Source organism: Mesorhizobium sp. M5C.F.Cr.IN.023.01.1.1 (assembly GCF_003997585.1).
GTDB lineage: Bacteria > Pseudomonadota > Alphaproteobacteria > Rhizobiales > Rhizobiaceae > Mesorhizobium > Mesorhizobium wenxiniae.
Window position 1 is genome coordinate 1 of the sequence record NZ_RZSU01000029.1, and the last position, 57,399, is coordinate 57,399.

General features: G+C 62.6%; 53 protein-coding genes (1 of these 53 only partly in view). 11 read left to right on the forward strand and 42 right to left on the reverse strand.

Translation table 11 applies throughout. The features are described from left to right. The first annotated feature begins 687 nt into the window (after window positions 1-687). The 5 genes from dnaA to EOA78_RS14180 all read left to right on the forward strand — a co-directional run bounded on the left by dnaA (window position 688) and on the right by EOA78_RS14180 (window position 6,032). On the forward strand, window positions 688-2,160 hold the full coding sequence (dnaA, locus tag EOA78_RS14160) for a chromosomal replication initiator protein DnaA (RefSeq protein ID WP_245477499.1): 1,473 nt from the start codon (window positions 688-690) through the stop codon (window positions 2,158-2,160). Between the two features lie 200 nt (window positions 2,161-2,360). After that, window positions 2,361-3,479, forward strand: a complete 1,119-nt coding sequence (dnaN, locus tag EOA78_RS14165) for a DNA polymerase III subunit beta (RefSeq protein WP_127315669.1) — start codon at window positions 2,361-2,363, stop codon at window positions 3,477-3,479. A gap of 24 nt (window positions 3,480-3,503) precedes the next feature. Further along, on the forward strand, window positions 3,504-4,670 hold the full coding sequence (gene recF / locus EOA78_RS14170; protein WP_127315670.1) for a DNA replication/repair protein RecF: 1,167 nt from the start codon (window positions 3,504-3,506) through the stop codon (window positions 4,668-4,670). Between the two features lie 120 nt (window positions 4,671-4,790). After that, on the forward strand, window positions 4,791-5,546 hold the full coding sequence (locus tag EOA78_RS14175) for a molybdopterin-synthase adenylyltransferase MoeB (protein ID WP_127315726.1): 756 nt from the start codon (window positions 4,791-4,793) through the stop codon (window positions 5,544-5,546). 3 nt (window positions 5,547-5,549) lie between these two features. Next, complete coding sequence (locus EOA78_RS14180; protein ID WP_127315671.1) at window positions 5,550-6,032, forward strand: GNAT family N-acetyltransferase; 483 nt, start codon at window positions 5,550-5,552, stop codon at window positions 6,030-6,032. Between the two features lie 29 nt (window positions 6,033-6,061). Here EOA78_RS14180 and EOA78_RS14185 read toward each other — a convergent pair whose 3' ends face one another. Further along, window positions 6,062-7,063 carry a D-glycerate dehydrogenase gene (locus EOA78_RS14185; RefSeq protein WP_029356930.1) on the reverse strand — a complete coding sequence of 334 codons (1,002 nt, stop codon included), beginning with the start codon at window positions 7,061-7,063 and terminating at the stop codon, window positions 6,062-6,064. A 158-nt stretch (window positions 7,064-7,221) separates the two neighbouring features. On the opposite strand from EOA78_RS14185, the gene EOA78_RS14190 reads away from it, so the two are divergent. Then, window positions 7,222-7,779: an SH3 domain-containing protein gene (locus EOA78_RS14190; protein WP_029356932.1), complete on the forward strand. Its 558-nt coding sequence runs from the start codon at window positions 7,222-7,224 to the stop codon at window positions 7,777-7,779. Window positions 7,780-7,859: 80 nt separating this feature from the next. On the opposite strand, the gene irrA is transcribed toward EOA78_RS14190, so the two are convergent. After that, entirely contained in the window at window positions 7,860-8,291 is a 432-nt protein-coding gene (gene irrA, locus EOA78_RS14195) for an iron response transcriptional regulator IrrA (RefSeq protein WP_127315672.1), read from the reverse strand. A 242-nt stretch (window positions 8,292-8,533) separates the two neighbouring features. Between irrA and fabA the strand changes: the two genes are divergently transcribed. The 3 genes from fabA (at window position 8,534) to fabI (ending at window position 11,216) form a co-directional block, all read left to right on the forward strand. Then, window positions 8,534-9,052, forward strand: coding sequence for a 3-hydroxyacyl-[acyl-carrier-protein] dehydratase FabA (gene fabA, locus EOA78_RS14200; protein WP_127315673.1), 519 nt, complete (start codon window positions 8,534-8,536; stop codon window positions 9,050-9,052). Window positions 9,053-9,170: 118 nt separating this feature from the next. After that, complete coding sequence (fabB, locus tag EOA78_RS14205; RefSeq protein WP_127315674.1) at window positions 9,171-10,391, forward strand: beta-ketoacyl-ACP synthase I; 1,221 nt, start codon at window positions 9,171-9,173, stop codon at window positions 10,389-10,391. 12 nt (window positions 10,392-10,403) lie between these two features. Next, window positions 10,404-11,216: an enoyl-ACP reductase FabI gene (fabI, locus tag EOA78_RS14210; RefSeq protein WP_127315675.1), complete on the forward strand. Its 813-nt coding sequence runs from the start codon at window positions 10,404-10,406 to the stop codon at window positions 11,214-11,216. Between the two features lie 106 nt (window positions 11,217-11,322). On the opposite strand, the gene EOA78_RS14215 is transcribed toward fabI, so the two are convergent. From EOA78_RS14215 to rimP, 10 genes are all read right to left on the reverse strand, one after another. Further along, window positions 11,323-12,336 (reverse strand): class I SAM-dependent methyltransferase, encoded by a 1,014-nt coding sequence (locus EOA78_RS14215; RefSeq protein WP_127315676.1) that lies wholly within the window; start codon window positions 12,334-12,336, stop codon window positions 11,323-11,325. A gap of 91 nt (window positions 12,337-12,427) precedes the next feature. Next, entirely contained in the window at window positions 12,428-14,575 is a 2,148-nt protein-coding gene (pnp, locus tag EOA78_RS14220; protein WP_127315677.1) for a polyribonucleotide nucleotidyltransferase, read from the reverse strand. A 408-nt stretch (window positions 14,576-14,983) separates the two neighbouring features. After that, window positions 14,984-15,253 (reverse strand): 30S ribosomal protein S15, encoded by a 270-nt coding sequence (gene rpsO, locus EOA78_RS14225; protein ID WP_006337962.1) that lies wholly within the window; start codon window positions 15,251-15,253, stop codon window positions 14,984-14,986. 182 nt (window positions 15,254-15,435) lie between these two features. Then, a complete protein-coding gene (corA, locus tag EOA78_RS14230; protein ID WP_127315678.1) occupies window positions 15,436-16,530 on the reverse strand; it encodes a magnesium/cobalt transporter CorA in 1,095 nt (364 codons plus the stop codon). A 45-nt stretch (window positions 16,531-16,575) separates the two neighbouring features. Continuing rightward, window positions 16,576-17,538, reverse strand: coding sequence for a tRNA pseudouridine(55) synthase TruB (truB, locus tag EOA78_RS14235; protein WP_127315679.1), 963 nt, complete (start codon window positions 17,536-17,538; stop codon window positions 16,576-16,578). Then, the gene (rbfA, locus tag EOA78_RS14240; RefSeq protein WP_127315680.1) at window positions 17,538-17,975 is read right to left on the reverse strand and encodes a 30S ribosome-binding factor RbfA; all 438 of its coding nucleotides are present in this window, start codon (window positions 17,973-17,975) and stop codon (window positions 17,538-17,540) included. The genes truB and rbfA overlap by 1 nt, the downstream gene beginning before the upstream one ends. A gap of 124 nt (window positions 17,976-18,099) precedes the next feature. Then, complete coding sequence (gene infB / locus EOA78_RS14245) at window positions 18,100-20,667, reverse strand: translation initiation factor IF-2 (protein WP_127315681.1); 2,568 nt, start codon at window positions 20,665-20,667, stop codon at window positions 18,100-18,102. Then, window positions 20,664-21,314, reverse strand: coding sequence for an RNA-binding protein (locus EOA78_RS14250; protein WP_127315682.1), 651 nt, complete (start codon window positions 21,312-21,314; stop codon window positions 20,664-20,666). Before EOA78_RS14250 ends, infB begins: the two co-directional genes overlap by 4 nt. A gap of 38 nt (window positions 21,315-21,352) precedes the next feature. Further along, window positions 21,353-22,948, reverse strand: coding sequence for a transcription termination factor NusA (gene nusA / locus EOA78_RS14255; RefSeq protein WP_029356954.1), 1,596 nt, complete (start codon window positions 22,946-22,948; stop codon window positions 21,353-21,355). 48 nt (window positions 22,949-22,996) lie between these two features. Then, a complete protein-coding gene (rimP, locus tag EOA78_RS14260; RefSeq protein ID WP_127315683.1) occupies window positions 22,997-23,641 on the reverse strand; it encodes a ribosome maturation factor RimP in 645 nt (214 codons plus the stop codon). Between the two features lie 287 nt (window positions 23,642-23,928). Here rimP and EOA78_RS14265 point away from each other — a divergent pair, with 287 nt between their 5' ends. Beyond that, a complete protein-coding gene (locus tag EOA78_RS14265; protein WP_127315684.1) occupies window positions 23,929-24,093 on the forward strand; it encodes a hypothetical protein in 165 nt (54 codons plus the stop codon). A 75-nt stretch (window positions 24,094-24,168) separates the two neighbouring features. On the opposite strand, the gene EOA78_RS14270 is transcribed toward EOA78_RS14265, so the two are convergent. From EOA78_RS14270 to EOA78_RS14360, 19 genes are all read right to left on the reverse strand, one after another. Beyond that, entirely contained in the window at window positions 24,169-24,870 is a 702-nt protein-coding gene (locus EOA78_RS14270; protein ID WP_127315685.1) for a tRNA (guanosine(46)-N(7))-methyltransferase TrmB, read from the reverse strand. A gap of 11 nt (window positions 24,871-24,881) precedes the next feature. After that, window positions 24,882-26,171 (reverse strand): methionine adenosyltransferase, encoded by a 1,290-nt coding sequence (metK, locus tag EOA78_RS14275; protein WP_127315686.1) that lies wholly within the window; start codon window positions 26,169-26,171, stop codon window positions 24,882-24,884. A 353-nt stretch (window positions 26,172-26,524) separates the two neighbouring features. Continuing rightward, a complete protein-coding gene (locus EOA78_RS14280; RefSeq protein WP_127315687.1) occupies window positions 26,525-26,944 on the reverse strand; it encodes a helix-turn-helix transcriptional regulator in 420 nt (139 codons plus the stop codon). 136 nt (window positions 26,945-27,080) lie between these two features. Continuing rightward, on the reverse strand, window positions 27,081-28,673 hold the full coding sequence (lnt, locus tag EOA78_RS14285) for an apolipoprotein N-acyltransferase (protein WP_127315688.1): 1,593 nt from the start codon (window positions 28,671-28,673) through the stop codon (window positions 27,081-27,083). 509 nt (window positions 28,674-29,182) lie between these two features. Continuing rightward, on the reverse strand, window positions 29,183-29,662 hold the full coding sequence (locus EOA78_RS14290; RefSeq protein WP_206533441.1) for a hypothetical protein: 480 nt from the start codon (window positions 29,660-29,662) through the stop codon (window positions 29,183-29,185). A gap of 281 nt (window positions 29,663-29,943) precedes the next feature. Continuing rightward, window positions 29,944-30,774 carry an alpha/beta hydrolase gene (locus tag EOA78_RS14295; protein WP_127315690.1) on the reverse strand — a complete coding sequence of 277 codons (831 nt, stop codon included), beginning with the start codon at window positions 30,772-30,774 and terminating at the stop codon, window positions 29,944-29,946. Window positions 30,775-31,105: 331 nt separating this feature from the next. Then, window positions 31,106-32,179: a hemolysin family protein gene (locus EOA78_RS14300; RefSeq protein WP_127315691.1), complete on the reverse strand. Its 1,074-nt coding sequence runs from the start codon at window positions 32,177-32,179 to the stop codon at window positions 31,106-31,108. A gap of 27 nt (window positions 32,180-32,206) precedes the next feature. Continuing rightward, window positions 32,207-32,713: an rRNA maturation RNase YbeY gene (gene ybeY / locus EOA78_RS14305; protein ID WP_127315692.1), complete on the reverse strand. Its 507-nt coding sequence runs from the start codon at window positions 32,711-32,713 to the stop codon at window positions 32,207-32,209. Between the two features lie 12 nt (window positions 32,714-32,725). Continuing rightward, complete coding sequence (locus EOA78_RS14310; protein ID WP_127315693.1) at window positions 32,726-33,775, reverse strand: PhoH family protein; 1,050 nt, start codon at window positions 33,773-33,775, stop codon at window positions 32,726-32,728. Between the two features lie 26 nt (window positions 33,776-33,801). Further along, window positions 33,802-35,211, reverse strand: a complete 1,410-nt coding sequence (gene miaB / locus EOA78_RS14315) for a tRNA (N6-isopentenyl adenosine(37)-C2)-methylthiotransferase MiaB (protein ID WP_127315694.1) — start codon at window positions 35,209-35,211, stop codon at window positions 33,802-33,804. A gap of 111 nt (window positions 35,212-35,322) precedes the next feature. Further along, on the reverse strand, window positions 35,323-36,123 hold the full coding sequence (locus EOA78_RS14320; protein ID WP_127315695.1) for a 1-acyl-sn-glycerol-3-phosphate acyltransferase: 801 nt from the start codon (window positions 36,121-36,123) through the stop codon (window positions 35,323-35,325). Window positions 36,124-36,210: 87 nt separating this feature from the next. Next, the gene (gene rimI / locus EOA78_RS14325; RefSeq protein ID WP_127315696.1) at window positions 36,211-36,705 is read right to left on the reverse strand and encodes a ribosomal protein S18-alanine N-acetyltransferase; all 495 of its coding nucleotides are present in this window, start codon (window positions 36,703-36,705) and stop codon (window positions 36,211-36,213) included. Further along, the gene (tsaB, locus tag EOA78_RS14330) at window positions 36,705-37,409 is read right to left on the reverse strand and encodes a tRNA (adenosine(37)-N6)-threonylcarbamoyltransferase complex dimerization subunit type 1 TsaB (protein ID WP_127315697.1); all 705 of its coding nucleotides are present in this window, start codon (window positions 37,407-37,409) and stop codon (window positions 36,705-36,707) included. The genes rimI and tsaB overlap by 1 nt, the downstream gene beginning before the upstream one ends. 174 nt (window positions 37,410-37,583) lie before the next feature. Further along, on the reverse strand, window positions 37,584-38,690 hold the full coding sequence (locus EOA78_RS14335; RefSeq protein WP_127315698.1) for a DUF1513 domain-containing protein: 1,107 nt from the start codon (window positions 38,688-38,690) through the stop codon (window positions 37,584-37,586). A 384-nt stretch (window positions 38,691-39,074) separates the two neighbouring features. After that, window positions 39,075-40,154 (reverse strand): imelysin family protein, encoded by a 1,080-nt coding sequence (locus EOA78_RS14340; RefSeq protein WP_127315699.1) that lies wholly within the window; start codon window positions 40,152-40,154, stop codon window positions 39,075-39,077. Beyond that, a complete protein-coding gene (locus EOA78_RS14345; protein WP_127315700.1) occupies window positions 40,154-41,761 on the reverse strand; it encodes a di-heme oxidoredictase family protein in 1,608 nt (535 codons plus the stop codon). Before EOA78_RS14345 ends, EOA78_RS14340 begins: the two co-directional genes overlap by 1 nt. A 12-nt stretch (window positions 41,762-41,773) precedes the next feature. Further along, window positions 41,774-42,259: a bacterioferritin gene (gene bfr / locus EOA78_RS14350; RefSeq protein ID WP_127315701.1), complete on the reverse strand. Its 486-nt coding sequence runs from the start codon at window positions 42,257-42,259 to the stop codon at window positions 41,774-41,776. Further along, window positions 42,225-42,536, reverse strand: a complete 312-nt coding sequence (locus EOA78_RS14355; protein ID WP_127315702.1) for a (2Fe-2S)-binding protein — start codon at window positions 42,534-42,536, stop codon at window positions 42,225-42,227. The genes bfr and EOA78_RS14355 overlap by 35 nt, the downstream gene beginning before the upstream one ends. Window positions 42,537-42,668: 132 nt before the next feature. Beyond that, the gene (locus EOA78_RS14360) at window positions 42,669-43,958 is read right to left on the reverse strand and encodes an imelysin family protein (protein WP_206533443.1); all 1,290 of its coding nucleotides are present in this window, start codon (window positions 43,956-43,958) and stop codon (window positions 42,669-42,671) included. Window positions 43,959-44,426: 468 nt separating this feature from the next. Between EOA78_RS14360 and EOA78_RS14365 the strand changes: the two genes are divergently transcribed. Beyond that, entirely contained in the window at window positions 44,427-45,680 is a 1,254-nt protein-coding gene (locus tag EOA78_RS14365) for an FAD-dependent oxidoreductase (RefSeq protein WP_127315703.1), read from the forward strand. A gap of 221 nt (window positions 45,681-45,901) precedes the next feature. On the opposite strand, the gene EOA78_RS14370 is transcribed toward EOA78_RS14365, so the two are convergent. From EOA78_RS14370 to EOA78_RS14420, 11 genes are all read right to left on the reverse strand, one after another. After that, on the reverse strand, window positions 45,902-47,179 hold the full coding sequence (locus tag EOA78_RS14370; protein ID WP_127315704.1) for a 4-aminobutyrate--2-oxoglutarate transaminase: 1,278 nt from the start codon (window positions 47,177-47,179) through the stop codon (window positions 45,902-45,904). Between the two features lie 145 nt (window positions 47,180-47,324). Further along, window positions 47,325-48,074, reverse strand: a complete 750-nt coding sequence (locus EOA78_RS14375) for an ABC transporter ATP-binding protein (protein WP_127315705.1) — start codon at window positions 48,072-48,074, stop codon at window positions 47,325-47,327. Continuing rightward, window positions 48,071-48,904 (reverse strand): ABC transporter ATP-binding protein, encoded by an 834-nt coding sequence (locus EOA78_RS14380; protein WP_164783757.1) that lies wholly within the window; start codon window positions 48,902-48,904, stop codon window positions 48,071-48,073. Before EOA78_RS14380 ends, EOA78_RS14375 begins: the two co-directional genes overlap by 4 nt. A gap of 39 nt (window positions 48,905-48,943) precedes the next feature. After that, entirely contained in the window at window positions 48,944-49,864 is a 921-nt protein-coding gene (nikC, locus tag EOA78_RS14385; protein WP_127315707.1) for a nickel transporter permease, read from the reverse strand. Beyond that, a complete protein-coding gene (locus EOA78_RS14390) occupies window positions 49,861-50,928 on the reverse strand; it encodes an ABC transporter permease (RefSeq protein WP_127315708.1) in 1,068 nt (355 codons plus the stop codon). Before EOA78_RS14390 ends, nikC begins: the two co-directional genes overlap by 4 nt. An 18-nt stretch (window positions 50,929-50,946) precedes the next feature. Further along, window positions 50,947-52,590, reverse strand: coding sequence for an ABC transporter substrate-binding protein (locus EOA78_RS14395; protein WP_127315709.1), 1,644 nt, complete (start codon window positions 52,588-52,590; stop codon window positions 50,947-50,949). 221 nt (window positions 52,591-52,811) lie between these two features. Then, entirely contained in the window at window positions 52,812-54,119 is a 1,308-nt protein-coding gene (locus EOA78_RS14400; protein ID WP_127315710.1) for a lytic murein transglycosylase, read from the reverse strand. A gap of 41 nt (window positions 54,120-54,160) precedes the next feature. After that, window positions 54,161-54,766, reverse strand: a complete 606-nt coding sequence (gene recR, locus EOA78_RS14405) for a recombination mediator RecR (RefSeq protein WP_127315711.1) — start codon at window positions 54,764-54,766, stop codon at window positions 54,161-54,163. Window positions 54,767-54,950: 184 nt separating this feature from the next. Further along, a complete protein-coding gene (locus tag EOA78_RS14410; RefSeq protein ID WP_127315712.1) occupies window positions 54,951-55,841 on the reverse strand; it encodes a cell wall hydrolase in 891 nt (296 codons plus the stop codon). Window positions 55,842-56,099: 258 nt separating this feature from the next. Then, window positions 56,100-56,423, reverse strand: coding sequence for a YbaB/EbfC family nucleoid-associated protein (locus tag EOA78_RS14415; RefSeq protein ID WP_029356983.1), 324 nt, complete (start codon window positions 56,421-56,423; stop codon window positions 56,100-56,102). Between the two features lie 86 nt (window positions 56,424-56,509). Further along, window positions 56,510-57,399: the final stretch of a DNA polymerase III subunit gamma/tau gene (locus tag EOA78_RS14420; RefSeq protein ID WP_127315713.1), read on the reverse strand. Its footprint extends 934 nt past the window's final position; 890 of the gene's 1,824 nt are visible here — the last part of the coding sequence; the start codon falls outside the window, past its right edge; it ends in the stop codon at window positions 56,510-56,512.

The window sequence follows — 57,399 nt, forward strand, 5'->3', positions numbered from 1 at the left end:
GTCATCCACAGCTTGTTCACATCGGGCGCGGGGGATGGGGAACTTTTGCCTGTCAAGAAAATTATTTCAGAAAATTTCGCGCGATGCGGCCTTTTTCATATTCGCCGGAAAAGGGTTTGAATCACAATGGCTTTGTCAAAACATGCCAGTGCAGCGCAAGCTCCGAACCCGTCTGCGCTAACCACATTCCTTAAAAATCCGTTAGTCGTGGCCTTGCCCTATCCACAGCGAGTTCGTTATTGTCGGTCTATCGAGAGGGACGGGCCGTTGGCCCTTAGCCCAGCCTGAATCGGCCAGCAAAAAATGGCAGAATTCGTTGCGTGGATCATTTCCGCGTACGGGCTTGGTTTGTCTTTTCGACACGGTAGGGGATTTGCGTAATTGTACATGGCAGATCAATGACGCGCCGGCGTTTTCGCCGGACGGAATTGTATTGCCCTGACATGACCAAAGCGGGCTGGCTCTGATGAGGCGGCGCCGGTTCCCTGACAATGAGGCGACATCATCTGCCGGCGGCGGCGAGGGTGTCGCCGCGAGGACACGGTCGCCGGAAACATGGATGCAGGAGGCGCATTCCCGGCGGAAAAAAGGTACAAAAGGACAAGGAACTCGATCATGCAAAGCGGCATCGAAAGGGAGCTTACGGGCGACCTCCCATTCCCTGGAACCTTAACCGGAGGGGACGCTATGTCGGCTTCCATCGACGCGGAACAAAAGTTCGACCGGGTCAAGGCCCAGTTAAAGGCGCGTCTGGGAACCGAAGTCTACTCGAGCTGGTTCGGACGCATGAAGGTCGCCGAGGCGTCCCGGGGCATTGTCCGCATCTCGGTGCCCACCGCCTTCCTGCGCTCGTGGATCAACGGCCACTATCTCGACCTCATAGCCGAGCTGTGGAAGCACGAGGATCCTGAAATCCTAAAGATCGAGATCGTCGTGCGCACCGCTACCCGCCCGGGGCGCAACGGCGTCGAGCCCGAAGTGGTCCCGGCGCGCAAGATGACGAGGCAAGCGCAAACGGCGCTGGCCGCGGGAACAGCAGGCCCCGGCAGGGTGGAGCGGATACCGGCACCTCGCCCGGGAATGCCTGCAGAGTCGGAGTTCCGGCACAATGTGCTCGGTTCGCCGCTTGACCCGCGCTACACGTTCGGCTCCTTTATTGAGGGACCGTCGAACCGGGTGGCGTTTGCCGCCGCCAAAGCGGTGGCGGAATCGCAGTCGAGCGCGGTACGCTTCAATCCGCTCTTTCTTCACGCGACGGTGGGGCTGGGCAAGACGCACCTGCTGCAGGCGATCGCGGCGGAATCGCTGAAGCAAAATCCGAAGTCGCGTGTCGTCTATCTCACGGCCGAATATTTCATGTGGCGGTTTGCCACCGCGATCCGCGACAACAACGCGCTGACGCTGAAGGAACAGCTGCGCGACATCGACCTTCTCATCATCGACGACATGCAGTTCCTGCAAGGCAAGTCGATCCAGCATGAATTCTGCCATCTGATCAACATGCTGCTCGACAGCGCCAAGCAGGTGGTGGTCGCAGCCGACCGGCCGCCGTCGGAACTGGAATCACTTGAGCCCCGCGTCCGCTCGCGCCTCAACGGCGGCGTCGCGCTCGAAATGTCGGCGCCGGATTTCGCCATGCGCATCGGCATGCTCAAGCTGCGCCTTGCCACCGCCAAGGCCGATGATGCGTCGCTCGACATCTCGGACGAGATCCTCAACCATGTCGCTCGCACGGTGACCGGCAGCGGGCGCGAACTCGAAGGTGCGTTCAACCAGCTTCTGTTTCGCCAGTCGTTCGAACCGCAAATCACCATCGACCGCATCGACGAGATCCTCGGCCACATCTATCGTTCGGGCGAGCCGAAGCGGGTGCGCATCGAGGACATCCAGCGGATCGTCGCGCGCCACTACAATGTGTCGAAGACAGAACTTCTGTCCAACCGGCGCACGCGGACGATCGTCAAGCCGCGGCAGGTCGCCATGTACCTGTCGAAGGTGATGACACCGCGCTCCTTGCCGGAGATCGGACGGCGTTTCGGTGGCCGCGACCACACGACGGTGCTGCATGCGGTGCGCAAGATCGAGGATCTTTCAGGCGTCGACAACACGCTGGCGCAGGAACTCGAACTGCTGAGAAGACTGATCAACGATCAGGCCTAACCGGCCCGAAAAACGCCGGCTAGCGGACTTCGCCAGTTTTATCCCCAGAAAGCCCGCGTAACCGGTCCGAACAGGTAGCGCGGGCTTGCGTTTACGGGTTTTTTCCTGTCAGTTTGTGCAGATTCTGAGCCTGTTCAGACCTTTCGCGGGTTGCCGCTTACCGGAGACCCGCTCATTCATTCAAGCGAGCCTGTTTCGTCATGCGTGTTGTCCTGGAACGGTCAAATCTCCTGAAGTCGCTCAACCACGTTCATCGCGTGGTCGAGCGGCGCAATACCATACCGATCCTGTCGAACGTGCTGCTGAGCGCCGAAGGCACCACCCTTGAAATGAAGGCGACCGACCTCGATCTGGAGGTGACCGAAGCCACGCCCGCCAAGGTGGAGCGCGGCGGGGCGACGACGGTTCCGGCGCATCTGCTCTACGACATCGTGCGCAAGCTCGCCGACGGCGCGGAGGTCATGCTGAAGTCCGACGAGGACGGCAACGCCATGACGGTGACGTCGGGCCGCTCGAGCTTCCGTCTCCAATGTCTGCCGCAATCCGATTTCCCGGAGCTTTCGGCCGGATCGTTCTCGCATATCTTCCGGCTCGATTCGGTCGCGCTCAAGGGCCTGATCGAGAAGACTCAATTTGCCATCTCCACCGAAGAGACGCGCTACTACCTGAACGGCATCTACCTGCATACGCATGACGCCGACGGCAAGCTGAAGCTGCGCTCGGTAGCGACCGACGGCCACCGGCTGGCGCGCGCCGAGATCGACGCGCCGGCAGGATCCGAAGGCATGCCGGGCATCATCATTCCGCGCAAGACGGTCAGCGAGCTGCAAAAGCTTGTCGATGACCCGAACGTCGCCGTGACCACCGAATTGTCCGACACCAAGATCCGTTTCACCATCGGAAGTGTCGTTTTGACCTCGAAGCTGATCGACGGCACCTTCCCGGATTATCAGCGGGTCATCCCGACCGGCAACGACAAGAAGCTGATCATCGACCGCCAGAGTTTCGCCGCCGCCGTCGACCGCGTCTCGACCATTTCGTCGGAACGCGGCCGGGCAGTGAAGCTTTCGATTGGAGAAGGCCAGGTCACGCTTGCGGTCAACAATCCGGATTCGGGCAGCGCCACAGAGGAACTGGCCGCGGACTATTCGTCCGACGCGATTGAAATCGGCTTTAACGCCAAATATCTGCTCGACGTCGCCGCCCAGTTGACCGGCACTGAGGCAAAATTCATGCTGGCGGACGCCGGTTCGCCGACGCTGATCCACGACATGGCCGACGAAACCACGCTCTACGTGCTGATGCCGATGCGGGTATAGGCCGAACGAGGCCATCTTGCTGTCATGACCGGAGTTGCGAAGCAGTCTGAGCGCGACCAGCAGACTCATATAAGTAAGCTGTCACTTACGAATTTCCGCAATTACGCAACACTGTCGATCGACCTCGACCCCGGCGCCGTGGTTTTTTCCGGTGACAATGGCGCCGGCAAGACCAACCTGCTGGAAGCGATTTCCCTGCTGACGCCGGGTCGCGGCCTGCGCCGTGCACCTTATGCCGACGTGGCGCGTGAAGGCGGGGACGGCGGCTTTGCCATCCATGTCCGGCTCGATGGGCCGGACGGACCGGTCGAGATCGGCACCGGCATTGCAGGCGGCGACGCCGCCGGCGAGGGCAGCCGGCGGGTGCGGATCAATGGCGCGGCAGCGCGCTCGGCGGAGGACATGCTGGAATGGCTGCGCGTCGTCTGGCTGACACCGGCGATGGATGCTTTGTTCACCGGGCCGGCCGCAGACCGCCGGCGCTTTCTCGACCGGCAGGTGCTGGCGATCGATCCAGGCCACGGCCAGCGCGCGCTCGACTACGAAAAAGCGATGCGCGGCCGCAATCGGCTGTTCGCCGAAGGCTCGCGTGACGGCGCCTGGTTCGATGCGATCGAGACGCAGATGGCCGAAACCGGTGTAGCGATTGCCGCGGCGCGTGCCGAACTGGTGCGCCTGCTAGCCGCCATGATCGACAGGCTGCCAAGCGCCGGCCCGTTTCCGCAAGCCGACATCGGCCTGTCGGGCACGTTGGAAAGCGAAGTCGGCACCACCGCGGCTGTCGATGTCGAGGAGCGGTTCCGCCAAGCGCTTGCCGAAGGCCGCGATCGCGACCGCGCCGCCGGGCGCACGCTCGACGGCCCGCACCGTTCGGATCTCGTAGTGCGGCACCGGCCCAAGGCGATGCCAGCCGAACTGTGTTCGACCGGCGAGCAGAAGGCGCTGCTGGTCGGCATGGTCCTGTCGCATGCTCGGCTGACCGGCGAGATGTCGGGCATGACGCCGATCCTGCTGCTCGACGAGATCGCCGCCCATCTCGACGGCGGCCGGCGTGCCGCGCTGTTCTCGATCCTCGAAGAGTTGAACTGCCAGGCTTTCATGACCGGAACCGATGCGGCGCTGTTTTCCAGTCTCAAGGGACGCGCGCAGTTCCTGACCGTCGATCATGGCATGGTTAGCCCAACCATTTGACTTCTTGGATATCGTTATCCCAAGACTGCTGCGCACCCTCTGGCCAAGCCCGAGGGCAGGCTTTGCGGGTGACGTGCATTGAAGCCTGACAAGGTTTTTCTTCCGCTATATGGTCCGGCGATGATCACCACCGCGCTAACCGACGAAGAACTCGAACGCTACGCCCGCCACATCGTGCTGCCCGAAATCGGCGGCGCTGGCCAGCAGCGACTGAAGCGGGCGCGGGTCCTGGTCATCGGCGCCGGCGGGCTCGGAGCGCCGGTGCTCGAATATCTGGCCGCAGCGGGCGTCGGCACACTCGGCATCGTCGACGACGACAGCGTCTCACTGTCGAACCTGCAAAGACAGGTGATCCACGGCACCGATGCTGTCGGCATGGCGAAAACCGACAGTGCCAAAACGGCGATCGCCCGCATCAATCCCAACGTCGCGGTGGAACTGCACAATCTCAGGCTGACGGCGGACAACGCCCCTGACCTCGTCGCCCGTTATGATATCGTCGTCGACGGCTCCGATAATTTCGAAACACGTTATGCGGTGGCCGACGCCTGCGCCGCGGGAAAGCGGCCGCTGGTGCATGCCGCCGTCGGCCGCTTCGACGGCTCGGTGACCGTGCTGAAACCGTTCGAGACCGGCACGGACGGCAGGCCAAATCCAAGCTATCGCGATCTTTTTCCGGAACCGCCGCCGTCCGGCCTGGTGCCATCCTGCGCCGTGGCCGGCGTGCTCGGCGTGCTGACCGGCGTCGTCGGCACGCTACAGGCTATGGAGGCGATCAAGCTGATCGCCGGCATCGGCGAGCCGCTGGTCGGCCGCCTGCTGCTTTACGATGCGTTGACCGCGCGCTTCGACACGATCCGCTACAAGAGAAACTAGATCTTGGGCAGCGTGGTTTCCGTCGCGCAGCTTCCGGCCGATTTCGACCGTTGGGACGATGTGCTGGCGCTGATCATGCGCGCCTTCGCCGCCATGGACGGCGTGATCAACCCGCCATCTTCGGCGCATCGGCTCACGGTCGAAAATCTCCGGGACAAGGCCCGGCAAGAAACGGGCTTTGCGGCGCTGAAGGACGGCAGGATCGTCGGCTGCGTTTTTGTTCTGGAACGGGCCAGTGATTTCTATGTCGGAAAGCTCGCGGTCGAACCAGATTTTCAGGGACAAGGCATTGGCAGGCAGCTGATGCAAGCTGTCGAGGATCTCGCCCGCAACCGCGGCAAGCCTGCGATCGAGCTTCAGACGCGGGTCGAACTGACCGGAAATCACGCGGCCTTTGCCCGCCTCGGCTTTAGCGAAACGGAACGGACAGCGCACAAGGGCTGTGACCAACCGACCTCGATCACCATGCGCAAGGTGCTTTCGTAAGCCCTCGCTGACTTAAGATGGGCGGCCGGTCACGTTCGCAGCGGCAGTACGCGATCCGGCGGCCGGTGGCCATCGAAGAAGGCGCGGATGTTGATGATCACCTTCTCGCCCATGTCGATCCGGCCCTCGAGCGTCGCCGACCCCATATGCGGCAACAGCACGACCTTGCCCTTGGCGGCGAGCTTCAGCAATTTGCTGTTCAGCGCTGGCTCATGCTCGTAGACGTCGAGGCCGGCGCCGGCGATCTTGCCGTCTTGGATCAGCTTGACCAGAGAGTCCTCGTCGATGATGTCGCCGCGCGCTGTGTTGACGATGTAAGCGGACGGTTGCAGAAGCGCCAGCCGCCGCGCCGAAAGCAGATGGAAGGTCGCCGGCGTCGACGGACAATTGACCGATATGATGTCCATGCGGGCAAGCATCTGGTCGAGGCTTTCCCAGTAGGTCGCCTCCAGCTCATCCTCGACCGCCGGCAGCACGCGATGGCGGTTGTGATAGTGGATCGACAGGCCAAAGGCCTTGGCCCGCCGGGCGACGGCGGTGCCGATGCGGCCCATGCCAACAATGCCGAGGCGTTTGCCCCAGATACGTCGGCCGAGCATCCAGGTCGGCGACCAGCCGGCCCATTTCTTGTCGCCGGTCAGCACATTGGCGCCTTCCGCCAGCCGCCGCGGCACCGCCAGCATTAGCGCCATGGTCATGTCGGCCGTATCCTCGGTCAACACGTTCGGCGTGTTGGTGACGGAAATGCCCTTCTTCGCTGCTGCCGCCACATCGATCTTGTCGACGCCGTTGCCGAAATTGGCGATCAGCTTGAGGTTGTCGCCAGCCTGAGCGATCAGAGCTGCGTCGATATGATCGGTTATGGTCGGCACCAGCACGTCGGCTTCCTTGACCGCCGCGACCAGTTCCGGCTGCGTCATCGGCCTGTCTTCGACATTCAGCCGGGCGTCGAACAGCTCACGCATACGGGTCTCGACCGGGTCGGGCAGCTTGCGCGTAATGACGACGAGGGGCCTTTTTCTGCCTACCATTGTTTCCTCGAAACCCGACCTCGTTGAGACCTCTTTAACCAAGACAGGCGAAACTGCAGGCCGGTCGCGGTGCCAGTTCTCCATGTAACAAGAGGTTCCGCCGAAGACAAAGAAAAAGGGGCGCCAAGGCCGATGAGCCGGCGCCGAAAGGAATGAAAGTGTCTGGTTTCGCGTCGCTCCGCCTGGCCCTCAGCGCAGCATTTCTCGGCGCTCTCCTTTATTCACCTCATGTGGCGGCACAGAATGCAGCAGCACCCGCCCAGAGCGCAACGCTCGGGCCGAGCGGCCTGCCGCTGCCGCGTTTCGTCAGCCTGAAAGCGGGCCGCGTCAACTCCCGCGTCGGACCAGGCGTCAACTATTCCGTCGACTGGATGTATATGAAGCCCGGCCTGCCGATGGAGATCATCCAGGAATTCGACACCTGGCGTCGTGTGCGCGATGCCGACGGCTCGGAAGGCTGGATCAACCAGTCGCTGCTTTCAGGCCGCCGCACGGCGATCGTAGCACCCTGGCAGCGGGGCAAAGATGCCCGAGTCAACCTTCTCGATGACCCGGAAAAGGATGCCAGCATCGTCGCGATCATCGAGCCGGGCGCCATGGGCACGATCAAGTCCTGCGACGGCCAGTGGTGCGAGATGACCTTCAACGGCCACACCGGCTGGCTCGCCCAGTCGCTTGTCTGGGGCGCCTATCCGGGCGAACGGGTCAAGAACTAACCTCTTCTTGGCGGTTCGGGATCACGGTCGAGAGGCAGATACAGCCGAGACGGATATCTCGCGGCCTCATAAAGAGCGGATCAATCGCAGCGTTTGGGACGCAGCCTCACCACGATATCGACATTGGCGATCTCCATGCCTTCCGGCGGCTCCGGCAGGTTGGAAACCGTGACAGGACCGCTGGCGATATCGAAGATCCTGTTTTCGCCTTCGACGTAGAAATGATGGTGATCTGAGGTGTTGGTGTCGAAGTAGGTCTTCGATCCCTCAACGGCCAGGATGCGCAGAAGGCCCGCCTGGGTGAATTGATGAAGGGCATTGTAGACGGTGGCGAGCGAAACCGGCACGCCGGCGGCGATCGCCTCCTCGTGCAGCTCCTCGGCCGAAAGATGGCGGTCGCCTTTGGCGAAAAGCAGATCGGCCAGCGCAATGCGCTGACGCGTCGGCCTCAAGCCAGCTTCGCGAACCCGCTTGTCCACAGCCACATTTTCCTTCCGGCAGCCCAGATCCATCTATGTGCCCAAGCTCAAAGTTTTGCCTCAAGACATGCCCAGAATGCCAAAAACCGAACATTGACCGAACCTGGACACCCCCCGACATATATTCTGTCGGCCGAATACGATCAATAGCGCGCATTGACCCAGGCAGACGGGCAGGTTAAGCGCAAACGCCGGTTTCCGGCCGGAAATAGATTGTGTTAGGAAACCAACGACAAGGGCGCGCTACCGCCCGGACCATTACGGGGACGAGATTGATGGCGGTTTCGAAATCCAGCTACGATTACGAAGAACTGCTTGCCTGCGCCCGCGGCGAGCTGTTCGGACCTGGAAACGCCCAGCTTCCCTATCCGCCGATGCTGATGTTCGACCGCATCACCGAAATCAGCGAGACGGGCGGTGCCTTCGACAAGGGTTTCATCCGCGCGGAATTCGACATCAAGCCGGACCTGTGGTTTTTCGCCTGCCATTTCATCGGCAATCCGATCATGCCGGGGTGCCTGGGTCTCGACGCCATGTGGCAATTGACGGGATTCTACCTCGGCTGGCTCGGCGAGCCGGGCAAGGGCATGGCGCTGTCGACCGGCGAGGTTAAGTTCAAGGGCATGGTGACGCCGTCGGTCAAGAAAGTGGAATATTGCGTGGACTTCAAGCGCGTGATGCGCGGACGGCTGGTGCTTGGCATCGCTGATGGCTGGCTGAAGGCGGATGGCGAACCCATATACGCAGCGACGGATCTCAAGGTGGGTCTGTCCAAGCAATCGGCCGCCGCCTGATCGGCGCGCCTCCGCAGCGCCGCGGGTCCGCAGGACGCGCAAAGGAAGCTGTAGAATTTAATTTGCGCATGATCCTTGTCCGACAGGTTTCGGGTTCATGCGCTGGAAGGAGTTGCGAATGAGACGGGTCGTAGTGACAGGCCTCGGCATCGTGTCGTCGATCGGCAACAATGCCAACGAGGTGCAGGCCTCGCTCCACGATGCCAGATCCGGCATCAGCTTTTCCGATTCATTCGCCGAACACGGCTTCCGCTGCCAGGTCTGGGGAGCGCCGACGCTCGACCCCTCGGCGCTGATCGATCGTCGCGCCATGCGCTTCCTGTCGCAAGGTGCGGCCTGGAACCATGTCGCCATGGACCAGGCTATCGTGGACGCTGGACTAGGCGAGAACGACATCACCAATGAGCGCACGGGTATCGTCATGGGATCGGGCGGACCATCGACCCGAACCATCGTCGAAGCCGCCGAAACCACGCTCAAGAATGGCAGCCCCAAGCGCATCGGCCCGTTCGCAGTGCCGAAGGCGATGTCGTCGACCGCTTCGGCGACACTCGCCACCTGGTTCAAGATCCACGGCGTCAACTATTCGATCTCTTCGGCCTGCTCGACCTCGGCGCATTGCATTGGCAATGGCTACGAACTGATCCAGTGGGGCAAGCAGGACATGGTCTTCGCCGGCGGTCATGAGGATCTCGACTGGACGATGTCGGACCTGTTCGACGCGATGGGCGCCATGTCCTCCAAGTTCAACGACCGGGCATCGGCCGCCTCGCGCGCCTATGACGTCGATCGGGACGGCTTCGTCATTGCCGGCGGCGCCGGCGTGCTGGTCCTGGAAGAGCTCGAGCACGCCAAGGCGCGCGGCGCAAAGATCTACGCCGAGATCGTCGGCTATGGCGCGACTTCCGACGGCTACGACATGGTGGCGCCCTCAGGCGAAGGCGCGGTTCGCTGCATGCGGCAGGCGCTGGCAACCGTCTCTTCGCCGGTCGACTACATCAACACGCATGGCACCTCAACGCCGGTCGGCGACTCCAGGGAAATGGGCGCGATCCGCGAGGTGTTCGGCGAAAACATGCCTTTCATCACCTCGACGAAATCACTGACCGGCCATTCGCTGGGTGCGGCCGGCGTGCAGGAATCGATCTACTCGATCCTGATGATGCAAGGCGGCTTCATCGGCGAGAGCGCCCATATCGAGCAGCTCGATCCGGAATTCGAGGGCATGCCGATCGTGCGAGATCGCATCGACGATGCCAGGATCGACACCGTTTTGTCCAACTCGTTCGGTTTCGGCGGCACCAACGCAACGCTGATTTTCCAGCGCTATTCCGCATAAGGATTGCCGACCATGGATGGATTGATGAAGGGCAAGCGCGGGCTTGTCATGGGTGTCGCCAACGACCATTCGATCGCCTGGGGCATCGCCCGGAAACTGTCCGAACATGGGGCAGAACTCGCCTTCACCTATCAGGGCGAAGCCTTCGGGCGCCGGGTCAAGCCGCTCGCCGACAAGCTCGGCTCCTCGCTGGTCGTGCCTTGCGACGTCGAGGACAGCGCATCGGTTGCCGCTACCTTCGAGACCTTAGGCGAGGCCTGGGGCGGGCTGGACTTCGTCGTCCACGCCATCGGGTTTTCCGACAAGAACGAGCTGAAGGGCCTTTACGCCGACACCAGCCGCGACAATTTCGTCCGCACCATGGTCATCTCCTGCTACTCCTTCACCGAGGTCGCCCGTCATGCCGCCGCGCTGATGAAGGGCAGCGGCTCGATGATCACGCTGACCTATGCCGGTTCCGTCCGTGTCATGCCGAACTACAACGTCATGGGCGTGGCCAAGGCCGGTCTGGAAGCCAGCGTCCGCTATCTCGCGAACGACTACGGCCCGCGTGGCATCAGGGTGAACGGCATATCGGCCGGACCGGTGCGGACATTGGCGGGCGCAGGGATTTCCGATGCACGCCACATGTTTTCCTACCAGCAGCGCAACTCGCCGCTGCGCCGTACAGTGACCATCGACGAAGTCGGTGGTTCCGCGCTCTACCTCCTGTCCGACCTGTCGTCGGGCGTCACCGGCGAAATCCACTATGTCGATTCCGGCTACCACATCGTCTCGATGCCGGCGCTCGACGAGCTGAAGCGGACCGACAGCGTACGAGATTAATTCGGCCCGTAAAAAATGCGACGGCCTTGCCGGCAAGCAGACTGGTCGAAGAACGCGGCCATAGATTCGCGAACGGCGCCTTGCCGATCTGCACTGAACGCCGCGTTCAGCGGCGCGCCGCGAGAATCTTGAACATGCCGTCGCGGGCGAACTCCGCATGGCTGGAGAAGGCGGCCGCCAGCACCGGCTCGTAGGGAAGCTGACGGTTCGCCACCATGAACAGCCGCCCACCCGGCTTCAGCGCCTTTGCCGCGGCGCGGATCATGCCGGCACCGATCTCCGGCTCGGCCGCCCGGCTACGATGGAAGGGCGGGTTCATGACGATGGCGTCATAGCGCCGCTCGACCGGCTCGCTCAAAAGATCGATCCAGAAGAAATTGGGTTCCGCCGCTGTATTGCCGATATTGCCTTTCGCCGCCTCCAGCGCATCGAACTCGGCCTCGTAGAGATCGAGCGCCGATATGCCAGGTGAGCGGGCGGCGACCTCGGCCGCCACATAGCCCCAGCCGGCGCAGAAATCGGCAACGCTGCCACGCAGATCTTTAGGCAGGTTGTCCACCAGCAATTTCGAACCGGTATCGATCTTCTCGAAAGAGAACATGCCTGGCGCGGTGCGGAACCGGGCCTCTAGCAGAAGGGTTGGATTGGCGGCGCGAAGCGCTGCCGCGACCGCGGCGTTGGCCGGTCGACGGAACCAGAAGGCGATGCCGTGATGTTTCGGCAAATGGCCGTCGAGCGGCACAAGCTCGCCGATGCGCTTGCGCAGGCTGGCAATGCCATAGTCCTTGGCGCCGGCGACGATAATTGATCCGCCCGGCCTCACACGCTCAATCGCCTCAGCGATGCGCAATTCGTTTTGCCCGCGATGACGGCCGGCAAGCACCAATGCCGCATCGAAACCTTCGCCCTCCAGGCGCGGCGTGACCGTGAAGCCTAACCCCTGCAGCGCACGAAAATGCGGGCGGAAGCCTTGCACCAGATGCAGTGCTGCATGGAAGCCTTCGGGCAGGCGGAAACCCGGCTCGGCGCCCAGAAAGAGGATACGCTCGCCCTTACGCGGCAGGGAGACAGCCTCGGCCTCGAACGGATGGAACAGTGTCTTCAGCGGCTCGGCGGACATTCTTCGGCCTCGAAATGCAGCTGGCTTGTCTTGGAAATGAAAACGGGCGCGACCTTCCGGCGCGCCCGCTTCGATTGTACCGTCAGATCGCTCAGGCGGCGTCTTCTTCGCCTTCGGCCTTCTTGTCGCGGGCGATTTCCTTGCCGGTGGCCTGGTCGACGACCTTCATCGACAGGCGGACCTTGCCGCGCTCGTCGAAGCCCATCAGCTTGACCCAGACCTTGTCGCCTTCCTTGACGACGTCAGAAGTCTTGGCGACGCGGTCATTGGCGAGCTGCGAGATGTGGACGAGGCCGTCACGCGGACCGAAGAAGTTGACGAAAGCGCCGAAGTCGGCGGTCTTGACGACCGTGCCCTCGTAGATCTCGCCGACTTCCGGCTCGGCGACGATGGTGTGGATCCACTTCTTCGCCGCCTCGATCTCCTTGGCGTTGGACGAAGCGATCTTGACCGTGCCGTCGTCCTCGATGTTGATCTTGGCGCCGGTCTTTTCGACGATCTCGCGGATGACCTTGCCGCCCGAGCCGATCACGTCGCGGATCTTGTCGGTCGGGATGTGCATGACCTCGATGCGCGGCGCGAATTCGCCGAGTTCGGAACGCGCGCCGGACAGCGCATGGCCCATTTCGCCGAGGATATGCTGGCGGCCATCCTTGGCCTGGTCCAGCGCGATCTTCATGATCTCCTCGGTGATGCCTTCGATCTTGATGTCCATCTGCAGCGAGGTGATGCCGTTGGCGGTGCCGGCAACCTTGAAGTCCATGTCGCCGAGATGATCCTCGTCGCCGAGAATGTCGGAGAGCACCGCGAAGCGCTCGCCTTCCTTGATCAGACCCATGGCAATGCCGGCGACCGGCTTGGCCAGCGGCACGCCGGCATCCATCAGCGCCAGCGAGGTGCCACAGACGGTGGCCATCGACGACGAACCGTTGGACTCGGTGATCTCCGAGACGACGCGCAGCGTGTAGGGGAACTGGTCTGATGTCGGCAGCATCGGGCGGATCGCGCGCCAAGCCAGCTTGCCGTGGCCGATCTCGCGGCGGCCGGGCGAACCCATGCGACCGGTTTCACCGACCGAATAGGGAGGGAAGTTGTAGTGAAGGAGGAACTTCTCCTTGTACATGCCGGTCAGCGAATCGACATACTGCTCGTCCTCGCCGGTGCCGAGCGTGGCGACGACCAGCGCCTGGGTCTCGCCTCGGGTGAATAGCGCCGAGCCATGGGTACGCGGCAGGACGCCGACTTCGGAGACGATCTTGCGGACCGTCTTCAGATCGCGGCCGTCGATGCGCGAACCGGTGTCGAGGATGTTCCAGCGCACGACCTTGGCCTGGAGCTCCTTGAACACGGTGCCGATCTGCTCGGACGTGTATTTTGCTTCTTCGCCTTCTGCGGGCGCGAACGCAGCCTTGACCTTCGCCTTGACGGCGTCCACGGCGGCATAGCGCTTCTGTTTGTCGGTGATCTTGTAGGCGTCGCGAAGTTCGCCTTCGACGATCTTCAGCATCTCGGCTTCAAGCGCCGAATAGTCTGGCGCGGTGAAATCGCGCGGATCCTTGGCGGCGACCTCGGCCAGCTTGATGATTGCGTCGATCACCGGCTGGAAGCCGCGATGGCCGAACATGACGGCGCCGAGCATCAGATCCTCGCCGAGCTCCTTGGCTTCGGACTCGACCATCAGCACGGCGTCAGAGGTGCCGGCGACGATCAGGTCAAGCTTGGATTCCTGCATCTCGTCGACATGCGGATTGAGCACATATTCGCCGTTGATGTAACCGACGCGGGCGCCGCCGACCGGGCCCATGAAGGGGACGCCGGACAGCGTCAAGGCCGCCGAGGTGGCGACGATCGACAGGATGTCCGGATCGTTTTCGAGATCATGCTGGACGACGGTGACAACGATCTGCGTGTCGTTCTTGTAACCGTCAGCGAAGAGCGGGCGGATTGGACGGTCGATGAGACGGGAGACCAGCGTTTCCTTTTCGCTCGGGCGGCCTTCGCGCTTGAAATAGCCGCCCGGGATCTTGCCGGCGGCATAGGTCTTTTCCTGGTAGTTGACGGTCAGCGGGAAGAAGTCGAGGCCGGGCTTCGGCTCCTTCATCGAAACGACGGTGGCGAGAACCTTGGTTTCGCCGTAGGTGGCGAGCACCGCGCCGTCAGCTTGGCGCGCAATTTTGCCGGTTTCGAGGATGAGCGGACGGCCGCCCCATTCGATTTCCACTTTGTGGTGATTGAACATGTCTTGTCCTTCATATGCGGAAAGGGCCGCGCCGTTTCACCGTGCGCGAGTGCCCCTTTCCGCTGGCTTCGTTTCTCGGGCAGCCACGGGCAAGACAACGGGAAGCTCGGGTAAATCCGGCGCGGCTGCCGGGCGAGCGTCCTGCAATCCTGCCCCATGACCGTCCATGGGCGGTTTCGAATGGCCCTGTGCTATCTCGAAACCGGGTCTGGCCAATCGATTCGATTGACCTTGCGCGTGGCCCCGAAAGCCGCGGCTCTCGGAAAATGCCTTGCACAAATTCAAAATTTCAGAGCGTCCTATTTGCGCGTCCAAATCGATGCGCGGCGCTCTACTTCCTGCATTAGAGCAATGGACTGCTCCAATGCGCGACCGGCGGGCTCTCGAAAGAACCCGCCGGTCAATTCGTCAGCGGCGCAGACCGAGCTTCTCGATCAGCGTCTGATAACGCGCATCATCCTTGCGCTTGAGATAATCAAGCAGGCTGCGGCGCTGGGAGACGAGAGCGAGCAGACCACGGCGGGAATGGTTATCCTTCTTGTGGTCCTTGAAATGATCGGTCAGGTTCTTGATGCGCTCGGAAAGGATGGCCACCTGGACTTCCGGAGACCCGGTATCGCCCTTGGCGGTTGCGAATTCACCCATCAATTCCTTCTTGCGCTCGGCAGTAATCGACATCGTGTTTTTCCTTATCTGTTTGAGGAAACGGGACGCCCTCGGCCGGGATGTCGTCCAGCAGGGGCCGGTACAAGCAAGGTGTCATTGCACGATGCTGCGGCGCATATAGTGCAATTCAGGCAAAAACACCAGCCCAATTCACAAGCCGGCTTTTTGCTGCACAAACGAAGATTTCCCTTCGGCTAAAGCCACTTCTTCCATCTGAAGAAAGCGACAAGCACGAGCGCGACAACGGCCATGAACACGAGCGCCGCCGGATAGCCGTATTGTGCCTTCAGCTCCGGCATGTTCCATGGCGAGGTTTCGGGATCGAAGTTCATGCCCCACACGCCAGCAAGAAAGGTGAGCGGGATGAAGATCACCGAGACGATCGTCAGATAGCTGATGACGTCGCTGGTGCGTGCCTGGCTCAGCGACACATGCATCTCGATCAGACCGGTCAGCATGTCGCGCTGGGTCTCGACCAGTTCGATGAGCCGAAGCGAGTGATCGAGCGTGTCGTTCAGGAAGATCTTGGTCTCGGGCTTCACGTAGGACACGTCGTTGCGGATCAGCGTCGCCAGCGCATCGCGCATCGGCCAAAGTACCCCCTTCAACACATTGGCATCGCGCCGCAACTCGTGAAGCCGCCGCATCTGGTGCTTGTCCGCCGCGCGCAGCATCTGGTCCTCGATGCTGTCGACCAATTCGCCGGCAGTCTCGATCGGCGGGAAATAGCTGTCGACGATGGCGTCGATCAGCGCATAGGCGAGATAGTCAGCACCGCGTGTGCGCAGCCGGTTGGGCATCGAGCTTTCGATGCGCTTGCGCACGGGGTCGAACGGATCGCCCTCGCGCTCCTGGAAGGTGACGACGAAGTTCCTGCCGAAGAAGACCGCAATCTGCTCGTAACGATGCGCGGTGACGTCGTCGATCATCCTGACGACGACGAAGGCATGGTCCTCAAAGAAATCCACCTTCGGCCTCTGGCCGGTGTTGACGACGTCTTCCAGCGCCAGCGGATGCAGGCTGAAAATCCGGCCGATCTCCTCAATCAGCGGGATGTTGGCGAGACCGGTGCAATCGAGCCAAATTACCGGCCATGTGTGGCAATGAGCGTTGACATCGTCGATGCTGGCATTTTCGATTGTCTCGAATTTGTCGGGCGACATCAGTGTCAGTCGCAGTTCGCTGCGCCGCGCCGCCGGGTCGGCGATCAGTGTGCCGGGTGATGCGCCGACCGGCGGCCGCCGTGCCATCACCGGCGCCCGCTTCTTGATCGTCTCGGCCTTAGCCATGTGTCCCCTCGGATGCTGCGTCTGATCGAGATTAGACGACGGGACTCACCCGGCAAAGACCCGCTTCGGCTTGAACATGCCTTGCTCGATGGCCCCGATGGCGACCAGCTTGCCGCGCGCCGTAGCGCAGGCTTCCTCGGCTTCCACCGGCGCGTCGCGGCCACGGATGATGACCGGATTGCCGAGGCGAATTTTTGTTGCAGCGTCGTCGCTGATCGCGATCTGCGGCAGGCAGTCGAGCGCGGCTGATGTGTCGACCAGAAGCGCGTCGATGGCGTCGAAGTCGACTGGCACCGTGTCCGCTGAATCCGAACGTTCATCGCCCTGTTCGCCGAAGCGGGCGGCTTCCAGCTCGGCGATGGTGACGAAGTCTTCCTGCGTGAACGGCTCGACCTCGATCCGGCGCAGTTCGGCAATGTGGCCGAAACAGCCGAGGTCGCGGCCCATGTCGCGGGCCAGAGAGCGCACATAGGTGCCCTTGCCGCATTCGACCTCGAAAATGCTGCGATCAGCACTGTGCTCGATCAGGTCGAGGCGGCCGATCTCGACTTCCCGCGCCGGGATGTCGACCGTCGCGCCGTCGCGGGCAAGGTCGTAGGCGCGCTCGCCTGCGATCTTGATGGCCGAAAATTGCGGCGGCGTCTGCATGATGACCCCGGTGTATTTCGGCATCAGCAAAAGCACATCGGCTTCTGCCGGACGCTGTTCGGAACTTTTTGTCACCGGCCCTTCGAGGTCATCGGTCGAACGCTCCTCACCCCAGGCAACGGTGAAGCGGTAGACCTTGGCGCCATCCTGGACATAGGGCACGGTCTTGGTCGCTTCGCCGAGCGCAATCGGCAGCATGCCGGAAGCGAGCGGGTCGAGCGTGCCGGCATGGCCTGCCTTTTCAGCCTGGAACAACCATTTGATCTTGGAGACGGCCTCGGTCGAACCCATGCCGACGGGCTTGTCCAGCACCAGCCAGCCGGAGATCGGCCGACCCTTCTTCTTGCCGCGACGCGCCACTATTTTTCGTCCTTGTCGTTGTCTTTATTCTGGTCGCCAATCTGCGCGTCAGGGTCGAGATCACGCGCCACTTCTGGCGAGTGCAGCAATTCGTTGATTTTCTGGAAATTGTCGTAACTGGTGTCGAGCCGGAAGCGGAACTCCGGCATGTATTTCATCTGCCGGAGCGCGCCTGAGACGCGGCCGCGCACGAATTTAGCATGCTTGTTGAGCGCTTCGACCACGGCATCGGCATCACTAGCGTCAAGCGGCGAGACGAAGGCGGTGGCGATCTTCAGATCGGGCGACATGCGCACTTCCGAGACCGAAACCACAGCATTCTCGACCAACGGATCGAGGATCTCGCCACGCTGCAAGGTTTCCGACAGCGCGTGGCGCACCTGCTCGCCGACGCGAAGCATGCGCTGGGATGGACCTGACGTGGTTGAACGGGGCATTTTTCTCTATCCTGAAATCGTGAGGCACGGGATAGAACCGCGCCGCATGTCTCATATGCTTTGGGCGGCGGCCTTTCGACCACCGCCCGGTCTCAATAGATGCTCGAACTCAAGATGCTCGAACTCAGAGCGTTCTGGTCACCATCTCGACGCGGAAGCACTCGATGATATCGCCGACGCGCATGTCCTCGTAGTTCTGGAAGGCCATGCCGCATTCCTGGCCACCCGGGACCTCCGCCACTTCGTCCTTGAAGCGCTTGAGGGTCTTCAGCGTGCCTTCGTGGATGACGACATTGTCGCGGATCAGGCGAACGCCCGCACCGCGCTCGACCTTGCCTTCGGTGACACGGCAGCCGGCGATCTTGCCGACCTTGGTGATGTCGAAGATCTCGAGGATCTCCGCATTGCCGATGAAGGTCTCGCGACGCTCCGGCGACAGCAGGCCCGACAGCGCCGCCTTCACGTCATCCACGAGATTGTAGATGATCGAGTAGTAGCGGATCTCGATGCCTGCCGCCGCGGCAGCCGCGCGCGCCTGCACATTGGCGCGGACGTTGAAGCCGATGATTGCGGCACCCGAGGTTTCCGCCAGCGACACATCGCTTTCGGTGATGCCGCCGGCGCCCGCATGGACGATGCGCGCACGCACCTCGTCGGTGCCGAGCTTGTCCAGCGCCGCGTTGATCGCCTCGATCGAGCCCTGCACGTCGCCCTTGATGACCAGCGGGAATTCCTTCAGCCCGCTCGTCTGCAGTTGCGACATCATCTGTTCGAGCGAGCCACGCTGGCCGGCATGCTTGGCCACCGCCTTCTCGCGCGCCAGACGCTGGCGATATTCGGTGATCTCGCGGGCGCGGGCTTCATTGTTGACCACGGCGAAGCGGTCGCCGGCCTGCGGGGTTCCTTGCAGACCGAGCACCTCCACCGGCATCGCCGGCGGCGCTTCCTTGATTTGCCCGCCGCGGTCGTTGACCAGCGCGCGCACCCGGCCCCATTCGTTGCCGGCAACGAGGATATCGCCGGGCATCAGCGTGCCGGTCTGGACCAGCACGGTGGCGACGGGGCCGCGGCCCTTGTCGAGCTGGGCTTCGATGACGACGCCCTCGGCGGTGCGGTCCGGATTGGCCTTCAGGTCGAGGATTTCGGCCTGCAGCAGGATCGCTTCGAGCAGCTTGTCTAGATTGGTGCCCTTGGTCGCCGACACTTCGACGTCCAGCACCTCGCCGCCCATCGATTCGACGAAGACTTCGTGGCGCAGCAGTTCCGAGCGCACCTTCTGCGGGTCGGCGTCATGCTTGTCGATCTTGTTGATCGCCACGATGATCGGAACGCCGGCCGCCTTGGCATGGCTGATCGATTCGATCGTCTGCGGCATCACGCTGTCGTCGGCCGCCACCACGAGGATGGCGATGTCTGTCGCCTGGGCGCCGCGGGCGCGCATCGCCGTGAAGGCGGCGTGGCCGGGCGTATCGATGAAGGTGATCTTGTGACCGTTCTTCTCAACCTGATAGGCGCCGATATGCTGGGTGATGCCGCCTGCCTCCCCGGACACGACATTGGCATTACGGATGGCATCGAGCAGCGAGGTCTTGCCGTGGTCGACATGGCCCATGATGGTCACCACCGGCGGACGCGGCTCGAGAACTTCGGGACGATCGGCGATGTTGAAGAGGCCTTCCTCGATGTCGGACTCGGCGACGCGGCGAACCGTGTGGCCGAATTCGGTGGCGACCAGCTCGGCCGTGTCGGCGTCGATGACGTCGCCCGGCTTCAGGATTTGGCCCTGTTTCATGAAGAACTTGACCACATCGACGGCGCGCTCGGACATGCGCTGCGCCAGTTCCTGGATGGTGATGGTTTCGGGCAGTATCACTTCGCGCATGACTTTCTCGCGCGGTTCGTTATGCAGCGCGCGCTTGAATTTCTCCTGGCGCCGACGCATCGACGACAGCGAACGCGCACGCGCATCCTCATCGGAAAGTGCGGCATTCAGCGTCAGCTTGCCGCGGCGGCGATCTTCCTCGCCTTTGGTCGGCTTAGCCGGACGCGCCACTTCGGGCGTAACCGGGCGGCGCACCGGGGCACCGGCGCCGGTCCGCTTCGGCTTGATGTCCTCGTCGTCGACTGTCGCAAGTTCGGCGGCCAGCGGCGCGCGGCGACGCGCCTCTTCCTCGGCACGCCGGCGGGACTCGGCCTCGGCCTGCAGCCGGGCTTCTTCCTCGGCCTGGCGGCGCGCGGATTCCTCGCGCTCGCGACGGCGGCGCTCTTCATCCTCGGCGCGGCGCTTCGCCTCTTCGATGGCGCGCTGGCGATCCTCGACGTCGCGCACCTTCGAACCCTCAAGGGCCCGGCGGCGCGCCTCCATCTCATTGCGGGACAATTCGTTCAGCACCATGCCGCCGCGTTCGACCGGCGGCGGAGGCGGCGGCGCCTTGGGCGCTTGCTGCACAACGGGCGCTGCCGCGACCGGCGGCTTCGGCGTGAACACGGACACAGGGGCAGCGGCCGGCTCCGGCTTGTCGCCGGGCAGCGAGAACTTGCGCTTCTTGGTCTCGACCACGACCGCCTTGGTGCGGCCATGCGAGAAGCTTTGGCGCACGGTGCCCTGTTCCGTACCGGGGCGCTTCAGCGTCAAGGTCTTCTTCGGCGTCACACTCAACGTCTTTTCGTCGCCCGATTTCGTATCGCTCATTCCATATCCTCTGCGGCATCATCTTCGTCAGCAACGGCCGCAAGCCTTGCCAGATCGTCCGGGGAACCGCCCCGATACCGGTCGAGCGCGACCATGCGCTTCTGGACCGCCCTGCCCGCGTCTCCCGCGAGAACGGCAGCATGTATCACATTTGTACCCCCCAATGCCAAGCTCAACTCGGCCTCGGGGAAAAGTTTGTAGGCGAGGATGGCGGGGCCGCCAAGATGGACGGTTGCCCGTCGCGCCTGGCTGATCTTGCGGACGCCGTCATCTGACGCCTCGGTCGCATGCAACACGAAAAGCGCCAGCCCACCACGCACCGCGCTCTCGACCTTGGTGGCGCCGAGCGCGATCGAGCCTGCCTTTCGGGCAAGACCGAGCATGCCCAGAGCGGATCTGGAAAGCAGCCCGTCGACCATGCCGCCGAGATCGGTCGGCACGGTCACCTGCGCCTTGAAGGCGCGAGCGAACAAGTTTTTCGCTGCCGCCTTGTCGATATGTAGGCGGTCGGCCGTCACCCAGCAACCGCGGCCGGGCAGGTTTTTCTTGATATCCGGGACGACGGCCGAATCCGGGCCGACGACGAAGCGGATCAATTCATCCGGTTCGGCCTGTCTGCGCGTAACGATGCAAGTGCGATCGTTCATCTCGTCCAAGGGCGGGTTGTGTGGGATGCGGTTTCACCTCACGCACCAACGGCTTCGTCAGCCGGTACGTCTTCGGCTGCAAGCTCGTCTTCGGTGATCCAGCCTGCCTTGAGGCGGGCGGCCAGAACCATCTGCTCAGCATCGGCGCGCGACACGCCGTGACTGGCGAGCACGCCGGGGAACACCTTCGTCTCGCCGTCCTTGCGTTCTTTCCAGCCGGTCAGGTCATCGGCCGCATAGCCGGCGAAATCCTCGATCGTCTTCACGCCGTCCTCGCCGAGCGTCACCATCATGGCGGTGGTCACGCCAGGAATCTCACGCAACTCGTCCTTGACGCCCAGCGCCTTGCGCTTCTCGTCATGCTCGGCTTCGATCTTCTCCAGATACTCGCGGGCGCGGGCCTGGATTTCCGAGGCGGTGTCCTCGTCGAAGCCGTCGATCGACGCGATCTCGTCGGCATCGACATAGGCGACTTCCTCGACGCTGGTAAAGCCTTCGGAGGCAAGCACCTGGCCGACCATCTCGTCGACGTTGAGCGCATCCATGAACAGCGCCGAGCGTTCGACGAACTCCTTCTGGCGGCGCTCGCTCTCTTCCTGCTCGGTCAGGATATCGATATCCCAGCCGGTGAGCTGCGAGGCGAGCCGGACGTTCTGACCACGGCGGCCGATGGCCAGCGACAGCTGGTCGTCCGGCACCACGACTTCGATGCGTTCGGCATCCTCGTCAAGCACGACCTTGGCGACTTCCGCTGGTTGCAGCGCGTTGACGATGAAGGAAGCAGCCGAAGGCGACCACGGAATGATGTCGATCTTCTCGCCCTGCAATTCGCCGACCACCGCCTGAACGCGGCTGCCGCGCATGCCGACGCAGGCGCCGACAGGATCGATGGAACTGTCACGCGAGATGACGGCGATCTTGGCGCGCGAACCCGGATCGCGAGCGACCGACTTGATCTCGATGATGCCGTCGTAGATTTCCGGCACTTCCATGGTGAACAGCTTCGCCATGAACTGCGGATGGGTGCGCGACAGGAATATCTGCGGACCGCGCTGCTCGCGGCGCACGTCATAGACATAGGCGCGGACGCGATCGCCATATTTGTAGTTCTCGCGCGGGATCAGCTCGTCGCGGCGGATGATCGCCTCGCCGCGGCCGAGATCGACGATGACGTTGCCGTATTCGACGCGCTTGACGGTGCCGTTGACGATCTCGCCGATGCGGTCCTTGTACTCGTCATACTGGCGGTCGCGCTCGGCCTCGCGCACCTTCTGCACGATGACCTGCTTGGCCGACTGGGCGGCGATGCGGCCGAAATCCATCGGCGGCAGCTGTTCGGCAATGAAGTCGCCGAGCTGGGCGTCGGGATTGCGCTCGCGCGCGGAGGAAATGGCGATCTGCGTCGCATAGTCGTCGACTTTCTCGACCACTTCCATCAGCCGCTGCAGCTTCATCTCGCCGGTATTCGGATTGATGTCGGCACGGATGTTGGTTTCCTGGCCATAGCGCGAGCGCGCAGCCTTCTGGATCGCATCCGCCATGGCGGCGATGACGATCGACTTGTCGATCGACTTTTCACGCGCGACCGCGTCGGCGATCTGCAGCAGTTCAAGCCTGTTAGCGCTTACAACCATCGTTTTTCTCCCGAGCTTGTTGCCGAGCCTTTGCGCCCGGCAGCCCAATCACATTTCCTGTTCGGTTTCATCTTCCGCGCCCGCTTCTGCGCCCTCTGGCGCGTCTTCGGGTTCGCCGCGGCGCTTCTTGGCTTCCTTGCGCGCCCTGTTGTCTTTCGACAGCGCGTCGCGGATAAGGTCATCGGTCAGGATCAGCCGTGCCTCGGCAATCGCATCGTAGGGCACACGCACCGTCGGCTCTTCGCCATAGGCCGCCTTGTCGCGCTCGATCAGCACACCGTCCGCGTCGCTCTCGGCGATCTTGCCCTTGAAGCGCTTGCGGTCGGCGACAAGGACCGAGGTTTCCATCTTCACCAAATGACCCGTCCAGGTCGCGAAATCCGACTTGCGGACCAGCGGCCGGTCGATACCCGGCGACGAAACTTCGAGATGATATGCCTTTTCGATGGGATCATCGACGTCGAGCGCCGGCGATACTGCCCGGCTGACCTCTTCGCAATCCTCGACGGTCATGGTGCCGTCCTCGCGTTCGGCCATGATCTGCAGCGTCAGCCCGTTCTGGCCCGTCAAATGCACCCTGACAAGGCGGAAGCCGATGGCACGCAGCACCGGCTGCACGATCAGCGCGATGCGCGCATCGATGCCGCTTTCGCGGATGATGCGGTCGTCGCTGTCGGGTACCGTTGCCGTCATTCTACTTCTGTCGCTTTATTGGTGGGCGGAAGGTAATAAAAAAGAGCGGGACCGGGTGGACCCACTCTTCGCCATACCGACCAAGAACTTGAGCATGATATAGACGATCGCCGCCGTCGTTTCAAGTCCGCGTGCAGGACCGGGCGAAAAGTGCCGGAAGCGGCAGCGTTGCACAGGGCGCATGGCGGCCATGCGGCAGCCTCCCTGTGATATCGGGCAATACGCACCTATCTATGTTGCGCTGCACAAATTCAATCGCGCATCGCAGCAGGCGAAAGGGCATAATAATGACCAACCGCAGGGTTTTCTCGGCCATCGGCGATTTCTTCACCGTGTTCGGCAGCGCAGTCGCCGCTTCGCAAGCCGTCGAAGCCGGCCGCAAGCCGCGGGCGCACGATTTGCGCAATCTCGGCATGGATCCGGCCGCCTTCAACAAGATCGGTCGCTTCTAAGGCCGGCGGCTCAGGGCGAGGATATCTTTGGTCCTCGTCGACGGCAAAGCGCGCGACGCGCGCTGCTGAGTAGGACTATCTCCGGACGAAGGTGAGATAGGCCGGCCGACGGCCTTCGCGAATGGCCTTCGCCTCGTAGCGCGTACCCGGCCAACCCTCATAGGGCCGATGCCAGTCGGCGGCCTCTTCAGCCTGCCACGCAAACGCATCATGTACCCGGCAATGCAGCAGCGTCCAGTTCACATAGCTATCGATATCGGAAGCAAAGCGGAACTTTCCGCCTGACTTCAGGACGCGCGCGAAACGGTCGAGATTGACCGGACTGACGAAGCGTCGCTTCCGGTGTTTCTTCTTCGGCCAGGGATCGGGATAGAGAAGGTCGATGCCGTCGAGCGAGGCTTGCGGGAGCCAGTCGAGCAGGCGCGTGGCGTCGTCGTCATAGACGCGAAGATTGGCAAGCGGCCGTTCCCTGACGGCCATCATCATCTTGGCCATGCCGTTGACGAAAGGTTCGACGCCGACAAAACCGGTTTCAGGAGCCGCCGTCGCCCGATGCAGCAGGTGCTCGCCGCCGCCGAAACCAATTTCGAGATGAATGGCGCAGACATCGGCTTCGAACAGGCTGCGCAATTCGGCCGGCGGTCCGGCCGTCAGATCGAGCCGGTAGGTGCTGAAGCCGCTTTCCAGTGCCGCCGCCTGCTGCGGACGGATGGTCTTGCCGCGCCGGCGACCGAAAAATGCTTCGGTCGCACGGCTTGGCCGGACTTTCGGATCCATGGACGCCGCGGCTAGGCCGCGACTGCTTCGGTGGGCGCTTCGGCGAGAGCATCCTTGAGCGCCTTGGCGAGGTCGGTCTTTTCCCAGGAGAAGGACCCGTCACGGCCGGCCTTGCGGCCGAAATGGCCATAGGACGACGTCTTCGCGTAGATCGGCTTGTTGAGATCGAGGTGGCGGCGGATGCCGGACGGCGACAGGTCCATCACGGTGCGCAGCGCCTGCTCGAGCTTTGCCTCATCGACCTTGCCGGTGCCGTGCAGGTCGACATAGACCGACAGCGGCTGGGCGATGCCAATGGCATAGGAAAGCTGGATGGTGCAGCGATCGGCGAGCTTGGCCGCCACCACATTCTTGGCGAGATAGCGTGCCGCATAGGCTGCGGAACGGTCGACTTTGGTGGTGTCCTTGCCGGAAAAAGCACCGCCGCCATGGGGCGCAGCACCGCCGTAAGTGTCCACGATGATCTTGCGCCCGGTCAGGCCGGCGTCGCCGTCTGGCCCGCCGATGACGAACTTGCCCGTCGGGTTTATGTACCAGTTGCAGCTGTCGGCGATCTTCAACTCGCCGAGCGCCTCGCGAATATAGGGTTCGACGACGTTGCGGACCTTCTTCGAATCCCAGCTGGCATCGAGATGCTGGGTGGACAGCACGATTTGCGTCACTTCCGCCGCCTTGCCGTCGATATAACGGACGGTCACCTGGCTCTTGGCGTCCGGCCCGAGCCGGCCGGCATCGCCGTTGCCCTCATGGCGCGCGGCGGCCAGCAATTCGAGGATCTTGTGGCTGTAGTAGATCGGCGCCGGCATCAGATCCGGCGTTTCGCGGCAGGCATAGCCGAACATAATGCCCTGGTCGCCGGCGCCTTCCTCGCCTTGCCGGTCGGAGGCGTTGTCGACGCCTTGCCCTATATCCGGCGACTGGCCGTGCAGCAGAACCTCGATCTTTGCTGTCTTCCAGTGGAAACCGGCCTGTTCATAGCCGATTTCGCGGATCGCCTTGCGGGCGGCCGACTTGAACTTCGCCGGATTGACGAGCGGATGACCGGCGGCATCCATCAGGATGTTGCCGGCCTTGTCCTTCTTGAGCAGGGTCTCGGGGACGCGGACCTCGCCGGCGATGACGACGCGATTCGTGGTCGCCAGCGTCTCACAGGCGACGCGGACCTTCCAGGGGTCCATGCCGGTCTTTCTGGCCTCGCGATAGACCAGATCGACGATCTCGTCGGAGATACGGTCGCAGACCTTGTCGGGATGACCCTCGGCAACGGATTCCGAGGTGAATAGATAGTTTTGCCGCGTCACGGGTGTCCCCTCTTGAAAAAATGTCGGCACGCTGCCGATTGGCGCGCCACGTGTTAGCTGTGCCGGGCGGCGCTCGTCAAGCGGCGCGGCCATTCTGGTATGAAAATCGCGCTATTATCTTGACCACTGTGACCGCCGGCAGGATGCCGCAAGCGCGCTTAGCTCCAACACGTTGCTTAGCTTCAGCACGTTGATGAAAAAGACTTTGAGCATGGGTGTCGAGCAAAATCGATCCGCTCTCCGGCATGCCTATGGGATGTAAGTTACACGGTGCGCGAGATCGCGAGGATTGCCTGCCCCGCTATGACGGCCTCGCCATTTCGGGTTTTCAATGGCCAAATCAATCGGCCCAATCAATCCACTTCGTCGGTGGAAAGGGCCTTCACAAGCTCGATGATCTTGCGGCGTATCTTCACGTCGCCGATCTTGACGAAGGCCCGGTTGAGTTGAAGACCTTCAGGACTGCCGCAGAATTCGACGGCAAAAGCCATTGAGGTATCCTCCGCAAATCCGCGGTTGCCCACGGTCTCCTGGCCCGGCGCGTCCTCGAAAAAGAAAGCGACAGGAACGCCGAGTATCGAGGCGATTGCCTGCAAACGGCTGGCACCAACGCGATTGGTCCCCTTTTCGTATTTCTGTATCTGCTGAAAAGTTATTCCGAGGTTCTCGCCCAGCTTCTCCTGACTCATTCCCAACATATTGCGACGAAGCCTGATGCGACTTCCGACATGGATGTCGATAGGATTCGGCTTCTTCTTGTTTTCTTCTGCCATTTTTTCCTCGCCGAATTTTTCCGGCTTTTTGTGTTTTTCTGCCCAAACGAAGCCGGCGGCCGGTGCCCAACACAAAGACGTACCGACTTCGAGAAATTTCAGGCCGTTACAGTATGAGTTTCTAATGTGTCGACTGTCAATTCGCCCGTAGCTTTTGCCTTACATTCGATGTGAAAGCGGCCAGGGCAAACAGCAACAAGATCATCAGTCCGTTGATGCGTCTTTGGCGGGAAGAAGCGATGGCTTGATCGGAAATCGGCACATGTACATCGATGGCTCCGCGTGCGTCGATCGCCAGCGCGTCGAGGATGCGCCCGCGCGGATCGACGACAGCGGAGATGCCGTTATTGGCTGCGCGCAACAAGGGCACCCCGTTCTCCACAGCACGAATCTGCGCCTGCCTGAAATGCTGGTACGGACCCGGCGTGTCACCGAACCACGCGTCGTTCGTGACATTCACAATAAGCTCGGCTGACGTAGCGTCAATCGCCACCAGATCGGGAAAGATGACTTCATAGCAAATGAACGGAAGCACGCGGATGCCGCCGGACAGCGCGATCGGATGCCGCTCATTGCCGGCCGCGTAGGTCGTCGGCCCGGCGACGAGCTGTTTGAGCCCGAAGCGGCCAAGCAGGTCGGCAAAAGGCAGATACTCGCCAAAGGGCACCAGATGAACCTTGTCGACAGCATCTGCGATTTCGCCCTTGTCGTCGATCGCCACCACCGAATTGTAGTACCGCCTGTCGGCATCTGCCGCCGAGCCGCCCTCCTCCCGGACGACGCCGGCGATCAGCATCTGGCCGTCGTCAAGCATCTCTCCCAGCGCGGTCAGCGCATCGGGACGTTCGGCGAAAAAAAACGGCACGGAGGTTTCCGGCCACAGGATCAATTGCGGCTTGTCATGGCCGGCCTCCGGCGCCTTGGCCGAAAGCCCCATCAGCGTAGCGAAGATCCGGTCGGGCACCGAAGCGTCCCACTTCTCGCTGAGGTCGACAGCCGGCTGCACGATGCGGACCTCGAGGCTGCGCTCCGCCGGTTTCTCGGGAATAGCAAGCCGGATATAGCCGAAGCCGACATGGGCCGCGACGAGAACGGCAAGCAGTGCAGCTCCCAGGCGGACATGCCGGCGCGCCGCAAGCAGGGCCGGCAATGCAAAGACGAAGACCGCCAGCGCGTTCATGCCGACCATGCCGGTCACCGACACGCTCTGCATAAGCAAAGGCACCGGCATCGCCGCGTAGCCGACGGCATTCCACGGGAACCCGGTGAACAGAAAATCGCGCAGCCATTCCGCCAGGCCAAAACCGAAGGCAAGGGCAGCGATGCGGCCGATGTCGTTGCTCCACAGCAGCCGGGCAACCGCTGTTGCGAAGCCGTAGAAAAAGGCGAGCGCCAGCGGAATTCCAACCACTGCGAAGGGAAGCGCCCAGGCGAAACTGTCGGCCTCGACCAGAAGTGCCGAGCCGATCCACCACAGGCCGGCGAGAAAATAGCCGAAGCCGAACCACCAGCCGATGGCGAAAGCCGGCCGCAAACGCCAGAACCAGCCATCGGAGGCTTCGCCGGTCGCGCCGTCGAGGAGCCAGACCAGCAGCGGAAATGAAATAAAACAGACGGCAAAGAAATCGTAAGGCGCCTGGGCAAGAACCGCCAGCGCGCCAGCAAGAAACGCCACAAGCGCGCGGCGCCAACCCCACAGCAGAATTATCCGGCCGGCCAGGCGCTTCATAAATTCTTCCGAGTCGTGCGAATCACCGAGCAAGATTTATCAGGCTGCGGTCCACGCTCCAAACGGCCACCGCTTCAGCCGGCGTGCCGGGTTGAATCTTCGGCAATCGACCCTTTGCGGACTCAAAAGCAGGGTTCACAGACGAAGTGAGAACGATAGCGTGGATGCCCTATCAGCGTGCCAAAGCCGACAAGAAATGCTCCCCATGCGAGCACAACTCCCACAGCCATGATGCCAACTCCTGAAGCCAGTTTGCAAGCCAGGCCGACCGATGAAGAACAGCGCCAAGGGCGTATCAACGCAACGATTGCGGCTGATGCCAGCAGAATAAGCACTGGAACGCCTAAGACCACGGCGTGCATCTCCAGCATAAGAGCGAACGGAGTATCCAACTTTATCATCGGCTTAACCTCCCCTAAACCCTGAAGGCATTCAAGATGGCGACACCGATGACTTGAAGGGCCAGTTTTTCCACCCGTTGCGGACGAAGACGGGCTCGCGCAAGACGTTCACCTGTTGCCTAACCGTCTCCGCAGCAGGAAATGAAAGTCGCACAGGACAACCAGCCCAACCAGCATGCCGGATGTGGAGCCGACCACATCGCGCCAGCCAAGCTCGGACCAACTCAACACAGCTTTGGACAGGGCATACAGCGGGACCAGGAATGACAGCCCGGCGAAAAAGGCGGTTACGGCAAACCAGGTTCTTTCGAAAGAGAGCGCCTTCCGCCCATCGAAGCCACGAATTCGTGCGGTCCGCGAAATCAAGTGGCCGTAGGCTGCTTCGTCTTGCTTTCGCAGGCTCGGGATGAATATGGCGATGGAGCAGAGGAACGCTGCATACATTGCCAAGAGGCCTCTGAAAATCCGAAGGTGAGGATCACCGCCGAAGGGAGCCACGCAGTAGAGCGCCCCGAGGAGCACCGCCGCCACAAATCCATAGAAACAAAGCCGGATGGGATGCCACCAGTCTAGCGACGCAAGAAACATTTTCCGCCTTAACCCGCCGCCAATCAGCCAACAGAACTTCTTCCGCAGATATTTATTTCCGCTTTCCACCGTAACGGAAGTTCGCGGAATCGAAGACCATGCGCTGATGCCCGATTACAATCTTGAATATCGAAAGCTGCGCGAAGCGGGCTTCTCCGGCTGGTCGGGAGCCAATCGAGATGGGAACATCCGGATTCTGACAACCACGCTCATGTGGCTTGAAGCCGAATAGCTGTTACCAGGCCAGCGAGGGAAAACTCTTCGCCCTTCCAATACATCCATCAGTCTTCGCCGTCGCGCGACAGAAATGCGTTCAGCCGCTCCAGAACGAGGGCCGGGGCTTCGAGCTGAGGCAAGTGACCGACGCCAGGCAGTGTTTCGAACGACGCCCGCGGGATCAGCGCATGAAGCGCTTTGCCTCGCTCCAGCGGGATCCATGGATCGTCCTTGCCCCAGATTATCTTTACCGGACACCTGATATTCCCGAACACCTGCTCGACTTCGGCGGTGTACTTTTCGTCGGCTTGCGCGAATTGCCGATAGAAGCTTCCTCGTCCCTCCTCGGCAAGCCACGGCTCGACAAGCTTCTCGAAATCACCCGAATCGATGTCATTGACGATGGCCCCCTTGATATAGGCCTCCACGACCGCTCTGTGGATGTGCGGCGGCAGGCCCAGAAAGACATCCACATGACGACCGACGTGATCGAAGAACTCCGATCCCCACGGGCGCATGGCGACGACATTCATCAGAACATACCGCTCGAAGTCGCAGCCATGCAGCAAATGCGCCCGTAGCGTCGTCGCTCCGCCGAAATCATGGGCAACGACCATGGGCCGCTCAAGGTGCCAGTGCGCAAGCATCTCGGCGAATACCTTTCCTTGCACATCGAGTGAGGTGCGCTGCTCCGCGGCTTTGTCGGATCGCCCGTATCCGGGCATATCGTACCAGTGGACACGATAGCGCCTTGCAAGGTCTGGAATAATCCGATGCCATGAGAACGAAGACCACGGCCAGCCATGGGCCAGCACGAGCGCAGGCCCGTTGCCAGATCGACCCGCTGCCACAGCGCCCGCGGATGTTTCGACGGTCTCATCGAGTTTCCACGGCATCAGATATTCTCCCAGTATTCAGGACAGCGTCCAGATGAATTGGTTCGGAACCATATAGTTCGAGACCACCTACCATCCATCGCTGAGATTGAGACGGAGATGCTAACGGTGCCAGCCTTCGATCCGTAGATCGCACCAGCCGCTCGGCCTCCTCGCGTGGAATGGTGCGTACGGTCTGGGAGGAAGGCCAGACGTGACCCTCAGGATCGAGCGTCCTATACCGTTGTTGAGAGCTTGAACGGATCGTCGACCGTCATCGGGCGGCGGTGCTTCAGGTTTTCTCGTCGCAGGTTCTTGTCCCAAAACCGCGAGACACTTTTGCGGAACCCGCTCACGCCTGCTCGGCGCGGACGGCGCGCCGGCGGCGCTCGCCTTTCGGGGTCTCGACGATGCGCACGCGCTTGACGCGGCGCGGATCGGCGTCGAGCACATGGAATTCAAAGCCAGGGATGGCCTGCACCACTTCGCCGCGGGCCGGAACCCTGCCAAGCGTGTTGAAGATCATGCCGCCGATCGTGTCGACATATTCGCCATGCTCGCCGGCGGCGAAATCCTCGCCGATCATCTTGGCGACATCGTCGATCTCGGCCTTGCCGTCGACGACGAACACGCCCTCGCCGGTCTGGGTGATCATCGGCTCGTCCTCGTCATGCTCGTCCTCGATGTCGCCGACCACCATCTCGACGATGTCCTCGAGCGACACCAGACCGTCGGTGCCGCCATACTCGTCGATGACCAGCGCCATCTGGGTCCGCATCGCCTGCATCCGCCCCATGAGATCGGAGGCGAGCATCGACGGCGGCACGAAAAGCACCGGGCGGATCAGGGTCAGGTCGCCGATGGTGCGCGTGAGATCGACCTTGGCGAGATCGAGAAGCGTGGCGGCGGCGGTTTTCCTGGTCGTCCTGCCCTTCCTGACGCGGGCGATCTTGGTGATGTGCGCGAGCACGTCGCGGATGTGGACCATGCCGCGCGGGTCGTCGAGCGTCTCCGAATAGACCGGCATGCGGGAATGGCCAGACTGCTCGAACAGCCCCAGAAGATCGCCCAGGTTCGTCGTGATCTCGACCGCCTCGATGTCGGCGCGCGGCACCATGACGTCCTCGACGCGCACCTCGCGCAGGCGCAGGATGTTGTTGAGCATGGCCCGTTCGCCGGGCGAAAAGGCGCCGGCATCGCTCGCCGTTTCGGCAAGCGCGTCGGCGATCTCCTCGCGCAGGCTGGTGCCGTTGCGTTGCCTGAACAGGCCGAGCACGCGATCGAACAGGGAAGGACCGGCAGGCGATGGCTCGCTGGCGAAGCTGCCGGTGATGGTACTCGGACTCGAGCCCTCTTCCGTCTGTTCGGATGGCTTGGTCGCACTGCCGGCGTCTGGGCGGGCGGCAGTCTCTGGTTTGTCGTTCATCGTCGTCCGGTCATTTGATCTTTTTAGTTACGCGTAGGGATCGGGAATGGCAAGCCTCGCAAGTGCTGCGCGTTCGATGGCTTCCATTTCCTCGGCCTCGGCGTCGGTCTCGTGATCGTAGCCTAGCAAATGCAGCAGGCCGTGGATGACGAGATGGATGATATGGTTGTCGACAGGCTTGTCTTCCAGTGCGGCTTCCCGCGCAACCGTCTCGGCGGCCAGCACGATGTCGCCCAGCATCGGCGGCAGCGGGCCGCCCGCTGTGAGCGGAAAAGCCGGGAAAGACAGGACGTTGGTCGGTTTGTCCTTGCCGCGCCAGCCGGCATTGAGGCTCCGGATATTGGCATCGACAGAAAAGACGATGCTGAGTTCGGAACGGCCGGCTACGCCGATTTCGGCAAACGCAGCGGCAACGGCGCGATGGACCAGCCGCGTCAGCTCAGCCTCTTCCGGCCAGTCGCCGGCTTCGAGCGCTATATCGATGTCGACGGGAACCGGAAGATCCCCGCCTACAGACTTTCTGTCCTCAGCCATAAGGCCGCATCTTCAGCCTTCGGCGCCCAGGCCCCGGGCCAGCTTGCCGTCGCGGTCGTATGCCTTCACGATCTCGGCGACCAGCGGATGCCTGACGACGTCGCCTTCGTTGAAGCGCACCGTCACCATGCCGGTGACGCCGTCGAGGATCCTGAGCGCCTCGACCAGACCGGACTTGGTGTTTTGCGGCAGATCGATCTGGGTCGGATCGCCGGTGACGATCATGCGAGAGTTCTCGCCGAGGCGGGTCAGGAACATCTTCATCTGCATCGGCGTGGTGTTCTGCGCCTCGTCGAGGATGACGGCGGAGTGCGCCAGCGTGCGGCCGCGCATGAAGGCCAGCGGCGCGATCTCGATCACCTCGGCGGCTATCGCCCGCTCGACCTTGTCGGCCGGCATCATCTCGTAAAGCGCGTCATAGAGCGGCCGCAGATAGGGATCGACCTTCTCCTTCATGTCGCCGGGCAGGAAGCCGAGCCGCTCGCCGGCCTCGACGGCCGGCCGCGACAGCACGATGCGCTCGACCATGCCACGTTCGAGCAGCATCGCCGCATGCGCCACCGCCAGGAAGGTTTTTCCCGTGCCAGCCGGGCCGATGCCGAAGACGAGTTCGGACCGCTCCAGGGCGCGCATATAGGCGTCCTGGTTGAGCGAACGGGCATAGATCGTCTTCTTGCGCGTCGATATCTGGGCGGCTGACACCTTGCCCTTGCGCTCCAGCGTCGGCAGCGTCAGCTGGTCGTCGGCGGCGATCGCCATGCGCACGGCGCCGTCGACGTCCGACTGGCCGATGTCAGCGCCTTTCTGGAGAATGCCGTAGAGATTGTCCAGGGCGCGGCGCGCCTGCTCGGCGGCCGAGGCGGATCCCTTGATGGTCAGTTGGTTGCCTCGCGAGCGGATATCGACGCCAAGCTTCTGCTCGAGCCTGGCCAGATTCTCGTCGAACTGGCCATAAAGGGCGCTGGCAAGCTTGTTGTTGTCGAAAGTCAGAACGATGTGCGCCATATCCGAAGCCCCCGATGGTACGTTCTGGGGCAGGTTCTTCACTTCCGCAGCGCTCAACCGTCTCTCCTCATCTGCCGAGACCTTCAGGCCAATTCGGCGAACAGGCTGTTGTAACCCGTCTTCGTGATTCGTACCTGGATAATCTCGCCGATTTCGCCGGACTTTTCATCAACAATAACCGGCTGCAGCCACGGCGAGCGGCCGACCTTCTGGCCAGCCTGGCGGCCCGGCTTCTCGATCAGCGTGTCGATGGTGCTGCCGACCAGGCTCGCGCCGAAATCCTGCTGCTGCTTCAGCAGCAGCGCCTGCAGTCGCTGCAGGCGCGCGTCCTTGACGGCTTCCGGCACATGATCGGCCATTTCCGCGCCCGGCGTGCCAGGGCGCGGCGAATATTTGAACGAGAAGGCCGAGGCATAGTTCACCTGGCGGACAAGGTCCATTGTCGCCTCGAAATCCGCATCCGTCTCGCCGGGAAAGCCGACAATGAAGTCGCCTGAAAGCGCGATATCGCTCCGTGCGGCGCGGATCCGGTCGAGCAGCGTCAGATAATCCTTTGCCGTATGCCTGCGGTTCATCGCCTTGAGGATGCGGTCGGAGCCGGATTGCACAGGCAAATGCAGATAGGGCATCAGCGCCGGCAAGTCACGATGGGCGGCGATCAGTTCGTCGTCCATGTCGCGCGGATGGCTGGTGGTGTAGCGCAACCGCGCCAGCCCGGGAATCTCGGCCAGCCGGAACAGCAGGCGGCCAAGACCCCATTCCTCGCCGTTTTCTCCCTCGCCATGCCAGGCATTGACGTTTTGGCCAAGCAGCGTCACCTCGCGCACGCCGGCTTGAGCCAGCCGCTCGGCCTCGGCGACGATCTGCGCCACCGGCCGCGACACTTCCGAGCCTCTGGTATAAGGCACGACGCAGAAGGTGCAGAACTTGTCGCAGCCCTCCTGCACGGTCAGGAACGCGGTGACGCCGCGCCTGATGATCTCGGCGCGCTTCGGCTGCGGCAGATGCTCGAACTTGTCCTCGATGGCGTAGTCGGTCTCGACGATCTTTTCGCCGCCGCGCGCCCGTGCCAGCACGTCGGGAAGCCGATGATAGGTCTGCGGGCCGATGACCAGATCGACGGCCGGCGAGCGGCGGATGATCTCGGCCCCCTCCGCCTGCGCCACGCAGCCGGCGACACCGATTAGCATCTCGCGGCCGGCATGAGCCCGTTCGGCCTTCATCTCACGAATGCGGCCGAGTTCGGAATAGACCTTTTCGGCCGCCTTCTCGCGGATATGGCAGGTGTTGAGCAGCACCAGATCAGCCTCGCCGATGGCATCCGTCGCCACATAACCATCGGCGGCCAGCGCGTCGGTCATCCGCTGCGAATCGTAGACGTTCATCTGGCAGCCATAGGTCTTGACGAAGACCTTCCTGCTCGCGGCAGATGGTACGATCGCACTTTCGGCCGCACTTTCGATGTCGTCCCGTTCTATCGTATTCAGTTCCATCCGGCGGCTTCTAACGTCTTTTCCAGACAAAAAACAGACGATTCTGCTCTACAGCGCCGCGTATCCTCTTGGACGCACAAAGAACGACGGAGTACGTGAGCCTATTCCGGCTTACCGGCTCGGGCGCGGATCTGCGAGCGCCGCCTGCACCATATCACGCACCTGACTTTCCATCAGCCTTGCCGTTTCCTTGCGGTTGGAGCCCTTGGAAAAAGCGACCGGCTTGCCAAAATGGACTTCGACATCGAGCCCGCCCTCTGCCATCAGAACCTTGAGATGCGGCATCAAATCCTCGTCACCGATCCAGGCGGCAATCGGACGGTGCCTGCGGCCGAGCGGCACGCCATGCAGGCGCGTATAGACGATCGCCACCGGCTGGATGAAGACCTTTTCGGCCGCCCCTTCCGAAATCGCCATCGAGGCGGCGCCGAACAGCGTGCTCTTGAACGGCAGGATCATGTTGCCGTCGCTGGTCGAACCTTCGGCAAACAGCACCATGGCGTCGCCCTTGGCCATGCGGTTGGCGATCTCGCTCGCCTGGTCGCCCGACGAACGCTTGCGCTCGCGCTCGATGAAGACGGTACGCTGCAGCTTCGACAACATGCCTATCAACGGCCAGCCGGCCATGTCGGCCCTGGCGATGAACGTCACGTCGGCCATCGACCCCAGCACCATGATGTCGGTCCAGGAGATGTGATTCGACGCAACCAATAACGGGCGTTGGCTGGACAGCGACCCCTTGACATGGATGCGCATGCCCAGCGCCCGGATGATGAGCCGGTGCCAGATCTTCAGGATGAAAGTCTCGCGCCAGAGCCCGGTCTTCATCGACAGGATCTGCAACGGCACGAGAATCAACGAGCCGACGACAACGAGGCCCAGCGCCAGGAAAATCCTGATTTTTCCGATCATTTTGCTCCAGGCCCTGCCCACGTATGGCCAGAGCGGTGTGCGTCCAATTGGACGCACATCGTACGCTCTGGCAATTTTGAATCTGCGCTAGCGAAGATCGCGGCGCATGACAAGCGCGCCGGTCGGGCCATGCTCGGGCGACCTGTAATAGTTGGCACGCTTGCCGACCTCGCGGAATCCCAGCCGCCGGTAGAGCGCGATCGCGGCGACGTTGGTCTCGTCGACCTCGAGGAAAAGCGCCTCGGCGCGTTGCGCGTGCAGTTCGCGCAGAACGGCATCCATCAATTGCCAGCCGAGCCCCTGGCGGCGATGGGAGCGCGCCACCGCGACAGTCAGGATCTCGCCTTCACCGGCAGCCAGGCGCGCCAGGACGAAGCCGACCGGCGGCTTGGCACCCTGTCCGGTCTCGCGCGCGGCATAGCCGAACACCGTGTCCTGCTCGAGCAGTGCGGCGAATTCGTCGTCGGTCCACGGCCGAGCGAAATCCTCGCGATGCAGCACCGACATGGCCGCGCTGTCGGCAATCGTCAGCTGCTCGAGCGCAAAGTCCCTGCGGCGCGGCTGGAGGAAAGGAATGCGCATCAGTTTTTCTTCCCGGCTTTCTTCCTGGACAGGATAAAGCCGGCCTGCGGCTTGGCGTCGGCGCCGCGCAGATAGAGCGGTTTCGGCTTTTCGCCTTCAGCCTTTTTGCCGGCACCTTGGGCGGCAGCCAGCCGGGCATAGACGGCGATGTCGGCCGTGGCACTTGTCGAGCCGATGTCGAAGGTGCGGCCCGCCGACGCGGCGACCTGCGTTGCCGCCGTGCCGGCAAGAACCGGAGAACCGTCAACCACCATGGCGACGGCTTGCGAAAGCGTGGTCACCGCCGGACCATAGCGCAGAACCGGCCCCTCGTCGTAAAATGCCGCGTGGATTTCCTCGCGTCCGGCGTCGAGTGCCGCCAACACGGCGCGGCCGGGGAATGCCGCTTCCGCCTCCGTCGCCAGGGCTTCCAGCGTCGTCACCCCGATCGCCGGGATTTTCAGTGCCAGCGCCAGTCCGCGCGCTGCCGACACGCCAACGCGCAGGCCGGTGAAGGAGCCGGGGCCGGTGGAGACAGCGATGGCGCCGAGGCCGGCATAATCGGTTCCGGCGGCTTTCAGGGCCCCATCGATGACTGCCATCAGATGCTCGGCATGGCCCTTGCCGAGATCGAGCACCGAACGGCCAAGCTCTTTGCCGGCCGCAGTGTCGTAGACGCAAGCGGCGCAAAGATTGGCGGCACAGTCGATGGCAAGCAATTTCATAAGGCGGCCGGTTGGAGGACCCGCTTGGGCACAAGGGTTCTAAAGATAATTTTCCTGTGCCTGCCATGGCTCATCGCCGCAAGGAAATAATGCATAAATCGTTTGGCGGCTTCGCTTCGGCCTCGTCTGAACGCGGTAATTCCGGCGAACGTAACGTCAGGGAACCGGAAGCACTTATCTGGCCTCCTCGATGCGCAGCATGTGATTGTCCCAGACATAGTCCGGCTCCGACCGCGTCGCGCCCCCTGCTTCGATGATTTCGCCGGCGCCCGTCGTCGCTATGAAGCTCGCCCCGTCGGGCGCCACGCCGCAGATCTCGGCCAATGCGTTGGTGGCAACGATCCGGCCGCTGGCCGTATCGATCACGGCAAGCGAGTTGCCCTCCGGCGAGGACACGGCGACGGTGCCGGCGGCGGGGTTGGCGGCGACCGAGCCGATGTAGTTCCTGAAGCCGGAAAGCACGTGCTGCGGCATGTCGAGCAGTTGCAGATCCTTGCCGCGCGCGGCGCGGCCGACCAGCAGCGGACGATCGGTGCCCGGCCCCCGGTACTGGCAGCCGAACCAGACCGTGCCGGATCGGTCGATATCCATGTGACGGATCGACAGCTGGTGCAGCGCCGGCGGCAGTTCATGCTTTTCGACGAGGTCGCCGGCGAGGCGGTCGACCAGAACATAGGATGGCTTCATCGTCGCGATGTTGAGCTCGGCGCGGCCGAAATCCGGATGCGTCTCGATGCCGCCATTGGCGACGGCAATCGTCCTGCCGTCGCCTAGCAGCAGAAGCTCGTGCGAGCCCATGCCGTAGGTCGGGAACTCACCGATGCGCTTGAATTTCGCACGCGCGTCGTAGACGCCGACCACGCCGGCGGCATTGTCGAAGTCATTTTCGGTGGCGTAAAGCAACGCACCGTCGGTCGAAAACACGCCGTGGCCGAAGAAATGCCGTCCACTGACGCTGGCAATGGTCAGTGGCTCGTCGCGGCCTGTGTGGTCGAAGACCACGGCGAAGGTGCCGGGCTGCCTGGCGAAGACCACGGAGCGTTTCGACACCGGATCGAAGGTGACGTCGTGACCGCGGGCGGGCAGGTCGATAGCGTGCAGGACCATGCCGGCCTCGGACAGGATCGCCGCGCCATAGCTGCCGTCGCGCTTGATGAAAGCGGTGGCGAAGACGGCGTCGGCGGCAAGCGTCTTTGCCCATGCGGACGGCGCCATCGCCGAGGCAAAACTTGCGCCGGCAGCGCGCAGGAAATCGCGGCGATCGAACAAAGGAGTTTTCAAAAGACGGTCCTCTTGTGGATCATCGCAGGCGTTCGGGATTGGCCGAAGTCTCCCCAACTTCGTCATCCTTGGGCGAAGCAGGAGCGAAGCTCCGTCGCGGAGACCCAAGGATCCATGCCGTAATCTCAGCCGAAGAGTACGGCGAAGCAGAACCCTGCACCGAAGCAACGCTCTGAGGTCACGGCATGGATCCTGGGGTCTGCGCCGCGTCGCTAAGCTCCTTGCTCCGCCCCAGGATGACGAAGCGATGGGCGTTTCAGCCAATCTCAAGAGCATGCGATCCCGTCCACGCCATCCGATAAGTCCGCTCCCTTTCGAGTATCATGCTCAGTTTCTTCGCCGCATGATCTTGTCCAAAAAGTCTGCAACTTTTTGGGATCATGCTTAGTCTCCGTCCAGCGACGAGAAGCCAGCGGTCAGGCCGAATTCGGCTGTCAGCCTGGTGCCGATCAAGGTCGTCAGGCTGGATGTCACCAGCGAGAAGTGGTCGAGCCTCTCACGCAGCGCGGGGTCGGCGAGTGCCTTGTCGATCGGACCTCTGATGGCAGTGGCGTCGGCGGCCCCGTTGACGAGCTGGATGTGGATCGAATTTGCCATCCAGCGCGCGTCGGGCGACAGCGCTTCGCCAAGCTGCGACGCTTGGAACAGCGCGTCCATGCCCGAAAGATTGCCGGTCAACGAGCGCGCGGTGTTTTGCGAGCGCCAGTAGATCGCCTGTTTCGGCTTGTCGGCTTGCGGATTGCGGCCCAAAAAGCCCTTTAGGCGGACGTCGCGGACCATTTCCAGCTCGTTGATGAAGACGCCGACCAGTTCGGTCACCGCTTCGGTGCCGTCGCGGTAGAGCGCGTTTTGCGGGCCCGGATTGGCCCAAAGTGCGGCAAAACCGTCGGGCTTGTTCCAGGCGTCGTTGACCTCGGCGGCAATCGTTTCGATGTTGCCAGCGACGGCCGCGCCGTAAGCACAGCGATAGGGATCGTCCTTACCGGCGAGCCGCTCGGCGCTATCGCCGTAAAGCACGAACTCCAGCGCGCCGAGCCCTTGCATGGCGACGCTCTTTGTCGCCAGCTGGACTGGATCGGCGGCGGTGCGATCTTTATTGGCCAGCGCCGCCTGGACCTGCCTCAGGCCGATGCTCTTGCGGTCCGGCCAGAACAGCATGCGCTCCAGCCGGTTGTTCTGCGTGATCGGTCCGATGCGGATGATCTCGACGACCGACCAGGCATCCACGGTGCCGGAGAATTCGGCGCGCGCCGCATCGAGATGGTCCTGCGAAGGCGCGTCGCAAAGCCTGCGCATCGCCTTGGTCAGGCTGTCCGCATGCTCATGCAGCCGTGCATAGGCCGGGCGGACAAAGCCGTCGATGGCCTGCTGGATCACGTCGGAGGCCTTTGCTGCTGCGGATGCCGGCAACGCGCCGGCCAGGACCAGCGGGAGAACCAGGACAAGCGCAAGACGCTTCGGCATCAGAACGACTCCAGGAATTTGATCAGTGCGTCGCGATCGGCCGCATCGGCGGCGGCAAAGCGGTCGCGCGCCTTCTGCCCCTCGCCGCCATGCCACAGGATCGCCTCGGCCAGGGTGCGCGCGCGCCCATCATGCAGGAAGAAGCTGTTGCCGTTGACAGTCTGGGTAAGACCGCTGCCCCACAGCGGCGGCGTGCGCCATTCGCTGCCGGTAGCCTCGCCCACCGCTTGCCCATCGGCGAGACCTGGCCCCATGTCATGCAGCAGAAAATCGGAATAGGGCCAGATAAGCTGGAAGGCCTGCGCCTTGTTGGGCGTGCCGCGGCGGGTGACGAATTTCGGCGTATGGCAGGAAATGCAGCCCATGTCGTAGAACAGCTTCTTGCCGGCCAGCACATCGGGCTCGTCGAGATCGCGCCGCGCCGGCACGGCGAGATTTTGCGAATAGAAGGTGACGAGGTCCATGACCGGCGGCGGCGCCTCGACCGGGCCGAGGCGCTCCTGCACGCCGTTGGGCATGGCAAGGCAGGTCTTTTCGGCCGCGGTGCAATCGCCCCAGTGGTTTGGCACTTCCAGCGTCGAAATGCCGATGTCACCGGCGAATGCGTCCGCCGCTTGCTGGCGGATCGACGGCGTCTGCGCCTTCCAGCCGAAGCGGCCGAGTGTCAGTTCGCCGCTCTGGCGATCGCGCACGATGTTGGGCTTGCCGGAGATGCCGTCACTGTTCCGATCGTCCGGATCGGCATGGGCGAGAATGTCCGCCGGTGCGATCTGCTCGACCAGGCCGAGGCCGATCATCGGCGGCGTCATGCGCGGCGAAAGCGTCGTGTGTGGATCGAGCGGCCCGTTGGCAAGATCATCGACCGAATAGCTCGGCTTGCGCAGCCAAACCACGGTACCGTCCGGCAGCGTGACTTTCTGCTCCTGATAGTCGACACGCATCCGGCCTTCGCCCCGAAGACCCGGCACGGCCAAGTCCTGCAATTGCGAGCCGTAGACCGGATCGGGGAAGTTGAGCACCTTGCGGGCGGCCAGCGCTGCTTTCTCCTCACCGGTGCTCGCCTGCCGCGCCAGCCGCAGGAACATCGAGGTGGTACCGCTGTCGCCTTCCGGCGGACGACCGCGACCGTCCTTCAGATGGCAATTCTGGCAGGCCCGCTCGTTGAACAGCGGCCCAAGCCCGTCCGACGCCTGCGTCGACGAGGGCGACGAAACCCAGTTCTTGCGGAAAAGGGCATTGCCGAGCTTGAAGGTGCCCTCTTCCTCGAAGGTGATATTGGTCGAGGATTGCGAGAAAGCGTCCTTGTTGGCGACTTTGCGCGACGTGCCGGCGCCGCCCTGCATCGGCTCGAACTGCTCGGGCTTGGAAAAATCCTTAGTCGGCCTGGTGATGGCGATGACGCGCGCCAGATCCTTCGGCGTCAGATCGGTACGGCTGGTGGCGAGGCCCGCTGGTTCGGACGCGCCGGCCAGCGCCGAGGCTGTCAGCGCGACCACCATGGCAAGCGAAAGCCCGCGAAGCCAACTGTATCGCGGGTTTTGCTGGGACGGCAGGCCGCAACCCTCGGCCCGCCGCAAGCGGCGCAAGAAACCTAAGGGGCGCCGCATTCCCGCATGTCCCTAATCCGCCTCGTCGGCCGATGCGGCGTTGAGCTGGCCATATTTTTCCTCGCCGATCGAGGCGAGCAGGTCGAGTTGCGTCTCGAGGAAGTCGATGTGGCCTTCCTCGTCGGACAGCAGATCCTCGAACAGCTTCATCGTCACGTAGTCGCCTGCTTCTTCGCAAATCTCGCGCGAACGCTTGTAGCCGGTGCGCGCGTCATATTCGCCGGCGAGATCGGATTCGAGCACTTCCTTGACATTCTGGCCGATGCGCAGCGGCGCTACCGACTGCAGGTTCGGATGACCTTCAAGGAAGATGATGCGGGCCACGAGCCGGTCGGCATGGTGCATCTCCTCGATCGATTCCGCGCGTTCCTTCTTCGCCAGCTTGGCGTAGCCCCAGTCTTCCAGCAGCCGGAAATGCACCCAGTACTGATTGACCGCTCCAAGTTCCAGAAATAGAGCCTCGTTAAGCCGCTCTATAATCTGTTGTTCGCCTTTCATGGGTTCTGCTCCCGTATTGGACGCGCAGGCCTCTGACGCGATCCAGGTGTGAAACGACATCCACGCCGCTCGCCTCCGAGCGGGCGTGGTAATTTTCGGTTACCCGAATGATCGTTTCGACCACATTTGGGAAGCAGCCGCAACAGCGACCACGCTTCTGCATGGCATGATAGATCTTCGCCGGCACGATAAGTTGCCAGGGATCCTGATCCAGCAGCCCGACGATCGTCTGCTCAATCTCCTTCTCGGTGATGATGTTGCAATGGCAGATCAGCATTATTTGCTCTGTATGGCTGACGGCGCGTGCTCGGCGCCGTTTGGCTTATTTTCTCAATCGAACGGAAAACCGATTTCCACTTTTCTTTACGCGGACCTTCGATTCGGGATCGTGCTCGAGGCTCTTGACGCCTTACTGGAACACCTTGTCTGGCGCATCGAGGCTATCCGAACCCTCGAAGGCGATGGCATTGAGTTTCAGGGTGCCGACGGCGCGTTCGATCGACTTGGTCTGGTCGACCAGCGCGTCGATCGCCGCCTGGACGGTGGCGTTGCCTTCCGTGTTGCCTTCGCCGATCTGCTGGTCATAGGCCTCGCCGCCAAGCGCCCGCGCCTTGATGGCTTCCATCTTGGCGACGGTGACATCCAGCTTGTCCGCCAGTTCCTTGTCGATCGCCGGATCGGCCTCCTTGACCATGTCGGATACCGAGGGGCCTTCGACGACGGTGCCGTCGAGACGCGTATAGCTGCCACGGTAGGCGGTGCGAATGCCGACGGCATCGTAGAGATGGGAGTCGTAGGTATTGTCGGAGAAGCAGTCATGCTCCTCTTCCGGATCGTGCAGCAGCAGGCCGAGCTTCATGCGCTCGCCGGCGAGTTCGCCATAGGACAGCGAGCCCATACCGGTGAGGATGGTCGAGATGCCTGCTTTCGGCTCGCCATCGACAAGATTCTTGCGGGCGGCGCCGCCATCCTTCCACTCGTTGACCATGGCCTGCAGATCGGAAACCAGAAGGTCGCTGGCCGACTTCAGGTACTGCGCGCGCCGATCGCAATTGCCGCCGGTGCAGTTGGCAACGTCGTAGTCCGTGTAGGGCCGTTCGCCGGAGCCCGGACCGGTGCCGTGCAAGTCCTGGCCCCACAGCAGGAATTCGATGGCGTGATAGCCGGTCGCCACATTGGCCTCGATGCCGCCGGCTTCCTGCAACGTGCCGGAGAGGAACTCGGGAGTAAGATTGGTGGCGTCGATCTTCTTGCCGTCGACCTCGATCGACTTGTTGGCGATCACATTGGCGGTGTAGAGCGCATTCGCATCCGACTCGGTGCCATAGCCGGCGGCGACATAGTCGATCAGGCCTTCGTCCAGCGGCCAGGCGTTCACCTTGCCTTCCCAGTCGTCGACGATGGCGTTGCCGAAGCGGTAGACTTCGGTCTGCTGATAGGGAACACGCGACTCCTTCCAGGCCTCGCGGGCGGCAGTCAGCGTTTCCACCGAAGGCTTGGCAAGCAGCGCGTCGACGGCCTTGTCGAGCGCCTGCGCCGTGGTCAGCGAATCCTCATACTTGGCGAGCGCAATGTCGGAATAGGTCTTGATGACAGCCTTGGCATCGGTTTCCGCCTTGGCCGGCAGTACGAATATCGCCGCCGTCAATGCCACCGTGGCGCCGATCGCGGCGAACCTGCCATATCGTGCCGTGATCATCGCTCTCATGATTGTCATCTCCTCGGAATTCAGTGAAATGCCGGCGCCAAAGGTGCGTCGGCAGGCAATCGGCACCAAGGCAGGTCCATGCCATTGGCCGAGAAACAGGCCGCGGCATAGCGCGGTTTGCGGAAGAAAGACATCGAAATGCCTCCAATCGAAAGGGTTCAAGGCCCAGACATCAAAGGGATGCGCTTGACACGCAAGCATCCATAAAGCGATGAAGGCGGCGGAAGTCAACCAATTTCAGAGAGAAAAGCCAATCGAAACAACAGTTTAGAATTATTCTAAACTGGAAGTGTCAACTTTAGCCGCATTTTACCTTCTCGTCATTAACAGCACTATTGATGGACCGCCATTCCGGGTGCGACCCGCAAAGGTGGTCTTGCGGCGGGGTCAGACAATTGCCACTTGGCGAGAGGTCCTAGACTTGGACGAAGAATTGGGGATGAGGAAATTGGGGCTGCGATGAAAAACGGTGTGGTCATTGTCGGTGCGGGTCATGCGGGCGTGCAAGCGGCCGCCAGCCTGCGCGAGGACGGTTACGACGGACCCGTGATCCTCGTCGGCGACGAGAACGAACTGCCCTATCACAAGCCGCCGCTGTCGAAGACCTTCATCAAGGATCAAGAGGCCAAACCGCAGCCGCTGCGCGGCGAGGCCTTTTATACCGGCAGTACCATCGACTACCGGCCGGGCATCAGGGTCGACCGCATCGATGCCGGCGGACGCAGGCTGGAGCTATCAGGTGGCGGCGTGCTGCCTTTCGACCGACTGATCCTGGCGACCGGTTCGCGGCCGCGCATCCTGCCGCTGCCGGGTTCGGAGCTTTCAGGCGTGGTGTCGTTGCGCTCGCTCGCCGACGCGCGGCTGATCCGCGCGTTGAGCGCGCAGAGCGAGGATGTCGTCATCCTCGGCGGCGGCTTCATCGGACTGGAGATCGCCGCGACGCTCAAAGCAGCCGGCCGCAAGGTCACCGTGGTCGAGGCGGTCGACCGGCTGCTCGGCCGGGCGGTAGCGCCGGTCATCGCGAGGCACGTGCGGCAACGGCTGGAAGCGACCGGTGTGCGCATCCTCACCGGCACCACGATTGCGCGACTCGAAGGCGAGAACGGCCATGTCTCGGCCGCGATCACCACATCCGGCGAGCGCCTGCCGGCGCAGATGATCATCACCGGCATCGGCGTCGTGCCGAATGTCGAACTGGCCGAGGCCGCAGGCATCGCTATCGCCAACGGCATCCGCGTCGACCAGCAGATGCGCACGTCGGTGCCCGAAATCCTCGCCATCGGCGATGCCGCCTCCTACCGGCACTGGCTCACCGGCGGCGACGTGCGGCTGGAATCGGTGCAGAATGCGACCGACCAGGCGCGTCTTGCCGCGCGCACCATCGTCGGCCATGCGGACGCCTTTGCGGCGGTGCCATGGTTCTGGTCCGATATCGGCGACATGAAGCTGCAGATGGTCGGCCTGATTTCGGGCGGCGACAGCCATGTCGTGCTGGGCGACGTCAACGAGAACAGATTCTCCATTTATCACTATGCTGGAAATCGGCTGCTCGGCATCGAATCGGTCAACCGGCCGGGCGACCATATGCTTGGCCGCAAGATGCTCGGCGCCGGCTTCTCGCCGACGCCGCAGACCGTTGCGACGGGGCCGGACGGACTGAAGGCGGCGCTCGCCGCCTTCCAGCAGGTAGAGCCTGTCCGCGCCGCTGAATAGGATATGTTGTTATTTAGGTGATGCCGGCCTGCGAACGGTGGTTTCCTACGCTGATCCTTCCCTTCTCCCCTTGTGGGAGAAGGTGGCCGAGCGAAGCTCGGTCGGATGAGGGGTGTTCCAGTTTGGCATCGACTGCACTCCGTCCAACACCCCTCTTCCGTCTCGGCGCTCCGCGCCGATCCACCTTCTCCCACAAGGGGAGAAGGTGCAGCCGCATCCGCTCAGGCGGCGCGGACCTCGCGGATCGAGCTTTCCAGGATGTCGAGCGCTTCGTTCATGACGCCGTCCTGGATGGTGATCGGCGCCAGGAAACGGATGACGTTGCCGTAGACGCCGCAGGTGAGCAGGATCAGGCCCTTGTCGAGCGCCTTCAGCCGGACCGCATTGGCGATCTCGGCCGACGGCTGGCCCTTCTTCACGTCGTTGAACTCGACAGCGTTCATGAAGCCGGGGCCTCTGATATCGACGATCTCCGGCGTGTCGTCGCGGATCGATTGCAGCCGCTGCTTCAGCCGGTTGCCCAGCGTGTTGGCGCGGTCGCAGAGCTTTTCCTCTTCGATCACGTCGAGCACGGCATGCGCCGCGGCAACGCCGATCGGGCTGCCGCCATAGGTACCGCCGAGCCCGCCTGGGTTCGGCGCATCCATCATCTCGGCGCGGCCGGTGACCGCCGCCAGCGGGAAGCCGCCGGCCAGGCTCTTGGCCATGGTGGTGATGTCGGGCGCCACCTCGTGATGATCCATGGCGAACATCTTTCCGGTGCGGGCAAAACCGGTCTGCACCTCGTCGGCGATCAACAGCATGCCGTGCTGGTCGCAGATCTTGCGCAGCGCCGTCATGAACTCGCGCGGCGCCTCGTAGAAGCCGCCCTCGCCCTGTACCGGCTCGACGATGATGGCAGCGACGCGGGCCGGATCGACATCGGCCTTGAACAGCCGGTCGAGCGCGGCCAGCGAATCGGCGACCGAGATCCCGTGCAGCGCCACCGGGAACGGCGCGTGGAAGACATCGGCCGGCATGGCGCCGAAACCGACCTTGTAGGGCACGACCTTGCCGGTCAGCGCCATACCCATGAAGGTGCGGCCGTGGAAGCCGCCGGCAAAGGCGATGACCGCCGGCCGGCCGGTGGCGTTACGGGCGATCTTGATGGCGTTCTCCACCGCCTCGGCGCCGGTGGTGACGAAGATCGTCTTCTTGTCAAACTTGCCCGGCAGCATGCCGTTCAGCCGTTCGGCCAGCCTGACATAGCTCTCATAGGGAACCACCTGGTGGCAGGTGTGGGTGAAGCGGTCGAGCTGCGCCTTGACCGCTTCTATCACCTTGGGATGTCGATGGCCGGTGTTGACGACCGCGATGCCGGACGAGAAGTCGATGTAGCGGCGGCCTTCGACACCCCAGATTTCCGAATTCTCGGCGCGGTCGGCATAGATCTGCGTGGTCATGCCGACGCCGCGCGAGATCGACTGGTTCTTGCGTTCGGAAATGGCTGAATTCTTCATGATGTCCCTCGCCGGGCCGGCGCCCGTTCTCGTTGATGGTGGCTCAGATGTCTTCTGGCGTTATTTCATGTATTCCTCAAGTTGGCACCAGCACCGGGTCATTGGGCCTGCCGTCACCATCGGGCAAGTGCAAAGTTTGAGCCGCTCAAGCCGTCCGCACGAACCCATCGCTGGCCCTCAGCAGGTTGCGCGTGTAATCCTCGGTCACGCGGCGCTCGACGAGGTCGTCCGCTGTGAGGTGCTCGACCGCCTCGCCGTTCTGCATCACCATTAGCCGCTCGCACATATGGGTGATGATGGCGAGGTCGTGGCTCACCATCAGGAAGGTCAGCTTGCGCCGCCGCCGGATCTCCTCCAGCAGGTTGAGCACTTCCGCCTGCACCGAAGCGTCGAGCGCCGAGGTCGGCTCGTCAAGCAGCAGGATTGACGGTTCGAGGATCAAGGCGCGGGCGATTGCCACGCGCTGGCGCTGGCCGCCCGACAATTGATGCGAATAGCGGAAGCGGAAGCCGGTGCCGAGCCCGACTTCGTCCAGCGCCCGCTGGATGCGCTTTTCGCCATCGGCAAAGCCGTGGATGGCGAGCGGCTCCTGCAGCAGGCGATCGACGGTCTGGCGAGGATGCAGCGAGCCGTAAGGGTCCTGGAAGACCATCTGCACTTCGCGATAAAAAGCCTTGTCGCGGCGCGCGCCGAGCCTCTTGCCGTTGACGGCGATGGTGCCCGAAGCGGCCGGAGCGAGGCCGGCTATTGCTCTGAGCAGCGTCGATTTGCCGGAGCCGGATTCGCCGACCAGGCCGAAGGATTCGCCGGATTGCACCTCGAGGCTGACGCCCTTCAGCGCACGAAACCGGTCGAAGACCACCTCCAGCCTGTCGACGGAGAGCGCCGGCGTCATGCCGCCCACTCCGGCTTGCGGTCGAGCACCGGCAGCGGGTGACGGTCGGCGCCGATCTTGGGCATGCAGTTGAGCAGGCCGCGCGTATAGGGATGTTGGGCGCGGCCGAGTTCCGACGCTGTCAGTTGCTCGACCACCTTGCCGGCATACATGACAATCACCCGGTCGCAGAATGACGAGACCAGGCGCAGGTCGTGCGAGATGAAGATCAGCCCCATGCCGCGCTCCCTGACCAGCCTGTCGAGAATGCCGAGCACGTCGAGCTGCACGGTGACGTCGAGCGCCGAAGTCGGCTCGTCGGCAATCATCATTTCCGGCCCGGCGATCAGCATCATGGCGATCATGGCGCGCTGGCCCATGCCGCCCGAAACCTCGTGCGGATGCAGGTCGAAGACACGAGCCGGATCGCGGATCTGCACCGCCTCCAGCATGGCGAGCGCGCGGTCGCGGGCTTCGGCCTTGTCGACCTTCTCATGCGTGCGCAGGGTCTCGACGATCTGGCGGCCGATGCTCATCACCGGGTCGAGCGAGTACTTCGGATCCTGCAGGATCATGGCGATGCGCTTGCCGCGCAGCGCCCGGCGATCGCGGGGCGGGGCCGCGAGCAGATCGATGCCGTCGAAGGCGAGTTTGTTGGCAGTGACCTCGGCCTGCGGCGGGGTCAGGCCCATGATGGCGCGGCCGGTCTGCGACTTGCCGGAACCGCTCTCGCCGACGATGCCGAGCCGTTCGCGGCCAAGCGAAAAGGAGACGCCGCGCACCGCCTCGATCAGGCCGGTACGCGTCGGAAAGGTGACGCGCAGATCGTCGACCTCCAGCAGGGTGCTCATTGGGTCGCCGCTCATTGGCCGCCGCTCATTGATCGCCGCTCATTGGTCACCACTCCGGGGGTCGAGCGCGTCGCGCAAGCCGTCACCGAGCAGGTTGAAGCCGAGGCTAACGATGAGGATGGCAAAACCCGGTGCACCGGCCACCCACCACTGGTCGAGCACGAAGCGGCGGCCCGACGCGATCATCGCGCCCCATTCCGGCAATGGCGGTTGCGCGCCGAGGCCGAGGAAGCCGAGGCCGGCCGCGGTCAGGATGATACCGGCCATGTCGAGCGTCACCCTGATGATGAGCGAGGAGATGCAGAGCGGCATGATGTGGCGAAGCACGATGCGGAACGGCGAAGCACCCATCAGCTGCACCGCCTTGATGTAATCCGAATTGCGCACCGTCAGCGTTTCGGCGCGCGCGATGCGGGCGTAGGGCGGCCATGAGGTGACGGCGATGGCGAGCACCGCATTCTCGATGCCGGGGCCAAGTGCCGCGACGAAGGCCAGCGCCAGGATCAGTTTCGGAAACGCCAGAAAGATGTCGGTGATGCGCATCAGGACCGCATCGATCCAGCCGCCGGCATAGCCGGCGACCGTGCCGACCAGCAGGCCGATAGGGGCGGCGATGATGGCGACGAGAATGACGACGTAGAGCGTCCATCGCGAACCGAAGATGATGCGCGAAAGAATGTCGCGACCGAGGTCGTCGGTACCGAACCAATGCTCGGCGCTCGGTGCCAGCAGGCGCGAACCCTTGAGATCGCCGAATGTCGGCGAATAGGGCGCCAGCACATCGGCAAATGCTGCGACGATCAGCAGGGCAAGGATAATGAGCAGACCGATGAATGCCAGCCGATTAGCGGAAAAGCGCCGCCACGCCACATAGGCGCGGCCAAGCCTTGCCTGCATGCGCGACGCCGGCCGCTCGCTGAGCAACCAGTCGCGACGGCTTTGTATCGCTTCTGCAGTCATCTCACTTTGGTCCTCGGATCGAGCACCCGGTAGAGCAGGTCGGACAGAAGGTTGATGCCGATGAAGACCGAGCCGATGACGATGGTGCCGCCGAGCACGGCGTTCATGTCGGCATTCTGCAGGGAATTGGTGATGTAGAGACCGATGCCGGGCCAGGAGAACACCGTTTCAGTCAGCACCGAGCCTTCGAGCAGGCCGGCATAGGAAAGCGCAATCACGGTGACCATCGGCACCGCTGCGTTGCGCAGCGCGTGGCCCCAGATGATGCGCGTTTCCGACAGGCCCTTGGCGCGCGCCGCCACAATATACTCCTGTGCAAGCTCGTTCAGCATGAACGACCGCGTCATGCGGCTGATATAGGCGAGCGAGAAATAGCCAAGCAGCGAGGCCGGCAGAATGATGTGGCGGAAGGCATCACCAAATACATCCCACTGTCGCTGCCACAGCGCATCCAAGAGATAAAAGCCGGTGATCGGCGTGAAGGTATATTCATAAACGATGTCGAGGCGGCCGGGAAAAGCCACCCATTGCAGCCTGGCGTAGAACAGCACAAGCGCCAGCAGTCCCAGCCAGAAGATCGGCACGGAGTAGCCGACCAGGCCGATAATGCGGACGATCTGGTCGATGATGCTGCCGCGCCGGACCGCAGCCAGCACGCCGAGCGGCACACCGAGGAATGCACCGATCAGCGTCCCCAGCGTCGCCAGTTCGATCGTCGCGGGAAAGGCGCGGCGGATGTCGGTCATGACAGGATTGGTGGTCAGCACCGACGTGCCGAAATTACCGTTCAGGGCATTCTTCACATAGATGTAGAACTGCTCGATCAGCGGCAGGTCGAGACCCATCTCGCGGCGGGTGCGCTCGACGACATTGGCCGGCGCCCGGTCGCCGAGCACCGCCAGCACCGGGTCGATCGGGATGACCCGCCCGATGAAGAAGGTCACCGCGAGAAGACCGAGATAGGTGGTTATCGCGATGACCAGGAAGCGGGCGATCGCCGACGCGACAGCGACAGCACGGGCGCTGCCGCGCCCTGCCGTCGCTTCGCTTTCAACAGTGCTCATGCGGCAAGTCCGCCGATATCACTCCTTGGAGATCTGGCCGACGAAGTTGGTGTCGAAGCTCGGGCCGAGCGCAAAGCCTTTGAGGTTCTTGCGCAGGCCGGCCACTTCCAGCTGCTGGTGGATGATGATGAAAGGACTGGTTTCGAGGACCTTCTTCTGCAGATCCTGGTACATTGCGGCGCGCTTGGCCGCATCCTTCTCGAGCAGAGCCGCCTCAGTTTCTTTGTTCAATTCCGGGATGTCCCAGGCGTTGCGCCAGGCCAGGGTCTTGGTCTTGCCTTCATCCGAATTGTCCGGGTTGCTGGCGAAGGTCTGGGCATTGGAGTTCGGATCGAAATAATCCTGGCCCCACTGGCCGATATAGATGTCGTGGTTACGGGCGCGGTATTTGGTCAGCGTCTGCTTGCCGTCGCCGGGAATGATCTCCAGCTTGATGCCGGCCTGTCCCAGCGTCTGCTGAAACGATTCCGCCATGCCGGTCACTGGCTGGGTGCTGCGTACGTCCATGGTAACGCTGAAGCCGTCGGCGAGGCCGGCCTTGGCGAGCAGTTCCTTGGCTTTGGCGACGTCGAACGTGAACGGATTCTCGTCCAGCTCGCCGAGCACGCCTTTCGGCAGGAAGGTCTGGTGAATCTCGCCGATGCCCTTGAGGATGGTCGAGCTTAAGGCATCGTAGTCGACGAGATATTTGAAGGCCTGGCGAACCTCAGGCTTGGCGAGGTTCGGGTTCTTCTGGTTAAGGCTGATGTAAAAGACCGTGCCCTTCGGTGCGCTGGTGGTGGTGAGATCGGCGTTCTTGGCGATGGCGTCGAGGTCGTTCGGCTCGAGATTGCGGGCAACGTCGATGTCGCCGGCCTCGAGCGCCAGGCGCTGACCCGAGCTTTCCTTCATGTTGCGATAGATGACGCGGGCAAGCTTGGCCTTTTCGCCGTGATAATTGTCGTTGCGCTCCATCACGACGACCTCATTGGCCCGCCATTCGCGCAACTTGAAGGCGCCGGAGCCGGCATAGCCGGTCTTCAGCCAGGCGTTGCCGAAATCGTTGTCGTATTTGTAATCGTCGCTGGGCGTCACCGCCGCGACATGCTCCTTGACCAGCTTGGCGTCGACGACCGAGGCGACGGTTGCCGACAGACAGTTCAAGACGAAGCTCGGCGCATAGCCCTTGTCGACGGTGAACTGGAACGTCGTGTCATCGATGGCCTTCGCCTTCTCAGTGACGTTGTCGCCGTTGATGCCGAACTGCCCGATGATAAAGGCCGGGCTCTTGTCGAGCTTGATGGCGCGCTCGAACGAATAGGCGACGTCCGCCGCCGTGATCGGGTTGCCCGAGGCAAATTTCAGGCCGGGCTTGAGCTTGAAAGTGTAGGTCAGGCCGTCGTCGGAGACGCTCCAGCTTTCGGCGAGATCGCCCTTGACCTTGGAGGTATCGCTGAGATCGAGGCGGACAAGAAGATCGTAGGTGTTGCCTGTGACCTCGGCGGTCGACAGCTCGAACGCCTCGCCCGGATCCATGGAGATGATGTCGTCGATGGCGAAACCCTCGACCAGCGTGTCGGCGGGCGTGACCGCAAAGGCCGGCGCGCCGGCCAGAAACAGCGCTGACATGGCTGCGCCCGCGAGCAAGAAACGGGAGCGTAGAGCAAACTTTTCCATCATCATTTTGATTGTTCCCTGTTTTGCTGACCTGAGTTCCCGGCCCAGGCTTGTGGCGTTCTCTTGCCAAATCAACGGTGATCCCTGAACCGGTTTCTTGGCAACTTTTATCCAGTTCCGCCTCACCATATCCGGCGGTTTCAAGCGCGGCAACGAGGATTTGCATAGCTGTTGGTTGGACCAGATCAGCCAGACACCACCGCCGGGAACGACACCCCGGAGATGAGCTATTTCAATGCGGTGACCAGGTCGGCATCGGGAAAACAGGTGGCGGCTCGACTGTTCCTGGCCTGCCACTTGCCGATCGAGCGGCGGGTCTTGAAGCCGGGCAGGCCGTCGGCACTGCCGACATCATAGCCCTCGGCCTCCAGGGCCCGCTGCAGGGTGGCGATGTCCGACCTGTGGAGCCCGCCGACCGCGCCCCAGCGCCCTGAAAAATTGCTGTCGCCATGGGCGATGCGGTCGGCGCCGTGGCCGATGAACAGGGCATACAGATCGCTGGTGTTGTATTGCTTCAGCACGTAGAAATTGGGCGTGACGATGAAGGCCGGACCGCTGCGCCCAGCCGGCATCAAAAGAAAGCCTTCGGCCTTCAACTCGCGCGCCGGAAACGGTCCTGCCGCGACGCGCTTGATGCCCATATCAGCCCACTCGGAAATCCTCTTGCCCTGGTCCGGACCTTCGAGCGAGCAGGAGACCGCTTCCGGAACCGTCACCTCGAAGCCCCAACCGCGGCCTTTTAACCAACCATAATGGACGAGATAGTTGGCGATTGAAGCCAGCGTGTCCGGCACCGAATTCCAGATGTCGACGCGACCGTCGCCATCGAAATCGACGGCATGGTTCAGGAGCGAAGTCGGCATGAACTGCGGCTGGCCGAGAGCGCCTGCCCAGGACGATTTCATCGCGCCGACCGGGGCCAGCCCACGCTCGACGATCTCGAGTGCTGCCATAAGCTCGGTGCGAAAGAAGTCCTTTCTGGTCGCCATGAACGCTTTGGTGCCCAGCACTTCGAAAGCGTCGTAAGGCATTTTCGCCGCGCCGAAGCCGCTCTCGCGGCCCCAGATCGCCAGCAGCACCTCGCCCGGCACGCCGTAACGCTTCTCGATCGCGGCAATGGTCCTGGCATTGGCCGCCTTGCGCGTGCGGCCACCGGCGGTCACGGCGCGAACCGTCTTTTCGGCGAAATAGGCGCCGGGCGAACCGAACTCCGCCTGATGCTGCTTCTGCGGCGTCGTCGCCTTTTTGCCCGGCATAACCAGGTCGGGCAGTTTGAGGTTCGGTTTGATGCCGTCGAAGGCGGCCTCGAAGGTTTTTCTGGAGATGCCTTTGGCACTGGCCTCGGGCCAGAGAACGCCTTGCAGCCAGGCGCGGAACTGGTCGTCGATTTTTGCTGCGGAAGCAGGGGTGGCGAGGAAGAGGCCAAGTAGGGCTGCAAGAAAAAGAGGCACTCTGGCGAGGTTGCGTTTCTTCCAACCCCCCTCTGTCCTCCCGGACTGTCCGGCAGGACAGAGGGGGGTTGGACGGAGTGCCATCGCTTCAGGAAAACTGTCCGTCACAGATCACCCCAATTGCCTCAAAACGCCGTCCGCGAGCGCAGTGCCGCGGCCAGCGTGCCTTCGTCGAGATAGTCGAGCTCGCCGCCGACCGGGACGCCATGAGCCAGCCGGGTTACTTTGATGTCGAAGCCGGACAATTGGTCGGTGAGATAATGCGCGGTGGTCTGGCCCTCGACCGTGGCATTGACGGCAAGGATCACCTCCTTGACCTCGCCGCCGGCGACGCGGTCGACCAGCGAGCGGATGTTGAGCTGCTCGGGGCCGATGCCGTCGAGCGGCGACAGCGTTCCGCCGAGCACATGGTAGCGGACATCCATGGCGGCCGCCCGCTCCAGCGCCCACAGGTCGGCCACGTCCTCGACGACGATCAGCGTGCCGGCGTCGCGGCGCGGATCGGTGCAGATCATGCAGGGGTCGGACGTATCGACATTGCCGCAGGTCGAGCAGATGCGCACCTTGTCGACCGCCTCGCTCATGGCGGCGGCCAGCGGCGACAGCAACTGCTCCTTCTTCTTGATGAGGTGAAGTGCTGCCCGCCTGGCCGAACGGGGCCCGAGCCCTGGCACCTTGGCCAGAAGCTGGATCAGGCGTTCGATCTCGGGACCGGCGATTCGCTTCGACATCGCATTGGTTTAGACCATGATCCCGAAAAGTGGAAACCGGTTTTCGGAAAAGATCATGGTCAAACAAGAAGATAGAGTCCCATTCCGGTTTAATCGGAATGGATCAGGCTCTATGATTTTCCGCACGCTTTGGAACAGTTCTGCGGGCGAGCGATCTGCTCAACGCGTAAGGATGCTGCTGCCGTCAGTATACTTCCAGCGGCCGGCTCTGGCCGGCGATCATCGCACCGATGGCGTCGGTGTTCTCGGGTGTCGATTCAAACGACATCGTCGGCTCGGCCGGCGCCGCCGGGAATGACGTGACAGGTTGCGAACCGGCAGTGCCGCCGAAACGGGCCGCGTCCGGCTCCTGCATCGGCTCTTGCATCGCCACAAGCGTCGCCTTCTCCAGAGTAGTCTTTGCCGGTTGCGATGCGACCGCGGTCACATAGGTTGCCTTGGCGAATTTTGCCTTGGCGACCGGAGCGGCGGAGGCCACGAGCGTCACAGGCGCTGCGCGCGCCGACCCCCGCGGCGTGGACTGTGCCACCGCGACCGTCGGCTCGTCAGGCAATGGTTTCCAGTTCCGGCCGCGTTTTTCATAGAAGGCGTTGCCGCCGGCAACCATGGTGTAGTGCATGTTCTTGTAGGGGAAACGCAGGCCGGCGGTGTGAAAGAACATCGTGTTCTTCAGCTTGGCCTTGCGCTCGCCCCTGAGCACCGCCTCGGCGGCCTCCTCGACGTCGGGCATCGCCTTCGAATTCATCTGTCGTGTCATCACGCCCGGTGCGAATTGGCCGCGCTCGCCGACCACCTGGCAGATGGTGTTGCCGTGCTTGCCGGAACGCAGCCGGTTCATGACCACCGTGCCGACGGCAATCATGCCGTCACGGCTCGACCGGTTGGATTCGAAGAACATCGCGCGCTGGAGGCACTCCTTGTCCTTCAACGTGTGACGGTAGGGCCGGGATCTGGCGGCATCGGTCAGGCTGGCCACCGACAGGCTGTGCGAGGTGGTCTGACTGCAAGCGGCCAAGAACAGCGGAGAGGTGATGACGCCGAGCAGCAACGGCGTCTTCCATCGGGTCGCGATCAAAAATATCCCCTCATTCTGTCGCCAGCCCGCCCCTGGTTGCGGCAAGAATGAGACACTTTCAGGCAAAAAGATGGCTAAAGCGTTATTAAGTGCGCGGAGTTGCCGAATGGACACACCGGTGGAGCAAGCGACCGCCGGATCGCGGCACGGCACTCCATGGCCACTATAAGGGTATGGATCCTATCCTAGGATATCCGCAGGGAGCCTTCCCCAAGGCTCGAGCAATGGGTTCAATCGACCGGCATAGCTATCAACACCTTAGAACGGCAGCTTCATTCCCGGCGGTATCGGCAGTCCTGCGGTCAGTGCCTGGGTCTTTTCCTGCATCATCTGCTCGACCTTGGCCCTGGCGTCATTATGGGCGGCGAGAAGCAGATCCTCCAGAATCTCGACCTCCTCCTCCTTGAACAGAGACGGGTCGATCTTGAGCGCCTTCATCTCGAATTTGCCGGTCAGCGTCACGCTGACCAGGCCGCCGCCCGCCTGTCCGGTGGCTTCCAGCGTGGCGATCTCGTCCTGCATGGCCTGGAACTTGGCCTGCATTTCTTTCGCCTTGCCCATCAGGCCGAGAAGATCTTTCATGGCTTGGTCCTCTACGATTGATCGTGTGTCTTTTGGTTGAGCATGATCTTCTCCGAAAACCGGCTCCCACTTTTCGGGATCATGCTTCAGGTTTCGTCTTCGTCTGTCGCCGGCTCGATCGGAACATCGGCCTCCACCGCATCGGCTTCCGGTGCGTCGGGAATGCGCACGTCGATGATCTTGGCGCCGGGAAAACGCGCCAGGATGGCGGCGACGGTCGGGTCGCTCTTGGCGTCGAGGAGGGCGCTTTCGCGTTTGGTCGATTCCATCTCGGCCAGCGTCTGGCCGCCCTCTTCCTTCGACAGCGACACCAGCCAGCTGCGGCCGGTCCAGGCGCGCAATTTGGCGGTCAGGTCGTTGAGCAGCATCTTCGGCGCGTCATCGGTCAGGCTGACGTCGATGCGGCCCGGCTCGATGCGCACTAGCCGCACGCAGCGTTTCACCAACACCTTGAAGGCCATGTCGCGCTGGGCGTCGGCAAGCGCGACGATATCGGCCAGCGATTTCACCGGCACCGGCGGCGCATCCCCAACCGGCTCCGGAACGAAGGCTGCAGGCATCGGCGCGGGTTCGACCAGCCGCATGGTCTGCGCGCCACCATTGGCCGTCGGCATCCGCGTCTGCGCCACAGCGCTGGCGCCGCCATTTCCGGGACTTGCTGGGCCGGGATTTGCGACGACAGAACTTGCGGGCGTACCATTCGAGCGTGGCGCGCCGTTCGACACCGATGCTCCGGCCTCCAGCGATTTCAGCGCCTCGTCCAGTGTCGGCAGGTCGGCGGCATGCGCCAGCCGGATCAGCACCATTTCGGCGGCACTGACCGGCCGGTTGGAGGACTGCACCTCGGGAATGCCTTTCAACAGCATCTGCCATGTCCGCGACAGCACCCTCACCGACAGCGCCTTGGCGAAATCGGCGCCGCGCCGGCGCTCGTCCTCCGACAGCGACGCGTCCTCAAGGGCCGTCGGTACGAAGC

Bases quoted from the DNA above. Each gene is read 5' to 3' on its own strand.
- dnaA (WP_245477499.1), top strand. From the start codon at position 688: ATGTCGGCTTCCATCGACGCGGAACAAAAGTTCGACCGGGTCAAGGCC.
- dnaN (WP_127315669.1), top strand. From the start codon at position 2,361: ATGCGTGTTGTCCTGGAACGGTCAAATCTCCTGAAGTCGCTCAACCAC.
- recF (WP_127315670.1), top strand. From the start codon at position 3,504: ATGACCGGAGTTGCGAAGCAGTCTGAGCGCGACCAGCAGACTCATATA.
- EOA78_RS14175 (WP_127315726.1), top strand. From the start codon at position 4,791: ATGATCACCACCGCGCTAACCGACGAAGAACTCGAACGCTACGCCCGC.
- EOA78_RS14185 (WP_029356930.1), bottom strand. From the start codon at position 7,063: ATGGTAGGCAGAAAAAGGCCCCTCGTCGTCATTACGCGCAAGCTGCCC.
- irrA (WP_127315672.1), bottom strand. From the start codon at position 8,291: ATGGATCTGGGCTGCCGGAAGGAAAATGTGGCTGTGGACAAGCGGGTT.
- fabA (WP_127315673.1), top strand. From the start codon at position 8,534: ATGGCGGTTTCGAAATCCAGCTACGATTACGAAGAACTGCTTGCCTGC.
- fabB (WP_127315674.1), top strand. From the start codon at position 9,171: ATGAGACGGGTCGTAGTGACAGGCCTCGGCATCGTGTCGTCGATCGGC.
- fabI (WP_127315675.1), top strand. From the start codon at position 10,404: ATGGATGGATTGATGAAGGGCAAGCGCGGGCTTGTCATGGGTGTCGCC.
- EOA78_RS14215 (WP_127315676.1), bottom strand. From the start codon at position 12,336: ATGTCCGCCGAGCCGCTGAAGACACTGTTCCATCCGTTCGAGGCCGAG.
- pnp (WP_127315677.1), bottom strand. From the start codon at position 14,575: ATGTTCAATCACCACAAAGTGGAAATCGAATGGGGCGGCCGTCCGCTC.
- rpsO (WP_006337962.1), bottom strand. From the start codon at position 15,253: ATGTCGATTACTGCCGAGCGCAAGAAGGAATTGATGGGTGAATTCGCA.
- corA (WP_127315678.1), bottom strand. From the start codon at position 16,530: ATGGCTAAGGCCGAGACGATCAAGAAGCGGGCGCCGGTGATGGCACGG.
- rbfA (WP_127315680.1), bottom strand. From the start codon at position 17,975: ATGCCCCGTTCAACCACGTCAGGTCCATCCCAGCGCATGCTTCGCGTC.
- infB (WP_127315681.1), bottom strand. From the start codon at position 20,667: ATGAGCGATACGAAATCGGGCGACGAAAAGACGTTGAGTGTGACGCCG.
- EOA78_RS14250 (WP_127315682.1), bottom strand. From the start codon at position 21,314: ATGAACGATCGCACTTGCATCGTTACGCGCAGACAGGCCGAACCGGAT.
- nusA (WP_029356954.1), bottom strand. From the start codon at position 22,948: ATGGTTGTAAGCGCTAACAGGCTTGAACTGCTGCAGATCGCCGACGCG.
- rimP (WP_127315683.1), bottom strand. From the start codon at position 23,641: ATGACGGCAACGGTACCCGACAGCGACGACCGCATCATCCGCGAAAGC.
- EOA78_RS14265 (WP_127315684.1), top strand. From the start codon at position 23,929: ATGACCAACCGCAGGGTTTTCTCGGCCATCGGCGATTTCTTCACCGTG.
- EOA78_RS14270 (WP_127315685.1), bottom strand. From the start codon at position 24,870: ATGGATCCGAAAGTCCGGCCAAGCCGTGCGACCGAAGCATTTTTCGGT.
- EOA78_RS14280 (WP_127315687.1), bottom strand. From the start codon at position 26,944: ATGGCAGAAGAAAACAAGAAGAAGCCGAATCCTATCGACATCCATGTC.
- lnt (WP_127315688.1), bottom strand. From the start codon at position 28,673: ATGAAGCGCCTGGCCGGCCGGATAATTCTGCTGTGGGGTTGGCGCCGC.
- EOA78_RS14290 (WP_206533441.1), bottom strand. From the start codon at position 29,662: ATGTTTCTTGCGTCGCTAGACTGGTGGCATCCCATCCGGCTTTGTTTC.
- EOA78_RS14295 (WP_127315690.1), bottom strand. From the start codon at position 30,774: ATGCCGTGGAAACTCGATGAGACCGTCGAAACATCCGCGGGCGCTGTG.
- EOA78_RS14300 (WP_127315691.1), bottom strand. From the start codon at position 32,179: ATGAACGACAAACCAGAGACTGCCGCCCGCCCAGACGCCGGCAGTGCG.
- ybeY (WP_127315692.1), bottom strand. From the start codon at position 32,713: ATGGCTGAGGACAGAAAGTCTGTAGGCGGGGATCTTCCGGTTCCCGTC.
- miaB (WP_127315694.1), bottom strand. From the start codon at position 35,211: ATGGAACTGAATACGATAGAACGGGACGACATCGAAAGTGCGGCCGAA.
- EOA78_RS14320 (WP_127315695.1), bottom strand. From the start codon at position 36,123: ATGATCGGAAAAATCAGGATTTTCCTGGCGCTGGGCCTCGTTGTCGTC.
- rimI (WP_127315696.1), bottom strand. From the start codon at position 36,705: ATGCGCATTCCTTTCCTCCAGCCGCGCCGCAGGGACTTTGCGCTCGAG.
- tsaB (WP_127315697.1), bottom strand. From the start codon at position 37,409: ATGAAATTGCTTGCCATCGACTGTGCCGCCAATCTTTGCGCCGCTTGC.
- EOA78_RS14340 (WP_127315699.1), bottom strand. From the start codon at position 40,154: ATGCCGAAGCGTCTTGCGCTTGTCCTGGTTCTCCCGCTGGTCCTGGCC.
- EOA78_RS14345 (WP_127315700.1), bottom strand. From the start codon at position 41,761: ATGCGGCGCCCCTTAGGTTTCTTGCGCCGCTTGCGGCGGGCCGAGGGT.
- bfr (WP_127315701.1), bottom strand. From the start codon at position 42,259: ATGAAAGGCGAACAACAGATTATAGAGCGGCTTAACGAGGCTCTATTT.
- EOA78_RS14355 (WP_127315702.1), bottom strand. From the start codon at position 42,536: ATGCTGATCTGCCATTGCAACATCATCACCGAGAAGGAGATTGAGCAG.
- EOA78_RS14360 (WP_206533443.1), bottom strand. From the start codon at position 43,958: ATGATCACGGCACGATATGGCAGGTTCGCCGCGATCGGCGCCACGGTG.
- EOA78_RS14365 (WP_127315703.1), top strand. From the start codon at position 44,427: ATGAAAAACGGTGTGGTCATTGTCGGTGCGGGTCATGCGGGCGTGCAA.
- EOA78_RS14370 (WP_127315704.1), bottom strand. From the start codon at position 47,179: ATGAAGAATTCAGCCATTTCCGAACGCAAGAACCAGTCGATCTCGCGC.
- EOA78_RS14375 (WP_127315705.1), bottom strand. From the start codon at position 48,074: ATGACGCCGGCGCTCTCCGTCGACAGGCTGGAGGTGGTCTTCGACCGG.
- EOA78_RS14380 (WP_164783757.1), bottom strand. From the start codon at position 48,904: ATGAGCACCCTGCTGGAGGTCGACGATCTGCGCGTCACCTTTCCGACG.
- nikC (WP_127315707.1), bottom strand. From the start codon at position 49,864: ATGACTGCAGAAGCGATACAAAGCCGTCGCGACTGGTTGCTCAGCGAG.
- EOA78_RS14390 (WP_127315708.1), bottom strand. From the start codon at position 50,928: ATGAGCACTGTTGAAAGCGAAGCGACGGCAGGGCGCGGCAGCGCCCGT.
- EOA78_RS14395 (WP_127315709.1), bottom strand. From the start codon at position 52,590: ATGATGATGGAAAAGTTTGCTCTACGCTCCCGTTTCTTGCTCGCGGGC.
- EOA78_RS14400 (WP_127315710.1), bottom strand. From the start codon at position 54,119: ATGGCACTCCGTCCAACCCCCCTCTGTCCTGCCGGACAGTCCGGGAGG.
- recR (WP_127315711.1), bottom strand. From the start codon at position 54,766: ATGTCGAAGCGAATCGCCGGTCCCGAGATCGAACGCCTGATCCAGCTT.
- EOA78_RS14415 (WP_029356983.1), bottom strand. From the start codon at position 56,423: ATGAAAGATCTTCTCGGCCTGATGGGCAAGGCGAAAGAAATGCAGGCC.